This is a genomic window from Kitasatospora sp. NPDC098663 (assembly GCF_044760075.1).
Lineage (GTDB): Bacteria > Actinomycetota > Actinomycetes > Streptomycetales > Streptomycetaceae > Kitasatospora.
This window is the reverse complement of sequence record NZ_JBIWAP010000003.1, coordinates 1-55,272: the sequence shown is the minus strand read 5'-3', so window position 1 is coordinate 55,272 and position 55,272 is coordinate 1. Positions and strand designations below refer to the sequence as shown.

General features: G+C 73.8%; 52 protein-coding genes (1 of these 52 only partly in view). 34 read left to right on the top strand and 18 right to left on the bottom strand.

The features are described 5' to 3' along the window. Positions 1-747 carry the 3' portion of an SDR family oxidoreductase gene (locus ACIQVZ_RS03955; RefSeq protein WP_402446987.1) on the top strand. 159 nt of this gene lie to the left of the window's left edge, so 747 of the gene's 906 nt are visible here — the last part of the coding sequence; its start codon lies beyond the left edge, outside the window; its stop codon occupies positions 745-747. A gap of 116 nt (positions 748-863) precedes the next feature. On the opposite strand, the gene ACIQVZ_RS03950 is transcribed toward ACIQVZ_RS03955, so the two are convergent. Continuing rightward, a complete protein-coding gene (locus tag ACIQVZ_RS03950) occupies positions 864-2,303 on the bottom strand; it encodes a PLP-dependent aminotransferase family protein (RefSeq protein ID WP_402446984.1) in 1,440 nt (479 codons plus the stop codon). A 204-nt stretch (positions 2,304-2,507) separates the two neighbouring features. Between ACIQVZ_RS03950 and ACIQVZ_RS03945 the strand changes: the two genes are divergently transcribed. Then, the gene (locus tag ACIQVZ_RS03945; RefSeq protein WP_402447366.1) at positions 2,508-3,104 is read left to right on the top strand and encodes a LysE family translocator; all 597 of its coding nucleotides are present in this window, start codon (positions 2,508-2,510) and stop codon (positions 3,102-3,104) included. A gap of 82 nt (positions 3,105-3,186) precedes the next feature. Here the strand turns inward: ACIQVZ_RS03945 and ACIQVZ_RS03940 are convergent, their stop codons facing one another. The 4 genes from ACIQVZ_RS03940 to ACIQVZ_RS03925 form a co-directional block, all read right to left on the bottom strand. Next, the gene (locus ACIQVZ_RS03940; RefSeq protein WP_402446981.1) at positions 3,187-4,200 is read right to left on the bottom strand and encodes a serine hydrolase domain-containing protein; all 1,014 of its coding nucleotides are present in this window, start codon (positions 4,198-4,200) and stop codon (positions 3,187-3,189) included. After that, entirely contained in the window at positions 4,197-5,129 is a 933-nt protein-coding gene (locus ACIQVZ_RS03935) for a DUF6895 family protein (RefSeq protein ID WP_402446979.1), read from the bottom strand. The genes ACIQVZ_RS03940 and ACIQVZ_RS03935 overlap by 4 nt, the downstream gene beginning before the upstream one ends. Further along, complete coding sequence (locus ACIQVZ_RS03930; RefSeq protein WP_402446976.1) at positions 5,126-5,935, bottom strand: hypothetical protein; 810 nt, start codon at positions 5,933-5,935, stop codon at positions 5,126-5,128. Before ACIQVZ_RS03930 ends, ACIQVZ_RS03935 begins: the two co-directional genes overlap by 4 nt. A 182-nt stretch (positions 5,936-6,117) precedes the next feature. Then, positions 6,118-6,318 carry a hypothetical protein gene (locus tag ACIQVZ_RS03925; protein ID WP_350875230.1) on the bottom strand — a complete coding sequence of 67 codons (201 nt, stop codon included), beginning with the start codon at positions 6,316-6,318 and terminating at the stop codon, positions 6,118-6,120. A gap of 156 nt (positions 6,319-6,474) precedes the next feature. On the opposite strand from ACIQVZ_RS03925, the gene ACIQVZ_RS03920 reads away from it, so the two are divergent. Together ACIQVZ_RS03920 and ACIQVZ_RS03915 are read left to right on the top strand one after the other, a co-directional pair. Next, complete coding sequence (locus tag ACIQVZ_RS03920; protein WP_402446973.1) at positions 6,475-7,248, top strand: SDR family NAD(P)-dependent oxidoreductase; 774 nt, start codon at positions 6,475-6,477, stop codon at positions 7,246-7,248. A 154-nt stretch (positions 7,249-7,402) separates the two neighbouring features. Then, positions 7,403-9,244, top strand: coding sequence for an ABC transporter ATP-binding protein (locus ACIQVZ_RS03915; RefSeq protein WP_350875234.1), 1,842 nt, complete (start codon positions 7,403-7,405; stop codon positions 9,242-9,244). Positions 9,245-9,360: 116 nt separating this feature from the next. On the opposite strand, the gene ACIQVZ_RS03910 is transcribed toward ACIQVZ_RS03915, so the two are convergent. After that, positions 9,361-10,029, bottom strand: coding sequence for a lysophospholipid acyltransferase family protein (locus ACIQVZ_RS03910; protein ID WP_350875236.1), 669 nt, complete (start codon positions 10,027-10,029; stop codon positions 9,361-9,363). 174 nt (positions 10,030-10,203) lie between these two features. Here ACIQVZ_RS03910 and ACIQVZ_RS03905 point away from each other — a divergent pair, with 174 nt between their 5' ends. Next, complete coding sequence (locus ACIQVZ_RS03905; RefSeq protein WP_063349969.1) at positions 10,204-10,416, top strand: EF-hand domain-containing protein; 213 nt, start codon at positions 10,204-10,206, stop codon at positions 10,414-10,416. A 127-nt stretch (positions 10,417-10,543) separates the two neighbouring features. Here ACIQVZ_RS03905 and ACIQVZ_RS03900 read toward each other — a convergent pair whose 3' ends face one another. Beyond that, the gene (locus ACIQVZ_RS03900; protein WP_402446969.1) at positions 10,544-12,748 is read right to left on the bottom strand and encodes a CDP-glycerol glycerophosphotransferase family protein; all 2,205 of its coding nucleotides are present in this window, start codon (positions 12,746-12,748) and stop codon (positions 10,544-10,546) included. 785 nt (positions 12,749-13,533) lie between these two features. On the opposite strand from ACIQVZ_RS03900, the gene ACIQVZ_RS03895 reads away from it, so the two are divergent. After that, positions 13,534-13,800: a hypothetical protein gene (locus ACIQVZ_RS03895; protein WP_063349971.1), complete on the top strand. Its 267-nt coding sequence runs from the start codon at positions 13,534-13,536 to the stop codon at positions 13,798-13,800. Positions 13,801-14,041: 241 nt separating this feature from the next. Continuing rightward, the gene (locus ACIQVZ_RS03890) at positions 14,042-14,488 is read left to right on the top strand and encodes a YjbQ family protein (protein ID WP_402446966.1); all 447 of its coding nucleotides are present in this window, start codon (positions 14,042-14,044) and stop codon (positions 14,486-14,488) included. Positions 14,489-14,590: 102 nt separating this feature from the next. Here the strand turns inward: ACIQVZ_RS03890 and ACIQVZ_RS03885 are convergent, their stop codons facing one another. Then, complete coding sequence (locus ACIQVZ_RS03885; RefSeq protein WP_402446963.1) at positions 14,591-15,205, bottom strand: DUF1990 family protein; 615 nt, start codon at positions 15,203-15,205, stop codon at positions 14,591-14,593. 133 nt (positions 15,206-15,338) lie between these two features. Here ACIQVZ_RS03885 and ACIQVZ_RS03880 point away from each other — a divergent pair, with 133 nt between their 5' ends. After that, positions 15,339-15,557, top strand: coding sequence for a hypothetical protein (locus tag ACIQVZ_RS03880; protein ID WP_350875245.1), 219 nt, complete (start codon positions 15,339-15,341; stop codon positions 15,555-15,557). A gap of 132 nt (positions 15,558-15,689) precedes the next feature. Here ACIQVZ_RS03880 and ACIQVZ_RS03875 read toward each other — a convergent pair whose 3' ends face one another. Both ACIQVZ_RS03875 and ACIQVZ_RS03870 read right to left on the bottom strand, forming a co-directional pair. Then, the gene (locus tag ACIQVZ_RS03875; protein ID WP_402446961.1) at positions 15,690-18,743 is read right to left on the bottom strand and encodes an AAA family ATPase; all 3,054 of its coding nucleotides are present in this window, start codon (positions 18,741-18,743) and stop codon (positions 15,690-15,692) included. Beyond that, complete coding sequence (locus tag ACIQVZ_RS03870) at positions 18,740-19,909, bottom strand: exonuclease SbcCD subunit D (RefSeq protein WP_063349975.1); 1,170 nt, start codon at positions 19,907-19,909, stop codon at positions 18,740-18,742. Before ACIQVZ_RS03870 ends, ACIQVZ_RS03875 begins: the two co-directional genes overlap by 4 nt. A 497-nt stretch (positions 19,910-20,406) precedes the next feature. Here ACIQVZ_RS03870 and ACIQVZ_RS03865 point away from each other — a divergent pair, with 497 nt between their 5' ends. The 4 genes from ACIQVZ_RS03865 (at position 20,407) to ACIQVZ_RS03850 (ending at position 23,424) form a co-directional block, all read left to right on the top strand. Then, complete coding sequence (locus tag ACIQVZ_RS03865; RefSeq protein WP_402446959.1) at positions 20,407-20,664, top strand: hypothetical protein; 258 nt, start codon at positions 20,407-20,409, stop codon at positions 20,662-20,664. A gap of 63 nt (positions 20,665-20,727) precedes the next feature. After that, positions 20,728-21,273 (top strand): hypothetical protein, encoded by a 546-nt coding sequence (locus ACIQVZ_RS03860; protein ID WP_402446956.1) that lies wholly within the window; start codon positions 20,728-20,730, stop codon positions 21,271-21,273. Between the two features lie 206 nt (positions 21,274-21,479). Further along, complete coding sequence (locus tag ACIQVZ_RS03855; protein ID WP_350875253.1) at positions 21,480-22,178, top strand: hypothetical protein; 699 nt, start codon at positions 21,480-21,482, stop codon at positions 22,176-22,178. A 448-nt stretch (positions 22,179-22,626) separates the two neighbouring features. Continuing rightward, positions 22,627-23,424 (top strand): SGNH/GDSL hydrolase family protein, encoded by a 798-nt coding sequence (locus ACIQVZ_RS03850; RefSeq protein ID WP_402446953.1) that lies wholly within the window; start codon positions 22,627-22,629, stop codon positions 23,422-23,424. A 179-nt stretch (positions 23,425-23,603) separates the two neighbouring features. Here ACIQVZ_RS03850 and ACIQVZ_RS03845 read toward each other — a convergent pair whose 3' ends face one another. Next, positions 23,604-24,494, bottom strand: a complete 891-nt coding sequence (locus ACIQVZ_RS03845) for a nitroreductase/quinone reductase family protein (RefSeq protein ID WP_402446950.1) — start codon at positions 24,492-24,494, stop codon at positions 23,604-23,606. A 328-nt stretch (positions 24,495-24,822) separates the two neighbouring features. On the opposite strand from ACIQVZ_RS03845, the gene ACIQVZ_RS03840 reads away from it, so the two are divergent. Further along, positions 24,823-25,197 carry a hypothetical protein gene (locus tag ACIQVZ_RS03840; RefSeq protein ID WP_350875257.1) on the top strand — a complete coding sequence of 125 codons (375 nt, stop codon included), beginning with the start codon at positions 24,823-24,825 and terminating at the stop codon, positions 25,195-25,197. A gap of 81 nt (positions 25,198-25,278) precedes the next feature. On the opposite strand, the gene ACIQVZ_RS03835 is transcribed toward ACIQVZ_RS03840, so the two are convergent. Further along, on the bottom strand, positions 25,279-26,472 hold the full coding sequence (locus tag ACIQVZ_RS03835; RefSeq protein WP_402447364.1) for a polysaccharide deacetylase family protein: 1,194 nt from the start codon (positions 26,470-26,472) through the stop codon (positions 25,279-25,281). Positions 26,473-26,730: 258 nt separating this feature from the next. Then, positions 26,731-28,596 (bottom strand): AMP-dependent synthetase/ligase, encoded by a 1,866-nt coding sequence (locus ACIQVZ_RS03830; protein WP_350875259.1) that lies wholly within the window; start codon positions 28,594-28,596, stop codon positions 26,731-26,733. A gap of 559 nt (positions 28,597-29,155) precedes the next feature. On the opposite strand from ACIQVZ_RS03830, the gene ACIQVZ_RS03825 reads away from it, so the two are divergent. The 5 genes from ACIQVZ_RS03825 to ACIQVZ_RS03805 all read left to right on the top strand — a co-directional run bounded on the left by ACIQVZ_RS03825 (position 29,156) and on the right by ACIQVZ_RS03805 (position 35,496). After that, complete coding sequence (locus ACIQVZ_RS03825; RefSeq protein WP_402446947.1) at positions 29,156-32,062, top strand: nitrate- and nitrite sensing domain-containing protein; 2,907 nt, start codon at positions 29,156-29,158, stop codon at positions 32,060-32,062. Then, on the top strand, positions 32,059-32,478 hold the full coding sequence (locus ACIQVZ_RS03820; RefSeq protein WP_063349983.1) for a roadblock/LC7 domain-containing protein: 420 nt from the start codon (positions 32,059-32,061) through the stop codon (positions 32,476-32,478). The genes ACIQVZ_RS03825 and ACIQVZ_RS03820 overlap by 4 nt, the downstream gene beginning before the upstream one ends. A 134-nt stretch (positions 32,479-32,612) precedes the next feature. Then, positions 32,613-33,044 carry a DUF742 domain-containing protein gene (locus ACIQVZ_RS03815; RefSeq protein WP_350875264.1) on the top strand — a complete coding sequence of 144 codons (432 nt, stop codon included), beginning with the start codon at positions 32,613-32,615 and terminating at the stop codon, positions 33,042-33,044. 139 nt (positions 33,045-33,183) lie between these two features. Next, positions 33,184-33,732, top strand: a complete 549-nt coding sequence (locus tag ACIQVZ_RS03810) for an ATP/GTP-binding protein (protein WP_350875683.1) — start codon at positions 33,184-33,186, stop codon at positions 33,730-33,732. 930 nt (positions 33,733-34,662) lie between these two features. After that, positions 34,663-35,496: a winged helix-turn-helix domain-containing protein gene (locus ACIQVZ_RS03805; RefSeq protein WP_402446944.1), complete on the top strand. Its 834-nt coding sequence runs from the start codon at positions 34,663-34,665 to the stop codon at positions 35,494-35,496. Positions 35,497-35,577: 81 nt separating this feature from the next. Here the strand turns inward: ACIQVZ_RS03805 and ACIQVZ_RS03800 are convergent, their stop codons facing one another. Beyond that, positions 35,578-36,360: an IclR family transcriptional regulator gene (locus ACIQVZ_RS03800; protein WP_402446941.1), complete on the bottom strand. Its 783-nt coding sequence runs from the start codon at positions 36,358-36,360 to the stop codon at positions 35,578-35,580. A gap of 494 nt (positions 36,361-36,854) precedes the next feature. Between ACIQVZ_RS03800 and ACIQVZ_RS03795 the strand changes: the two genes are divergently transcribed. From ACIQVZ_RS03795 to ACIQVZ_RS03770, 6 genes are all read left to right on the top strand, one after another. Further along, positions 36,855-37,877, top strand: coding sequence for an ABC transporter substrate-binding protein (locus ACIQVZ_RS03795; RefSeq protein WP_402446939.1), 1,023 nt, complete (start codon positions 36,855-36,857; stop codon positions 37,875-37,877). Positions 37,878-37,989: 112 nt separating this feature from the next. Then, positions 37,990-39,018 (top strand): NrtA/SsuA/CpmA family ABC transporter substrate-binding protein, encoded by a 1,029-nt coding sequence (locus tag ACIQVZ_RS03790; RefSeq protein WP_402446936.1) that lies wholly within the window; start codon positions 37,990-37,992, stop codon positions 39,016-39,018. Next, entirely contained in the window at positions 39,015-39,881 is an 867-nt protein-coding gene (locus tag ACIQVZ_RS03785) for an ABC transporter permease (RefSeq protein ID WP_402446933.1), read from the top strand. The genes ACIQVZ_RS03790 and ACIQVZ_RS03785 overlap by 4 nt, the downstream gene beginning before the upstream one ends. Further along, the gene (locus ACIQVZ_RS03780; protein WP_402446930.1) at positions 39,878-40,669 is read left to right on the top strand and encodes an ABC transporter ATP-binding protein; all 792 of its coding nucleotides are present in this window, start codon (positions 39,878-39,880) and stop codon (positions 40,667-40,669) included. The genes ACIQVZ_RS03785 and ACIQVZ_RS03780 overlap by 4 nt, the downstream gene beginning before the upstream one ends. A gap of 63 nt (positions 40,670-40,732) precedes the next feature. After that, positions 40,733-41,638: an ABC transporter substrate-binding protein gene (locus tag ACIQVZ_RS03775; protein ID WP_402446927.1), complete on the top strand. Its 906-nt coding sequence runs from the start codon at positions 40,733-40,735 to the stop codon at positions 41,636-41,638. A gap of 3 nt (positions 41,639-41,641) precedes the next feature. Continuing rightward, on the top strand, positions 41,642-42,715 hold the full coding sequence (locus tag ACIQVZ_RS03770) for an LLM class flavin-dependent oxidoreductase (RefSeq protein WP_402446924.1): 1,074 nt from the start codon (positions 41,642-41,644) through the stop codon (positions 42,713-42,715). Between the two features lie 123 nt (positions 42,716-42,838). Here the strand turns inward: ACIQVZ_RS03770 and ACIQVZ_RS03765 are convergent, their stop codons facing one another. Continuing rightward, positions 42,839-43,828: an aldo/keto reductase gene (locus ACIQVZ_RS03765; RefSeq protein ID WP_350875283.1), complete on the bottom strand. Its 990-nt coding sequence runs from the start codon at positions 43,826-43,828 to the stop codon at positions 42,839-42,841. A 404-nt stretch (positions 43,829-44,232) separates the two neighbouring features. On the opposite strand from ACIQVZ_RS03765, the gene ACIQVZ_RS03760 reads away from it, so the two are divergent. From ACIQVZ_RS03760 to ACIQVZ_RS03730, 7 genes are all read left to right on the top strand, one after another. Continuing rightward, a complete protein-coding gene (locus ACIQVZ_RS03760; protein ID WP_402446921.1) occupies positions 44,233-45,252 on the top strand; it encodes an LLM class flavin-dependent oxidoreductase in 1,020 nt (339 codons plus the stop codon). A gap of 210 nt (positions 45,253-45,462) precedes the next feature. Continuing rightward, positions 45,463-46,029 (top strand): TetR/AcrR family transcriptional regulator, encoded by a 567-nt coding sequence (locus tag ACIQVZ_RS03755; protein ID WP_402446919.1) that lies wholly within the window; start codon positions 45,463-45,465, stop codon positions 46,027-46,029. A 106-nt stretch (positions 46,030-46,135) separates the two neighbouring features. After that, positions 46,136-46,762 (top strand): DUF4865 family protein, encoded by a 627-nt coding sequence (locus ACIQVZ_RS03750; RefSeq protein ID WP_402446916.1) that lies wholly within the window; start codon positions 46,136-46,138, stop codon positions 46,760-46,762. A gap of 17 nt (positions 46,763-46,779) precedes the next feature. Continuing rightward, on the top strand, positions 46,780-47,304 hold the full coding sequence (locus ACIQVZ_RS03745; RefSeq protein ID WP_402446913.1) for a carboxymuconolactone decarboxylase family protein: 525 nt from the start codon (positions 46,780-46,782) through the stop codon (positions 47,302-47,304). After that, the gene (locus ACIQVZ_RS03740; protein WP_402446911.1) at positions 47,301-48,257 is read left to right on the top strand and encodes a phosphotriesterase; all 957 of its coding nucleotides are present in this window, start codon (positions 47,301-47,303) and stop codon (positions 48,255-48,257) included. Before ACIQVZ_RS03745 ends, ACIQVZ_RS03740 begins: the two co-directional genes overlap by 4 nt. A 97-nt stretch (positions 48,258-48,354) precedes the next feature. Beyond that, complete coding sequence (locus ACIQVZ_RS03735) at positions 48,355-48,861, top strand: GNAT family N-acetyltransferase (protein ID WP_402446908.1); 507 nt, start codon at positions 48,355-48,357, stop codon at positions 48,859-48,861. 172 nt (positions 48,862-49,033) lie between these two features. Continuing rightward, positions 49,034-49,357, top strand: a complete 324-nt coding sequence (locus ACIQVZ_RS03730; RefSeq protein ID WP_402446905.1) for a TetR-like C-terminal domain-containing protein — start codon at positions 49,034-49,036, stop codon at positions 49,355-49,357. Positions 49,358-49,500: 143 nt separating this feature from the next. Here ACIQVZ_RS03730 and ACIQVZ_RS03725 read toward each other — a convergent pair whose 3' ends face one another. After that, positions 49,501-50,265, bottom strand: a complete 765-nt coding sequence (locus ACIQVZ_RS03725) for an SDR family NAD(P)-dependent oxidoreductase (RefSeq protein WP_402446903.1) — start codon at positions 50,263-50,265, stop codon at positions 49,501-49,503. Between the two features lie 138 nt (positions 50,266-50,403). Here ACIQVZ_RS03725 and ACIQVZ_RS03720 point away from each other — a divergent pair, with 138 nt between their 5' ends. Continuing rightward, positions 50,404-51,024, top strand: a complete 621-nt coding sequence (locus ACIQVZ_RS03720; protein ID WP_402446900.1) for a TetR family transcriptional regulator — start codon at positions 50,404-50,406, stop codon at positions 51,022-51,024. Positions 51,025-51,242: 218 nt separating this feature from the next. After that, positions 51,243-52,385, top strand: a complete 1,143-nt coding sequence (locus tag ACIQVZ_RS03715) for an alpha/beta hydrolase-fold protein (protein WP_350875305.1) — start codon at positions 51,243-51,245, stop codon at positions 52,383-52,385. 141 nt (positions 52,386-52,526) lie between these two features. Here the strand turns inward: ACIQVZ_RS03715 and ACIQVZ_RS03710 are convergent, their stop codons facing one another. Then, positions 52,527-52,856, bottom strand: coding sequence for a MoaF-related domain-containing protein (locus tag ACIQVZ_RS03710; protein WP_063349998.1), 330 nt, complete (start codon positions 52,854-52,856; stop codon positions 52,527-52,529). 209 nt (positions 52,857-53,065) lie between these two features. Here ACIQVZ_RS03710 and ACIQVZ_RS03705 point away from each other — a divergent pair, with 209 nt between their 5' ends. Further along, a complete protein-coding gene (locus tag ACIQVZ_RS03705) occupies positions 53,066-54,403 on the top strand; it encodes an esterase/lipase family protein (protein ID WP_402446897.1) in 1,338 nt (445 codons plus the stop codon). Between the two features lie 202 nt (positions 54,404-54,605). Here the strand turns inward: ACIQVZ_RS03705 and ACIQVZ_RS03700 are convergent. Then, positions 54,606-55,272, bottom strand: a 667-nt coding sequence (locus tag ACIQVZ_RS03700; protein WP_402446895.1) for an IS630 family transposase, incomplete at its 5' end; no start/stop codon positions are given.

Below are 55,272 nucleotides of genomic sequence, written 5' to 3'. Positions count from 1 at the left end.
GGCGCGGCCGCGACCAGCTGGGAGGTGGACGTCACCGACCTCGACGCGCTCGGCGACGCCGCCCGTCGGATCAAGGGGCACTACGGCCGGATCGACACCGTGGTCGCCAACGCCGGCATCGCCATCGGCGGGCCGGTGGTGGACAGCGACCACCGGGCGTTCAGCCGGGTGATCGAGGTCAACCTGCTCGGCAGCGTCGCCACGGCCAGGGCCTTCCTGCCCGCCCTCGCCGAGAGCCGGGGTTACCTGCTGCAGATCGCCTCGCTCGCCGCGCTCACTCCCGCGCCGCTGATGAGCGCGTACTGCGCCAGCAAGTCCGGGGTGGAGGCCTTCGCCCACTCGCTCCGTGCCGAGGTCGCCTACCAGGGAGTCAAGGTCGGTGTGGGATACCTGAGTTGGACCGACACCGACATGGTGCGCGGCGCCGACGAGGACACCGTGCTCAAGCAGATGCGGACCAGGCTGCCGTGGCCGGCCAACAAGACCTACCCGCTGGAGCCCGCAGTGGAGCGGATCGTCGCCGGCATCGCCCGGAGGTCCGCCCACGTCTACGCGCAGGCCTGGCTGCGCGGCATGCAGCCGGTCCGCTGGCTGCTGCCGAGCCTGATCGCGGCGGTCGGCTCCCGCGACGTCGCCCGGATCGCGCCCCAGCTTGCCGCCACCGCCGCCTCCCGGTTGCGCGCCGTCGGGGCCGGCGGAGCTGCGGACACGGCGGTGCGAGGCGGCCGGAGCGGCGCCGGCGGCTGACGGGCGCTGACTTGCACAGCTGACGGCTGACAGAATTCAACTGACAGATAACAGATAACAGATTTCAACAGCTGTCATCTGTCAGTTGTTCGTCTGCCCGGCCGCCCGGCCGCCCGTCACTCCATCCACTCCTCCGCCGTCCCCCGCGCGATCCGCGCGAGCGTCTCCAGCGCTCGTGCCAGCACGGGCAGTGGCGGCGAGGCCAGGGCGACCCGGACGGCGGACGGGGAGCGCCGGGGGTCGGCGGCGAACGCCGCCGCGGGTGTGACGGCGATGCTCGCCCGCGCCGCCGCCGCGACGAACGTCTCCGCCCGCCAGGCCGCCGGCAGCTCCCACCACAGGTAGTACGAGCAGGGGTCGGCCCGGACGCGCTGCCCCGCCAGCACCTCGCGCGCCAGCAACTGACGCGCGACGGCGTCGGCGCGCTTGGCCGCCGCGATCTCGGCCACGGTGCCGTCTCCGATCCAGCGCACGGCCGCCTCCAGGGCGAACCCGCTGGGCGTCCAGCCGCCCGAGCGCAGTGCGCCCGCGATCCGCTCGCGCATCGCGGCGGGGACGACCGCGAACCCGGTGGTCAGTCCGGGCGCGAGCCGCTTGGAGAGGCTGTCGACGAGGACGGTGCGTTCCGGTGCGAGGCCGGCGAGGGCGGTCAGCTCCGGGCGGAGGAAGGACCAGATCGCGTCCTCGACGACCGGCAGGTCGAGGCGGCGCAGCTCCCCGGCGAGGGCGGCCGTCCGCTCGTACGGCAGGCTCCCGCCGAGCGGGTTCTGCAGCCTCGGCTGGACGTAGACGGCGCGCAGCGGCGCGGTCCGGTGGGCGGTGGCCACGGCGTCGGGCAGCAGCCCGTGCTCGTCGACGGCCAGTGGCACGAGTGTGATGCCCAGCCGCTGGGCGACGGCCTTGACCACCGGGTAGGTCAGCGCCTCCACCCCCAGCCGGTGGCCGGGTGGCACCAGCGCGGACAGTGCCGCAGCGACGGCTTGCCGTCCGTTGCCCGCGAACAGCAACTCCTCCCCGGCGATCTCCGGGGTGACCTCCCGACCCCCACCCGACCGATCCCCGCCCGACCGATCCCCGCCCGACCGGTCGCCGTCCATCCGGCCACCGCCCGTCCGACGTTCGTCCGACAGCAGTGCCGCAAACGCCTGCCGGGCCGCGCCCGTCCCGGCCGCACCCACCGGTGCGAGTGCGGCACCCAGCGCGTCGGCCCGGAGCAGCGGCGCCAGTCCGGCGGCCAGCAGTTCGGCCTGCTCCGGGACGGTGGGGTAGTTGAGTTCCAGGTCCACCGGCGCGCCGGCCGGTTCGGCGAGTGCCACCTGCCCGCCGGTTGCCCCGCCGCCGGCCCCCTGCCTGGCCCGGACGAAGGTGCCGCGCCCGACCTCCCCGGTGGTCAGTCCGCGCCGGGCCAGTTCCCGGTAGACGCGCCCCGCCGTGGAGTTGGCGATGCCCCGGCTGCGGGCGAAGGCGCGCTGGGTGGGCAGTTGCCGGCCCGGTCGCAGCCGCCCGCCGGTGATGGCGTCGGCGATCTCGTCGGCGATCAGTCGGTAGTCGTCCATCGGCGGGACCTCTCCACGCAAGGTGACGGCATTGCGCGGCATCGCACCGGCATTGCACCGAGGGCAAAGTCATCATTGCATTGAGATCGACGCCGGGCCTAGCCTCCTCGCATGGAAGCACCGACCCCCGCCGCTCCCGCCGCATCCGCCCTGTCCGCCGTGGGCGGGCACGCCGTACTCGGGATCGCCGCCGTGGCGCTCGGGATGGTGCTGACACCGGGGCCCAACATGATCTACCTGGTCTCCCGGTCGATCGCCCAGGGCCGCCGCGCCGGGCTGCTGTCGCTGGTCGGGGTCGCGGCCGGCTTCCTGGTCTACCTGGCCGCGGTGACGGCGGGCGTGGCCGCCGTGTTCTCGGTGGTGCCCGCCCTCTACACCGCGATCAAGCTGGCCGGTGCCGGCTACCTGCTGTGGCTGGCCTGGAAGGCCGTCCGTCCGGGTGGTACGGCGGTGTTCGCCCCGCAGCAGCTGCCGCCGGACCCGCCGCGCCGGCTGTTCGCGATGGGCTTCCTGACCTGCCTGCTCAACCCCAAGATCGCCATCATGTACATCTCGCTGCTGCCCCAGTTCGTGGCGCCCGAGCGCGGTCACGTCGCGGTGCAGAGCCTGGTGCTGGGGCTGATCCAGATCGTGGTGGCGGTCGCCGTCAACGGATTGATCGCGGTGAGCGCGGGGGGCATCGCGTCCTTCCTCGACCGCCGTCCCGCCTGGCTGAGGGTCCAGCGGTATGCGATGGGGACGGTCCTCGGCGGCCTCGCCGTCCACATCGCCGCCGACCGAGCCAAAGCCGTGGCAGCCTAGGCCCGTCGCCACCCGCCGCCCGCCGCCCGCTTCCCGCCGCCCGTGCCGCAATCGGGCAGCGCCGCACCCCTCAGGTCGGGTCCTAAGCCGCCCGCAACACCTCGTACGCCGCCCGGAGGAACCGCCCGTCCAGCGACGGCCCGGTGTTGGCCAGGGCCGCCACCGCGGTCGACGCCTGGGGTGAGAAACCGACGAAGGCGGTGAACCCCCGGGTCGCCCCGGCGTGGAAGTACAGGTCGCGCCCGCCCGGGCGGCGGTGGTTCCACACCAGGCACAGCTGGTCCGTCGAGCGCGGTAGCCGCAGCCGCGGCCGCTGGACCTCGCGCAGCGCGGACGCCAACTCGCCGTGGCCACCGTCGAGATGCGCCCTGAGGTAGCGCAACAGGTCGGCCCCGCTGGCCCGGAGCGCGCCGGCCCCCGGCAGTCCGGGGATGTGCCAGGGCGGCAGTTCCTGTCCGCGCCGGTACCCGACCGCCCGCCCCGGCGGGTCCGCCGTACAGGTGGTGGCACCGAGGCCCAGCGGCCGGAGGACCCGTTCGGCGAGCAGTTCCCCGTAGGGCGACCCGCCCGTCTCGGCGAGCACCCGGCCGAGCAGCGCGACGCCGTAGTTGGAGTACCGGTACCGGCTGCCGGGCCTGCACCGTACGGTGGTTCGGGCCACGCCGGACCTCAACTGTTCGTCCCCGAACGCGACGTACGGATTGGTGAACCAGGTCGGCACGGCGCGCGCGGCCAGTCCGGGCGGCAGCCGGGGCAGGCCCGAGGTGTGGGTGGCCAGGTGCAGCAGCCGGATCGGCTCGGGGGAGCGGACGGTCACCGGGCGCCAGAGGCGCGGCAGGCGGCGTTCCACCGTGTCGTCCAGGGAGACGTCTTTGTGCGCGGCCATCTGTGCCAGCAGCAGCGCGGTGAAGGTCTTGCTGACCGAACCGAGTTCGAAGACGGTGTCCGGCGAACACGCGGCTGTCCGCCCGTGCCCGAGCCGCCCGTGGCAGTGCACCTCGTCCGCGTCCCCGCGCGCGACGGCGACCGTGACGGCGCTGGCGTACGGTCCGGCCGCGCGCACCACCTCCGCGACCGCCGGACCCAGCCCGTTCACGCGACCGCCGCAGTGGCCCCGAGCGCCCGGGCGAGCGTGATGCCACCGGCCACCACCGCGACGACGGCGGTGTGCCGGTGGTCCTGGAACGCCCGCTCGCGGTCCTCGTCGACCGGGTCGGCGTCGCGCGGCAGCAGGCCGTCCTCGTGCTGGACGGCGGCCAGCGCGTCCCAGCCCTGCCGCCCGGTGGCCGGCTCACCGATGCACGCGTCGACCACGAGGAGTTCGGCGGCGAGGTCCCACTGGCCGATCTCCAGCCAGATGTCGAGCCAGGCCGGCAGCCAGTCGCGCACGTGGTCGCGCATCGGCTCCGGCAGGCCGTCCGGGCGGGCGCCCCAGTCCGTGAGGTGGAAGACGGTGTGGGTGATGTCGTAGCCGGTCGTCCAGTTGACGGCCCACGGCTCGGGCGTGGCGCCCAGCCAGGTGCCGGCGGCGAGTGCGGCCCAGTCCGGCTGGTGGGCGAGCCCGATGACCCGTCGGGCGTTGGCGACCCCCAGGCGCCGGTTGGGGTGGATCTCCTCGGCGTGCGCGGCCCGCAACCGGCTGAGCGAGTCGAGCAGTTCCTCCAGCGCCGGGTGGCGGTAGCCGGCCCGGGCGAAGTGGGCGTAGGTCTCCAGCGGGTCGGTCATGGTGAAGTGGCGCAGCTGCCGTTCGTACAGCAGGTCGCCCTCGCGCAGTTGCGCCCAGGCGTGGTCGAGCAGCTCGCGTGCGGTGCGGGCCTCGGTGGGCCCGGTGACGCCGTCGCGCAGGATCAGTGAAGCGGCCAGCGCGATCTCGCCGAGCGGCTTGTAGGCGTCGTCGGGGTCGGAGAGGTCGACCACGGTGTTGTCCGGGATCAGGCCGAGGCCGTCGGCGTGGGAGGCGTGCAGCCAGGCCAGCGCTCGGGAGGCGAGCCGCTGCGCGGTGGCGAGGACGTGGGTGTCGGTCATCGGACCCGGCTCCGTCGGTCGGTCGGCGGGCGGGAGGAGCGGTCGAGCAACCGACGGGCGACGGCCAGCTCAAGTCCGGTGCGGGCACTGCCGTTACCGGCCAGCCGGATGCGTTCCAGGACGGGCTCGACCTCCAGCCGCAGCGGCCGGCCCTCGGCGCCGGCCCAGGCGAGCCAGCGGGCGAGCCGGGCGGCGGTGGGGAGGTCGCGGCGGAGCATCGAGCGGACGGCGCCGCGGGCGAGGGCGAGGGTGTGCGCGCGGGCGGTGTCGTGCACCGGACCGTCGAGCCCGGGCAGTGCCAGGACGGACAGCTGGGCCATCCGTACCGACCAGGTCTGCCAGCCGACGGCCTCCGGGCCCGGAGGCGGCACGGGCGGCACGGGCGGCACGGTCGGCGGGGCGCCGGTTCCGTACGGCGTGCGGGCGAGCACCTGCCCGGCCGCCCAGTCCTGCCATGCGATCACCAGCGCGGCGTCGGCCGAGTCCGACACCGAGTCCGACACCGAGTCCGACACCGAGTCCGACACCGAGTCCGACACCGAGGCCGGTGCCGGAAAGGCCTGCCGCGCCTCGGCCAGCAGCGCGGCGGTGGGCCCGTCGGGCGCGGCTCCGGTGAGGAGTTGCGGGGCGAAGAGGTCCGCGCCGAGCACCCGCAGCGCGGCCAGTGTCGGGCGCGGTACGGCGCCGTCCGGGTCCGCGAGCGCGGCTGCGCCCCCGTCGCCCCGGAGGGCGTCGAGAGTCCGGCGCGCCACCCGTTCGACGGCTGCGGCGTACGCGTCGCGCAGTGGCGTCTCGGCGAAGGGCATCGGTGGTGTTCCTCCTGGTCGGGGAGCCCCCGGCGGGCGGCCTCGCGGGCCGTGGGTTCGCGGGCGCCGGTTCGCGCAGGCCCGCCGAGGAGCCGGGGAAGGGGTGGGCCGGTCCACGCCGGTGGACCGGCCCCGCGATCGGGCCGCCCGGTTGGCGGGTCGGTGATCGGGTCGCCCGGTTGCTAGCGGGTCGACTTCTCCTTCGGCGGCTTCGGCGACAGCAACAGCGCCAGCAGCAGGAGTCCGAGGGCTTCGGGCGAGTACGTGGGCGCGTCGGACACGACGGCCTCGTCCTCCACCATCAGGCTCGCGAGTGTGTCCGTCTCGACGCGCGTCGAGGTCGGCGTGGTCGTGGTCTCGTGGGCGCGGCAGTGAGTAAGCATCAGAAGTGCCTCCTCAGTTGAGCGTCACCACCCGGTCGGGCGATGCCCCCGTCCGAACGGTACGGGCGCGGTCCGGTACCTGCATCCGCAGATGGCCGGGCAGGGATAGTCCATTCGGAGTGGGCGCGGCCGCGGTGAGTCGGTACCGTCGGGGGCATGACCACAGCCTTGATCACCGGCGCGACCGCCGGCATCGGAGCCGCGTTCGCCCGCCGGCTCGCCCGCAGCGGCTACCAGCTCGTCCTGGTGGCCCGGGACACCGGGCGCCTGGAGCGTGCGAGCGCCGACCTGCACGCCGAGTACGGAGTCGAGGTGGAGGTGTTGACCGCGGACCTCGCCACCGACGAGGGCATCGCGGCCGTCGAGGCCCGGCTCGCCGACTCCGCCCGCCCGGTGGACCTGCTCGTCAACAACGCCGGTTTCGGCAACAAGGGCGCGTTCGGGACCGTCCCGCTCCAGGACGAGCTGGACATGCTGAAGGTGCACATCGAGGCGATCCTGCGGCTGACCACGGCGGCCCTGCCGGGGATGCGCGAGCGCGGTCGCGGCGCGGTCGTGAACGTCGCCTCGGTGGCGGCGTTCCTGCCGCGCGGCACGTACGGGGCGAGCAAGGCGTGGGTGGTGAGTTTCACCCAGGGCGTGCTGCGCGACCTCGGCGGCACCGGGGTGCGGATGATGGTGCTCTGCCCGGGCTTCACCCGCACGGAGTTCCACCAGCGGGCCGGCATGGGCACCGGCAACATCCCGGCCTGGTCCTGGCTCTCGGCCGAGCGGGTGGTGGCGGAGGCGATGCGCGACCTGGCCCGGGGCCGGTCGGTGTCCGTGCCGGGCAAGCGTTACAAGGCGGTGGTGGCCCTCGCCCGCCTGCTGCCCTCCGGCCGGCTGGGCGGTCTGTCCTCGAAGGCGGCGCGCAGCTACCGGACGAACTGACGCGGTCGGGGCGGTCCGAGGGGCCGGGCGGCCGGGCGGCCGGAGGGGCGGTCGCCGTGGGAATAGATCCAGCCTCACTATTAGCTTGTCTAACTATGAGCTATTCTCGCTATGCTGGCGGCCGTCCGACCGCCCCACCCACGGAGGTTTGCCCTTGAGACCGACCACCATCAACTGGACCCCGCCCGAACGCGCCCAGGGCGAGCCCCGCCCGCCGGCCCAGTGGCGGCGCATCCTCGCCCTCTTCCGCCCGTACACGGGCCGCCTCACCGTCGTCGGGCTGCTGGTGGCCGCCTCCGCCGTGGTGTCGGTGGTCTCGCCGTTCCTGCTCAAGGCGGTCCTGGACACCGCGATCCCGCAGGGCCGCACCGGGCTGCTCAGCCTGCTCGCGCTCGGCATGGTTCTCGCGGCCGTGGTGAACAGCATCTTCAACGTCCTGCAGACGCTGATCTCCACCACCGTCGGCCAGCGCGTCATGCACGACCTGCGCACCACCGTGTACAGCCACCTGCAACGGCAGTCGCTGGCGTTCTTCACCCGCACCCGCACCGGCGAGGTGCAGTCCCGGATCGCCAACGACATCGGCGGCATGCAGTCCACCGTGACGTCCACCGCGACCAGCTTGGTCTCCAACTTCACCGCGGTGATCGCCTCCGTGGTCGCCATGGTCGCGCTCGACTGGCGCCTCACCGTCGTCTCGCTGCTGCTGCTCCCGCTGTTCGTCTGGATCAGCCGGCGGGTCGGCAACGAGCGCAAGAAGATCACCACCGAGCGGCAGAAGCAGCTGGCCGCGATGAGTTCGGCGGTCCAGGAGTCGCTGTCGGTCAGCGGCATCCTGCTCGGCCGCACGATGGGCCGCTCCGACTCGCTCGCCCGTGAGTTCACCGGGCAGTCCGACCAGTTGGCCGACCTCGAAGTGCGGGCCAGCATGGCCGGGCGCTGGCGGATGAACACCATCCAGATCGTCATGGCCGCGATGCCCGCGGTCATCTACTGGGCGGCGGGGCTGTCCGCGGCGGGCGGCGCACCGATCGTCTCGGTCGGCACCCTGGTCGCCTTCGTCACCCTCCAGCAGGGTCTGTTCCGCCCGACCGTCAGCCTGCTCTCCACCGGCGTGGACGTGCAGACCTCGCTCGCGCTCTTCCAGCGCATCTTCGAGTACCTCGACCTGCCGGTGGAGATCGCCGAGCCGCCGAAGCCGCGGAACCTGACCGACATCCGCGGCGAGGTCCGCTTCGAGGACGTCGACTTCCGCTACGACCCCGCGCAGGAGCGGCCGACGCTCTCCGGGATCGAACTCAAGGTCCCGGCCGGGAGCTCGCTGGCCGTGGTCGGTGAGACGGGCTCCGGCAAGACCACGCTCAGCTACCTCGTCCCGCGGCTGTACGACGTCACCGGTGGCCGGGTCACCATCGACGGCGTGGACGTGCGCGAACTGTCCTTCGACACGCTGGCCCGCGCGGTCGGCGTGGTCTCCCAGGAGACCTACCTCTTCCACGCCTCGGTCGCCGAGAACCTGCGCTTCGCCAAACCGGAGGCCACCGACGCCGAACTGGTCGAGGCCGCCCGGGCCGCGCAGGTCCACGAGACCATCGCCGCCCTGCCGGACGGCTACGACACCCTGGTCGGCGAGCGCGGCTACCGCTTCTCCGGCGGGGAGAAGCAGCGCCTCGCGCTCGCCCGGACGATCCTGCGCAACCCGCCGGTGCTGATCCTCGACGAGGCCACCAGCGCGCTCGACAACCGCACCGAACAGGCCGTCCAGCAGGCCGTGGACACCCTGGCCGCCGGCCGCACCACCATCACCATCGCGCACCGGCTCTCCACCGTCCGGGCCGCCGACCAGATCGCCGTCCTCGACCGCGGTGAGGTGGTCGAACTCGGCACCCACGAGGAGCTGGTGGAGCTGGACGGCCGCTACGCGGCACTGCTGCGCCGGGAGGCGCCGGAGCCGGCCGCCGTCGTACCGGAGCCGGCCGCGCTCGGACACGTGTGAGCGCCCGACCGGGCGCGGCGCGACGTGATGTGGCGAGGTGTGATGCGGCGGGGCGGGCGAGGCGAGGCGAGGCGAGGCGAGGCGTGGTGTGATGCGGCGCGGCGCGCGGCCGGGGCCTACGCGGCCTTCGGCGCCTCGTTGTAGGTCTCCGCGACCTCCTGGCCGGAGAGCCGCTGGATGGCCGCCATCACCTCGTCGGTCACCTGCCGACGGGCCTTCAGCGAGCGGGCCTGCCCGTGCAGCTCGTCGAAGTGCAGCGGCTCGCCGAACCGGACGGTCACCTTCTTGACCCGCGGGACCCGCTTGCCGACCGGCAGGATCTGCTCCGGCCCCTCCAGCGCCACCGGCACCACCGGCACGCCCGCGGTCAGCGCCAGCCAGGCGACGCCCGTCTTGCCCCGGTAGAGCCGCCCGTCCAGCGACCGGGTGCCCTCGGGGTAGATGCCGAAGGCCTTGCCGTCCTCCAGGATCTCCAGCGCCGACTCCAGCGAGGCCTGAGCGGAACGGTAGGTGCCGCGCTCGACCGGCACCGCGCCGATCGCCTCGAAGAAGTCCTTGGACAGCCGGCCCTTGAGCCCCGTCCCGGTGAAGTACTCGGCCTTGGCGAGGAAGTGGACCCGGCGCGGGGCGGTGAGCGGGATCACCACGCTGTCGATGAAGGACAGGTGGTTGCTGGCCAGGATGACCCCGCCCTTGCGCGGCACGTTCTCGATGCCCTCGATGGTCGGCCGCCAGATACCGCGTGAGACGGGTTTCAGCACCAGCCTGGTGGCGAGATCGAGCATGGTCCCTCCCTGGACGAACGATCGCCCGGGGGGAGCCCGGGCCTGCAATCAGATCCGCAGACTACGACAACCACCCCCGCGGCCGTCCACTCCCGGCGACCGTGGCGCGCGCCACGGCCGGGTAGGGTACGCCCGTCCGAACAGAGCACAACCCCGCAGTACCAGGAGGGCACGATGGAGACCACCGAGGCGATCAAGGCCATGTTCGACCGTTTCGACAAGAACGGCGACGGCAAGATCACTCCGGCCGAATACGCGCTGGTCGCGAACGAGATGGGCGACCACGCCGTGACCCTGTCGATGGCCGAGGCCCTGATCCACGCCATGGACACCCGCCACCAGGGCTTCCTGACCTTCGACGAGTTCCTGGCCGCCCGCCAGCGCTGAGCGTGCCGCCGGGCCCGGTCGCCGTACCGGCGGCGCCGGGCCCGGCGCCACACGGCTCCTCAGGGCACTGGGAGCGCCGCGGAACGCCTCAGGACTCCACCGGGCACCCGGGGCGCAGCGGAACGCCTCAGGACTCCACCGGGAACACCCGGCGCACCACCCGCTCCGCCGCCCCGCCGTCGTCCCACGGGCAGAACCGCGCCCGGAAGCGCGCCCGCGCAGCCGGCTCCGGATCGCCCGCCAGCAGCGCCTTCGCCAGCCCGTCCGGGTCCACCGTGACGGCCCCCGGCGGCTGCTCGAACAGGTCGAAGTAGACGCCGCGCACCCGCTGGTACTCCTCCCAGTCCGGCGCGAAGATCACGACCGGACGGTCCAGCACCGCGTAGTCGAACATCATCGACGAGTAGTCCGTCACCAGCGTGTCCGCCGCGAGGTAGAGGTCCTCCACGGTCGGGTGCGCCGAGACGTCGACGATCGCGGCCGAACCCTCGCCCGCCGCCAGGTCGCCCGGGCCGCCGGTGTGGAAGTAGTGCGTGCGCACCAGCAGGGTGAAGTCCGGGCCGAGCCGCCGGGCCAGCTCCCGGACGTCCAGCAGCGGCACGTAGCCACCCTGGTCGCCGCGGTGGGTCGGGGCGTACAGCACGGCCGTGGTGTCCGGCCGCAGCCCGAACCGCTCGCGCATGGCCCGCACTTCGTCCGGTGTGGTGTCGGCCAGCCGGTCGTTGCGCGGGTAGCCGGTGTCCAGCATCTCGTACCGGCCGGGGAAGGCGCGGGTGAAGTGCTCGCTGGTGTGCGGGTTGGAGGACACCAGGAAGTCCCAGCGGTCGACGGCCTCCTGGAGCCGCTCGAAGTCCATCCCCTCGGCGGCTTCGGGGCGTTCGCGCAGGTCCATGCCCATCGCCTTGAGCGGGGTGCCGTGTTGGGTCTGCACGTGCACGGTGCCCGCCCGCTTCGCCATCGTGCGCGGGAAGTTGACGTTGTTGACGAAGTACTTGGCGGTCGCCATCGCCTTGAGGTAGGCCGGGGTGTTGACGATCACGTACGGCACGCCGGGCGGCATGGCCGCGGCCTGCGTGCGGTTCTCCACCACCCACACGCCCCGGATCTGCGGCGCCAGCTCCCTGGCCTTCTCGTAGATCGCCGCCGGGCTGCACGCGTAACCCCGGTGCCAGTACGCCGCGTAGACCGCCAGGTGTTCGTCCAGCGGCAGCCGGCGGAAGGCGTTGTACGCGGTGAACCGGGCGCCGCTGCGCACGCCCTTCTTCACGGCCGGGGCCACCGCCCGTGCCCCGCGCTTGAGTTCGCGCGGCAGCTGCCCGGTGCGGCGCAGCTCCGCGTACGCGATCCGGGCGCCGCGCGCGGCCAGCCGGTACTGCACGCCGCGCACGCCGCCGGGGTAGCGGTAACCGGTCGGGCGGTGCCGGGCGAAGTGCCGGGCGATCTGGCGGAAGAAGTCCTTGCGCCGGTCGACGGGGACCAGGCCGGGGGTGTCGTAGACGTTCAGCGCCTGCCGGACGGTCCGGTCGAAGACCAGGGTGCGCAGCGCGTCGGTGACGGGCCGGCCGGGGCGGTCCGGGCGGTCCAGGAAGGCGAAGATCGCGTCGTACTGGGCGAACACGTCGGCGTGCTTGGGGGAGGCGGTGGCGGTGATCGCGCCGTCCCGGCCGCGCCGGTAGAAGTAGCAGGGGCGGTCGAGGTAGCGCAGCCGCTCGGCGGCCAGCAGCGCCGGGTAGGTGACCGAGATGTCCTCGTAGTAACCGCGGCCGAAGGAGACGCCGAGGCCCTCCAGGAAGGCGCGGCGGAACACCTTGTTCCAGACCGACATCACGGTCTGGAACAGCGCCGGGTGCTCGGCCAGCGTGCACCCCTCGACCAGCGGGGAGTCGGCCAGTACGTGGCGCCAGGGGTTCGGCTCGGTCCCGCCGTCCGGGTAGACGTGGGTGAAGCCGGTGAGCAGGACGTCGACGGGCGCGCCGGTCCCGCGCTCCCGCTCCTGCTCCAGTTCATCCAGGATCGCGCCCACCGTCCGCTCGGGCAGCCAGTCGTCGCTGTCCACGAACCAGACGTACTCGCCGCGCACCTGCGCCAGGGCGGCGGTGCGGGCGCCGCCGAGGCCCTGGTTCTCGGTGAGGTGCAGGACCCGAAGCCGGGGGTCGCGGGCCGCGTAGGCGTCCAGGATCGCGCCGGAGCCGTCGGGGGAGAGGTCGTCGACCGCGATCACCTCGAAACGGGACTCCGTGGCGGGGGCGTCGCCGAGGATCGAGTCGAGGCAGCGCGGCAGGAACCGCTCCACGCCGTGGACCGGGAGCACGATGCTGAGGAGGAGGGGCACGCTGGCCGAGTCTACCGATCCACCGGGTGCGACCTGCGGGGACGTCCGGCCGGGGTGATCGGCCGAGGTGGCGGGCCGGGTTGACCGGCTGCCGTGGAGTCGTGGCCATGGTCGCCCCTGGGCCCGGAACCGCCGGTGCCGGGCCCTGAACGGGGCGGCACCGGCAGCCTGGCGGCGGCCCGGCCGACCCTCTACGGCCGGCCGCCTTTCCGGGCACCTCGCGAGCCTGGCCACCGCAGCGTCGAGGCGGCCGGGCAGTGGCTCGCGGGAGCCGGAGTTCTTCATCACTCGAACACACGCCCGGGTGCGATGCGGGCGCGCACGGGTTCTCATAGATATTGCTTGGAGGATTGCCGGGAGTCAATCCCTCGGATGTGTTCACTTCATGAAGCCTGGAGGTGTCGACCGGTCGCTTTGTCGACGGCCCCGGCTGTCCCCTATATCCACCGCGGCATCCGCGTCGTGCCCACCGCCGCGCCCCTCACGGCTCTCGGGCCGCCTGCCGGACCGCCCGCAGGGACACTGCGGGACGCGTGTGGGGTTGCGTGCGCCCGGCGCGCGCCGCGCGGCCGGGCGCCGGATCCGTGTCCCGGGTACTGCTGACAGATGGCCGGTCGTGCACCATCATTGATGCCTAGTCGTGATCGCCCTGGTGGCCCCTGGTGCATCGTCAGTTGACGCCGCACGGTACGGTGGCACAACACCAAGGACGGTTGCGCGAAGGCCGTCCATCGCGGATAGTCTTCGCCTCACGGCCCTGGCGCCTCGTAGGGGTGGGAAAACTGATGGAACACATGCAAGTGCGGACTCGGCCCCGCGTGCCGGCGATCCAGTGCGGTGTCGGCACGACCGGCCGTCGGATCGACCGACACCTGGCCGTGCTCGGCGCGCCCGCGCTCCCGGCGGTGGACACCGCCGAGGCGCTCGGGTTGATAAGGGAGCTGACGCCGCGCGGCGCGGACGCCCCGACGGCCAAGCGTCGTCACGCGCGGATCTCGCTGCTGACGCCACTGCGCCGGCTGCGGCGAAGCCTCTTCGGCGGGCGCGGCTAGCGCCCGTCGGCCCGGGGCCCACGGCTCCGCGGCCCGGAGCCTCCCGGGCCACCCGATGCGGATCGGGACCCCGACCCGGCGGACCACACGGACCGTCGGGTCTTCGGCGTACCCGGCTCCGGGACCGCCCCGGCAGGGCCGATGTGGTCTAAACCTCTCACCCTAGTGCACGCCGCCGCCCCCGCAGGCGGAGTCGGCGAGGTGCTGCGCGAGGCCCGCCGAGGTGGGTCAGGATGGCGCCATGGCGGACAACATCCACTCCACCCACCAGGGCCTCTTCCAGACCACCACCTTCGAGATCACCACCGGCAGCCGAGAGGTCGCGCTCGACATCACCGACCGCTGTGCCGCGTTCCTCACCGAACGGGCCGCCGGCCGCGACGGCCTGCTCAACGTCTTCGTCCCGCACGCCACCGCCGGAATCGCCGTCCTGGAGACCGGCTCCGGCAGCGACGACGACTTCCTCGCCACCCTGCGCGAACTGCTCCCCGCCGACGACCGCTGGCGCCACCGGCACGGCAGCCCCGGCCACGGGCGGGACCACGTGGTGCCCGGCCTGGTCGCCCCGCACGCCACCCTGCCGGTGATCGGCGGCCAGCTGGCGCTCGGCATCTGGCAGTCCGTGGTGCTGATCGACACCAACGGTGACAACCCACGCCGGACCGTGCGGCTGTCCTTCCTCGGCTGATCCGGCTCCCTCGGCCGCGGCTCCTCCGGCCGAGGCTCTTTCAGCCGGGAGTCCTCAGGCCGACACTTCTCAGGCCGACACTCCTTCGGCTGACTCGACGCCCTACTCGACGGCGGGATCGGCCGGGCCCGCGGGCCCGGCCGGTTCGGCCAGGTCGGCCAGGTCGGCCACGGCGACGGCGGCGGCCACCGCGGCCAGGTAGCGCTCGATCGCGAGGTACTGGCAGAGCAGCGCGACCGGTCGGCCCAGCCGCGCGTACCAGGCGGTCAGCCGGGAGAACGCCGACACCTCGAACCACACCTCGCCGGCGGCGTCCATGGACACCAGGAACGCCTCCTCGCCGCACTCGGGGTGCCCGGGGAGCGTGCCGTACGCGAAGCCGATCCGGTCCGGCTCCTCGACCGTCCACACCACCCGGCACGGGATCACCAGCCGGGGCCACCGGCTGCCCGGCAGGCTCAGCCGCAGCAGCACCGTCGACCCCGACTCGGCCGGCGCGTGCGGGTACACGGCAAAACCGGTGCCCAGCTGGCTGCCCCAGCCGAGCACGTACCGCCCGGCCCGGGCCAGCACCTGCGGCCCGCGGCCCAGGTGCACCCGCCGCCGCAGGTGCGCGTAGCCGTCCGGCAGCGGGCCGCCGCGGGTGGCGCCGACCTCGGGGTAGGAGGGCGCGGTGGCGTGGGCGGCGAGCAGGCGCCGTTGGAGGTCCGTGGCCATGCGGTCACCGTAGCCGGGCGTCGCGGGCCCGCCGGCGGCGGGTCGCCCGGGGGCGCGGGCGGAGCGGCGCTCAGGGCGGGTTCGGGTCGGCGGCGCCTTGCGGCGGGGGCCGGGGGCGGAGTAGGAAGGCGGCATGAGTGACAGCGCGAGGAACGAGGACGCGGCGGTCTGCGAGTTCGCCCCCGACGGTGGGGCGCAGGCGGCGCTGGTGCGCGATCCGGCGTCGACCGGGCCGCGGGCCGACTGCGTCCTGTGCGGGGAACCGACCGAACTGCCCGCCGACCACCCCGGCAGCACGCTCTGCCCGGTCTGCGCCTGGCAGCAGGCCCAACGGGTGGCCTGTTCGGGCTGATACGACGCAGCGCGCCGTAGCCGCGATGCCGTCGGCCCGACAGCGCCCGCAAGCCGTTGAACTGCGGCGATGTCGGGCCCAAAAGTCCCCGGAAGGCCGCCTCACACCGCTGGCGGTGTCCCTGAGTGGTCCCTAGGCGTCCTCCCGCCCGGCCAGGGCCAGGGTCGAGCCGCGTCGTCCCTTGCGGACCATGAGCTGGGCGGGGATGCGGGTGCGCAGGTCGGCGACGTGGCTGACGATGCCGACCGCCCGGTCGCGTTCGCGCAGGCCGTCGAGGACGTCCATCACCTCCTCCAGGGACTGTTCGTCGAGCGTGCCGAAGCCCTCGTCGATGAACAGGGTGTCCAGCGGCATGCCGCCGGTCTCGTCGGTGACCACGTCGGCCAGGCCCAGGGCCAGGGCGAGGGAGGCGAAGAAGCTCTCGCCCCCGGAGAGCGTCGCGGTGTCCCGCTCGGTGCCCGTCCAGGCGTCGACCACCCGCAGGGCCAGGCCCGAGCGCTTGTTGCCGGTGCCCCGGTCGTCGCTGTGCACCAGGGTGTAGCGGCCGCCGGACATCCGGACCAGCCGGTCGCTGGCCGCCGCCGCGACCTGCTCCAGCCGGGCCGCCAGGACGTAGGACTCCAGGCGCATCCGGAGCCGGTTCTCGGTGGAGGTGCCGGCGGCCAGCGCCGCGAGCCGGTTGACCCGCCCGTATCGGGCCAGCGCCGGGGCCGACTCGGCTGCGAGGTCGGCCAGTTGTCGACCGATCGAGGCCAGTGCCGCGCACCGTTCGGCGGCCGCCGCGCGGGCGGCGTGGGCCCGGCCCAGCCGGTCGGTGGCGGCACCGAGCGCGGCCGCGGCGGCGGACAGGTCGACCGGCGGACGGGCCGCGGCCGCGGCCAGATCGGGCAGCGCGAGTTCGTGCCGGACGGCGGCGGACTCCGTTCGGTGCCGTTCCAGCCGGGCCGCCAGCCGCTCGCGCTCCGCGCGGGGGAGCAGCACGGCCAAGGCCTCCTCGGGGCTCGGGAAGCCCGCTGCGGCGGCGGCCTCGGCGAGCTCGCCCTCGGCGTCCCCGAGCCGGGCCAGCGTCTGCGCGCAGGCCCGCGAGGCCTCGGCCACGGCGGCGACCCGCTCGACCAGTCGCTCCAGCGCGGCCGTCCGTGCGGCGACGGAGGCCGCCTCGCCCCGGGCCGCGGCCACCCGCGCGGCGAGCTCGCACTGTTCGTGCTGGAGCGCCTGGAGCCGGTCGGTGCGGACGGCGGCGCGCTCCCGGGCCTCGTGCAGCTCGGCGAGCCGGCGGGCCTGGTCGGCCGACAAGCGGGCGATCTCCCGCTCGACCCGGCCGAGCGCCTCCGCCGAGTGCAGCGCCTCGCGGTGCTCGCGGTCCAGCTCGGCGAGGGCCTGCGCGAGCGCGTCGGCACCTTCCGGCCCGGCCGCGCCGGTGGCGGTCGCCTCGCGGACCCGCAGCGCGGTGAGGGCCTGGTCCGCTGCCGTCCAGGCCTGTTCGGCGACGGCCTGGGCCCGGCGGGCACGCTCCTCGTCGTCGGCGCCGACCCGGCCGTCGGCAGTCTCGGCGGGTGCCGGGTGTTCGGGTGAGCCGCAGACCCGGCACGCCTCGCCCGTGCGCAGTTGCTCGGCCAGTTCGGCGGCCATGCCCGCCAGCCGCCGCTCGCGCAGGGCGAGGCCGTACTCGCGGGCGTCCAGTGCGGCGGTGCGCAGGGCGGCAGCGCGCGGCTCGGCGGCGGCGATCTCGGCCCGCAGGCCGTCGCGCTCCCGGGCGGCGTCCAGCCGGGTGCTCAACTCGACCCGTCGGCCGTCGAGCTGCTCGACCAGCGCGCCCGCCGCCCGGGCCCGGGCCTGCTCCTCCTGGAGGCCGCCGAGCCGCTCGTCGTACTCGGCCAGCCAGTCCTCGGCCTCCTCGGCGAGCTCGTCGGCCCGCCGCCGCTCCTCGTCCAGGCTCCGCTGCTCGCGGGCGAGTTCGGCGCAGCGCCGCTCCTCCGCCCCGGCGGCCTCCAGTCGGACCAGCCCGGCTCGCAGGCCCCGTTCGGCCTCGGCCAGCTCGGTGGCCCCCGCTTCGGCCAGCGCCGGGCCCCCGGCGGCCGCGCCGCCCGCGCCGCCGTCGCCGGCCAGCACCTCGCGGTGCCGACGCTCGGCCTCCCGGGCCCGCCGGTGCGCCTCGGCCGCGCCCTCGTGCAGCCGCAGCGCGGACTCCACCCCGACGGCCGCCTGCGCCGCCGCCAGCCGCCGGCCGTCCCGGGCCGCCTCGGGCTCGAACGCGGCCAGCCGGTCGGCCTGGAGCAGCGCCTGCCGGTGGCGGTGCTGCCGCCCGGCCAGCTCCTCGGCGGCCGCGCGCTCGCCCTGGGCGGCGCGCTGCGCCTCCTCGGCGCCCGCCAGCGCGGCCCCGGCGACGGTGAACTGTTCGGCTGCGCCGCTGCGCAGGATCGCCGCCCAGCCGAGCACCCCGGCGGTCAGGTCGGCGGCGTCCTCCTCGGCCGGCACCCAGCCCTCGGCCGGCTCGGCGCCGGGGCCGGCCGCCTGCTCGGCCTTGCTGGCGAGATCCCGCAGACGGCGACGGCCGGCCTGGACGGCGGCCTCCTGGACGCGCCGCTGCTCCGCGAGCCACCCCTCGACGTGCTGGAACCGCTCGGTGTCGAACAGCCGCCGCAGCAGCTTGCCGCGCTCCTCCGAGTCGCCCTTGAGGAAGCGGGCGAAGTCGCCCTGCGGCAGCAGCACCACCTGGCAGAACTGCTCCCGGTTCATGCCGATCAGCCGGTGGATCTCCTCCCCGGCCTCCTGGTGCGACTTGCTCACCGCCCGCCAGCCGGGCGTGCCGTCCCCCGCATCGGCGGCCCACTCGCGCAGCAGGGTCTGCGGCCGCTCGACGGTGGTGCCGGTGCCGACCTTCTTCGGCCGCCGCTGCTCCGGCAGCCGGGTGATCTGCAGCCGCCGCCCGCCGAGCGTCAGCTCCAGCCGGACCTCGGTCAGCCTGCGCGCCTCGGCGTGGTCGCTGCGCAGCCGGTTGGCCCGCCGGGTGCCGGGGACGTCGCCGTAGAGGGCGAAGCAGACCGCGTCCAGCACGCTGCTCTTGCCCGCGCCGGTGGCGCCGCGCAGCAGGAACAGGCCGCCGGCGGCGAGCGCGTCGAAGTCGACGCTCTCGCTGCCCGCGAACGGGCCGAACGCGCTGACGGTGAGCCGGTGCAGCCTCATCGGGGCAGGTCCGCCTTCCGGTCGGTGGTCTCCCGGACGCTCTCGAAGCCGGCGCGCAGCCAGCCCAGCTCGTCCGGCTCCGGCTCGGCACCCGGGCGCACGTGCCGCAGGAAGCCCTCCGCGATCTCCAGGTCGGCCCGGCCGCTGACCCGGGCCGCGTACGACCGGGAGGGCTCGGCCTCGCTCTCCTCGGGGTCGAAGAGCAACTGGAGGGTGTGCGGGAAGCGGCGGCGCAGCTTCTCCATCGGCTCGCTCGGGCGGGCCGCGTCGGTGAGCGTCGCCTGCACCCAGGCCTGCTCGTACGGCGCGTACTCGTCCTTGGTGAGCAGTGCGTCGAGGCTGTCGCGCAGGGTGGCGAGCGGGCGCGGGCGCGGGCAGTCGACGCGCTCGGCGGCGACCGAGCCGTCGGCCGCGAGGTCGACCAGCCACATGGTCTTGCGCTGGTCCACCTCGGAGAAGGAGTAGGCGAGCGGCGAGCCGCTGTAGCGCAGGTGCGGGGCCAGGGTCTGACAGCCGTGCAGGTGGCCGAGCGCGGCGTAGTGCACGCCGTCGAAGACGGAGGCGGGCACCGAGGCGACGCCGCCGACCGCGATGTCCCGCTCGCTGTCGCTCGCCGTGCCGCCGGTGACGAAGGCGTGCGCCAGCACCACCGCGCGGGTGCCGGCCGGGCGGGCCGCGAGATCGGCCCGGACCAGGTCCATCGCCGCGCCGAGCACTGCCGCGTGCCCGCCGCGCTCCAGCCCGAACCGCTCGCGCACCAGCGTCGGCTCCAGGTACGGCAGCCCGTAGACCGCCACCGGCCCGTGCTCGTCCGCCAGCAGCACCGGGGCGGCGCACTCGCCCGGGTCGGTGCGCAGGTGGATGCCGGCCCGGCCGATCAGTCCGGCGCCGACGCCGAGGCGGCGGGCCGAGTCGTGGTTGCCGCTGATGAACACCGTCGGCACGCCCAGCCCGGCCAGCCGGTGCAGCACGTCGTCGAACAGGGCGACCGCGTCCAGGCCCGGCAGCGCCCGGTCGTACACGTCCCCGGCGACGAGCACGGCGTCCACGCGCTCGGCCCGGACCACGTCCACCAGGTGGTCCAGGAAGGCGCGCTGGGCGTCGTGCAGGCTCTCCCGGTGGAAGGAGCGGCCCAGATGCCAGTCGGAGGTATGCAGCAGTCGCATGGTTCCCGACCTTAACGTCCGGTACTGACAGTCCCGTCCGGATCGGGAGACCCGGGGGGCCCGGGACGCGCGTGTTCGATTACTCGGGGTGGATTGTCAGTGGCTCTGTGTATGTTCCTCGACGTCGGCGGTTCCGGGGTCGGGGCCGTCGGCGGTGTCCGGTGCTGGGCCAGTCGGTGGGAGGAACCATGCGGGTGTGGTCGTTGGGTCGTGAGGGCTCCGGGGTGGCGGAGTGTTGTGCGGGGCGTTGCGGTGGCCCCAGGGGTTCCGGGTGTTCCGGGGCCGTGGATGTCTTCAGGCGGTCGCGGGTCCGTCGGCGGGTGCTGCTGCGCGCCGGGCGGCGGGCCGGGGCGGACGGCGGGCCGGGTGCTCCCGGTGGCGGCCGGTCGTCCGGTGGTGACCGGCCGCCGGGAGGGCGAGCGGGCGGGGCCGGTGCGCGGGGGCGGCGCGGCGGGCGGGCCCGGGGCGCTCCGCCGGCGCAGCCGGTGGCGGTCGCGGTGGCGGCGGCTGCGGCCGACTTCGCCGGCCTCGCGCGGTACGGGCTGTTCGGCCGGCTCGCCCACCAGGAGTACCTGCGGCGCTCGGAGGAGCAGCTGAGGGCCCTGCACGCGCAGGGCCTGGAGGTGCACCTGCGGGTCCTGGAGGCGGGTGACTACGAGGACTACTGCACGGCGCTCGGCCTCGACCCCCGGACGCCCGCCGCCAGGGTCGCGTACGCGGGCGATCCGGAGCTGGCCGGGGAGCCCTTCGTCTAGGCGGGGGAGCGGCTGGCCGAACTGCTCCCGGTCCTGCTGGACGACCACCGGGCGCGGGTGCGGATGTCCGTCGCGGGCGTGGCCCTGCTGGAGGCGGTCGGCGACGACCCGGACGGGCAAGGGCGGCTGGCGGCGGTGATGGGGTACGTGACGTCGGCCTACCTCGCGCTGGCCGAGGGCGCGGGGGAGGGCTGTCACCTGCTGACGCTGCGCTGCCACGGCCCGGAGGACGGCGAGCAGCTCAGCTCGGCGGTGGAGGTCTGCGTGGAGGCGGGCGGCCTCTACCCCGCCGGGCGGGACACCGAGGCGTTCTGCGTCACGCTGGCGGCGGGGGTCGCCGGTGGTGGGGCGGGGGCGCTGCTGCTGCACGGCGATCCGGGCGTCCCGGCGCCCGGGGCCTCGGACGGGCCGTGGGTGCGCGGTTGGGCGCTGGCCGGCGGGCGGTTGCGGCCGATGACGGTGCACGAGGTGTTCGACGAGCTGGCCGACGACGCCGCGCGCGGGCTGCCGTTCCCGCCCGGGGTGGTCCCGCGACCGGGCTTCCCGCTGCCGGGCTTCCCGGAGCCCGGTTCGGCGGCGCCGAGGGAGGGGGGTGGGCCGCTGGGGTGATCAGGGGGTTTCCACCCCTCCCCATCCACCATGCGGCGCTGGGGACTGTTCATCGACCGCCTGTTCGGGGAAGATTCGGAGAAGATCAACAGCAGGAGCGCGCGGTGCCCCACGCCGCCGTTCCGGCCGCTCCGCTCCGTACCGTGCTCCGCAGGTCCGTCCCGCGCACTGCCGGTCCGGCGAGCCCGACAGCGAGAGGGGGACGCATGAGCCGGATCGAGTACAGCGCGGAGATCGCCGAGCTGCTCGGCAGGGTGCGCCGGCGTCCCACGGCGGGGTGGCCGTGGCGGCCGGGCGAGCAGGTGCCCGAGGGGCTGCCGGTGAAGCAGTCCTGGGGGTGGCTGTTCGCTCCGGACGGGCGGGTGCTGACCCTGGTCAACCCCAGGGACGGGATCTGCTCGCTCCCCGGCGGATCGCTGGAGCCGGAGGACGCCGGGGATCCGGCCTCCGCACTGGCCCGGGAGGCGGCCGAGGAGGCCCAGGCCGTGATCGGCCGACCGTACTACCTCGGTTACCTCTACGACCGGGTCGGCTCGGCCAACGGCGGGCACGAGTGCGCGCGGGTCCGGATGGCGGCGGCGCTGCGCGCGGTCGGCCCGAGCACGGCCGACCCGGCCTCCGGCCGGCACTACCGGCGGCTGCTGGTCGCGCCCGGACTCGCCGTCGAACTGCTCGGCTGGGGCGCGCCCGGGCTGCGCCAGGCCCGGGTGGCGGTCGCCACGGCCGCCCGTCGGCTCGGCGTGCCGGTCGCCGCGAACGAGGCGATCGAGGAGCTGCCGGTGGAGGGCTGCGTGGTGTTCCCCGGCGCCGTCTATCCGGACGCGGTGTGTTCGGACGCCGGTTACCCGGATGCCGTCCACTCGGATGCGGCGCGCCCGAGCGAGCCTCACCCGGGCCTCGCGTAGCCCGAGGAGGGGCTGCCGGGTGACGGCGCCGTCCGCCTGATCTGCGGTCAGGGTTCCGAGCCGGAGTCGCGCGCGCTGATGCCCCTGAGCGCGGAGCCGGGTCGCGTCACGCCGGTTCGCGCCGCGCACGGGGGCGAGTCGGACGGCGCCGCGTCCGCGACGGGTCGTACGGCGGGGTGGCCCGGCGATGGCCGGGTCGTAACGGTGTCCTGGCCGTGCCCTGACTACCAACTGACCACTCGCTGACTTTTTCACCGACCACTGTCTACGCGCGATGACCGACGCCGGTCGGCGTACACCGGCGCTGACCAGCGCCAACTCACGCCCTGTGGCCGATGGTTCACTTCTGCGTTGTCGGACAGCCCGTCAATGTCCTTGGCATGACCGCTTCCCGGTTCACCTACCGCCTGGTATCACTTCTGTGACCCATACCACACCAGGAGGTGCCATGCTCCGTCCAGCGCGCGCCATGTCCGTTGCCGCGATAGCGGCTCTGCTCACTCTGACCACGTTGTTCACCGCTTCATCCGCGAATGCGGCGAGCGTCAACTACGTCGCCCTCGGGGACTCCTACTCCGCCGGTGTCGGTGCCGGCAGCTACCTGAGCGACAGCGGCAACTGCAAGCGAAGCACCAACGCCTACCCGTACCTGTGGAAGAACGCGCACTCGCCGTCGTCCTTCTCGTTCGTCGCGTGTTCCGGTGCCAGAACCGGAGACGTCCTCAGCAACCAGATCTCCGCGCTGAGCTCCAGCACCACGCTGGTCAGCCTGTCGGTCGGCGGCAACGACGCCGGCTTCGCCGACACCATGAAGACCTGCGTGCTGGAGTCGGACAGCACCTGCCTCAGCGCCGTCAGCGCGGCCCAGAACTACGCCCGCAACACCCTGCCCGCCCAGCTGGACAAGGTGTACTCGACGATCCACACCAAGGCGCCGAACGCCCACGTGGTGGTGCTGGGTTACCCGCACCTCTACAAGATCGGCGGCAGCTGCATCCTCGGCATCAGTGACACCAAGCGCGCCGCGATCAACGGCGCCGCCGACACGCTGGACGAGGTCATCGCCAAGCGGGTCGCCAACGCCGGCTTCAGCTTCGGCGACGTGCGCGGCATCTTCACCGAGCACGAGATCTGCGGCTCGCAGACCACCTGGCTCAACAGTGCCACCCTGCCGGTCGACGAGAGCTACCACCCGAAGGCCGCCGGCCAGTCCGGTGGCTACCTCCCGGTCTTCAGCCAGTCGTAACGGCTTCGCACCGGTAGGCCATCACGTCGGCAGGCCCGTCGTATCAGCAGGCCCGTCGTATCAGCGGGCCCGTTGCATCGGTAGGCCGTCGCTTCAGGACGCCGCCGAACCGGCACGCGGGCCGTCGGCCCCTCTCCCCGAGCGTGGGGAGAGGGGCCGACGGCATTCGCGCGTCCGTCTCAGTCCCGGGTCGGCCCGGGTCGCAGCGGTGGGAACGGGATCCCGGCGAGCGTCGGCAGCAGTTCCGCTTCCTCGTAGTCGAGGTGCGCCTCCAGCTCGGCCGACATTCGGTCCAACTCGGCCCGGAGCCGGTCCGGTTCGGTGACCTCGACCCCGGCGAGCAGGGCCGCCAGCTCCTCCTTGATCCGCCCGATCGCCAGGTGCTGTTCGCCCAGTTGTTCCAGCACCCCGGCCAGTTCCGGGTGGTTGCGCGCGAGCGCGGGGAAGATCGCGGCGTCCTCGCCGGTGTGGTGGTGCGTCAGCCCCTCGCAGAAGGCGAGGCAGTGCTGGCGCAGTTGGAGCCCGAGCCCGGCCGGTCGGCCCGCGACGTGCGAGCGCGCCTCCTGCCGGACGTGGCGCAGTTGCGCACGCAGCCAGGTGTGCGCCTCCAACAGCTTGTCGGCGAGGCTGCGCACCTCGCGCGCGGGTGTCTCGGGCCGTTCCAGGACGACCACCGGCAGTTCCCGGTCGGTGGTCGCCTGGTAGTCGCCGTACCCGGGCGCCTGCCGGACGACGGCCGCGAACAGCCGCTCCCGTCGGGCGCCTTCGGCGGGTACGGCGATCACGTCGAACGCCTCGGAGCCGAGTTCGACCCGGACCACCGGCCGGGCGAGCAGGTTGCGGTACCACTGCGGGTGGTCCGGCGCTCCGGCGGCGGAGGCGACGACCAGGAGCAGCCCTTCGGCGCGGACGTACCCGAGCGGCACGGTGTGCGGGTTGCCCGAGCGGGCCCCGGCCGTGGTGAGCAGCAGCAGGTCGCCGCCCTCGAACGGGCCGCCGACCCGCCCGCCGTTGGCCCGGAACTCCTCGATGACGCCCTGGTTGAACTGGTTGACATGGTTCGTGGACATGGGTGTGGGTGAAGTCTCCTACGGGGGTTGGGAGTCACGGCCACACGCGGTGCATGGGCGCGCACGCGGACACCGCGGTGACCGCCTACGTCAGATCAGGGCAGCGGAGAAAGTACTCATCGCGCATCGTCCCTCGGATAAAGGTGCTCGCTCGGCTGCCGGCCGGCCCACTACTCTGTGGCCGGCGCCACGCTGCACGCCCCCATTAGAGCCACGCCGCGGACGCCCTGTCAACGAGCAGGATCGCCGACGAAAGCTCCCTGACGCGGGACCGTCGACGCGGACTCGCCGGCGCGGGATCGTCGGCGCGAGGGGAGTGAACGCCGTCGTGGAGCGCATCGTCGACCTCGACCACGCCGCCGAGCGGATCGCCGCCCGGGCCGTACGCTGGCGGGCCGCCGGTCTGACGGTCGGCGCGCTCACCTGGCGTGACGCCCTGGCCCATTGGCCGTATCCGCTGGAGACGGACCGCGCCCGCGTCACGGACCCGGACTCCGTCGGCGTCCAGGTCGCGGACCCGCTGTCCGGCGGCGAGCTGCACGTGGTGCTGTTCCGTGGCGGCTGGGCCGACGTCGAGTACCTCGCCGCCGGTTGGGAGGAGCGGGAGGACGCCGAGGTCGGCGTGATCCCGGCCAACGACTTCACCGGCGCCACCGACTTCGACGAGCGCCTGCGCGGCTGGATGGCGCACGTCTTCGGCTGAGCCCGGCCGCCGGTGGACGGGAGCCCCGTGCGTGGGTGCCCCGTCGGCGGGCTCCCTGGTGAGCCCGCCGACGGCGGCGCGTCAGCGCAGGTAGTCGACCAGGCCGGCCGGCTTGAGCCCGGCCGCGTCGGCGGCGGCGAGGGCGCGCTGGAGATCGGTGGCGAGGGTGTCGGTCCAGTGCATCAGGACGACGTCGCCCGGCTGCAACAGGCCCGGGTGCCAGATGTTGGACGCGCCCCAGCTGAAGTCCGCGTCGGCGGTGAGCACGGTGCGGATGCCGCAGTTGGCGGCGGCCTGGAGGGTGTCGGCGTTCCAGGCGAAGTACGGCGGGCGGAAGGCCACCGGCGTGGTGCCGAACTGGCGGGTCATGGCGTCGCGGGCGTCGCAGATCTCGATCTGCTGCTGTTCCAGCGGCAGTTTGCTGAGGTCGGAGTGGGAGACGCTGTGGTCCTGGATGGAGGAGCCGGGCACGGCCGTGACGCGCCGGAAGAAGTCGGGGTCGGTTTCGGCCGGCATCGGTAGCGGGAAGGCGGTGATCGGCAGCCGGTGGTCGGTGATGACCTTCTCCGCCTCGGGGGTGCGCTGCCAGCCGTCGTCGACGGTGAAGAAGACGACCTTGTCGCTGGTCGGCACGGATCCGGCGGCCACGGCCGGGGCGGGCGCGGGGCCGTCCACCCGGACGTCGTCGACCGAGAACGGGCCCTGCTGGTACCAGCCGTGGACGTAGAGCCGGACGCTGTGCGCGTTCGGGCCGGTGGTGAACCGGGTGGTGAGCTGCTGCCAGCCGCCGCCGGTGGTCTCGGTCCAGGCCGGGGCGACGTCCCTGCCGGTACCGGTGGCGCCCAGGTAGACGAAGGCGCCGCGGACCCAGGCCGAGGCGGTGTAGGTGGTGTTGGGCTGGACGGCCACGGTCTGCGCGCACTCGCCGGTGGAATCGGCGGTGGCCGGGGTGACGGTGAGCGCGGAGGCGCCGGAGTGCGCGGCGGTGGTGGTGACGGCGGCCTCGGCCGGGCCGCCGGTGCAGTTCCAGCCGGGGACGGCGCCCCAGTCGGAGAGGTCGGGGGCGGGGAGTTCGAAGCCGGGGTTGGTGGCCAGGTTGACGGTCGGGCCGCTCGGGGTGCTCGGGGCGCCGGCCGGGGCGGGCCCGGGGGTGGCGGAGGCCGCCGGGGCGGCGAAGGCGGTGATCAGCGCGACGGAGGCGGCCAGCGCGGACAGACGGGTGGACAGACGTGCGGACTGGCACGCGGACAGGCGTGCGGGCAGGCGCGTGGACATCGACACGAGAGGACTCCTGCATGTGGGGGACACGCCCGTGGGGAGGGCGTGGCGGAATCGGAACCCTGGAACCGGGGCCTTGGGTCGGGCCCCTGGAACCGGGCTCGCGGAACCTGGGTGCTCCCGGAGGGGCGGGAGCGGATGGTGCGCCGCACTCGGACCGAGGAGAAACAATGGACTGGACCAATCGGCCCGTCAAGGGAACGGCCGGTGAACCGGAGTCCACCGCACCTGCCGCACAGGGGACGAGACGATCCGTCAGGGGACGTACAACTCCGCGATGTCATCGGCGTAGTACTCGGCGATCGCCGCCCGGCGCAGCTTCAGGGAGGGTGTCAGCAGCCCCTGGTCCTGGCTGAACTCGCGGGGCAGCAGCCGGAACGCGCGGATCGACTCGGCCCGCGACACCGCCGTGTTCGCCGCCGCCACCGCGCGCTGGACCTCGGTGTGCAGCTGCTCGTCCGCGAGCACCGCCCACGGGTCCAGCTGCTCCAGCCCGTGCGTCTTCAACCAGTGTGCCAGCGCCGCCGGGTCGAGCGTGATCAGGGCGGCCACGTACGGCCGGTCGTCGCCCACCACCAGGCACTGGGAGACCAGCGGATGCGCGGCCACCCGCTCCTCCAGCGCCGACGGGGCCAGGTTCTTGCCGCTGCTGGTGACGATCAGGTCCTTCTTGCGGCCGGTGATGGTCAGGTAGCCGTCCTCGTCCAGCCGTCCCAGGTCGCCCGTCCCGAACCAGCCGTCGATCAGGGACTCCGCCGTGCACTGCGGGTGGTTGAGGTAGCCGCCGAAGACCGAGCCGCCGCGCACCCACACCTCGCCGTCGTCGGCGAGGGCCACCGACGAGCCCGGCAGCGGGTGCCCGACCGTGCCCCGCTTCTGCCGCCCGATCGGGTTGGCGGTGATCGCGGCGGACGTCTCGGTCAGCCCGTAGCCCTCGTACAGGTGCAGGCCGGCGCCGGTGAAGAAGAGGCCGAGTTCGCGGCGCAGCGTGGAGCCGCCGCACATCACGCTGCGCACCCGGCCGCCGAGGACGGCCCGCAGCCGCTGGTAGACGGTCCGCTCGTAGGCGAGGTGGCGCAGCCGCAGTCCGGGGCTGGGCCCGGGTCCGCGCCCGAACGCCTTCCGCTCCCGGGCGGCGGCCCAGTCGACGGCCACCTGCCGGGCCTGTTCGAAGAGTTCGCCGCGCCCGGCGTCCTCGGCGGCCCGCCGGGCCTGCCGGAAGATCTTCTCGAAGACGTACGGGACGACGTGCAGGAAGGTCGGCCGGAAGGACTCCATCGCGGGTAGCAGGACGTCCGTGGAGACCTCGGGAACATGCCCGATCCGGAAGCCGCCGCGGATCGCCGCGACCTGCACGGCCCGCCCGTAGACGTGCGCCAGCGGCAGGAACAGCAGAGTGGACGGCTGTCCGCCGCCGGTGTCGTGGAAGGCCTCCCGCCAGCCGCCGAGCAGTGCGTCGGCCTCGGCGGCCAGGTTGGCGTGGGTGATCAGGCAGCCCTTGGGGCGGCCGGTGGTGCCCGAGGTGTAGACGACGGTGGCGACGTTCCCGGCCGTGACGCCGAGCCGCTGGCGGTGGACGAGCGAGTCCGGCACGTCACGGCCGTCCTCGGTGATCGCGGCGACGCAGTCGCGGTCCAGCTGCCAGATGCCGGTGAGGTCGGGCAGCGCGTCGCAGACCGCGCCGACCGTCATCGCGGCGTCCTCGTCCTCGACCAGGCAGGCCACCGCCTGGGTCTCGGCGAGGATCCAGCGCACCTGCTCGGCCGCCGCCGTGGGGTAGACCGGGACGGTGATCGCACCGATCGACCAGAGCGCGTAGTCGAACAGCGTCCACTCGTAGCGGGTACGGGACATCAGGGCGACCCGGTCGCCGTAGCGCACGCCCCGGGTGAGCAGGCCCTTGGCGAGGGCGAGCACCTCGTCGCGGAACTCCCGCGCGGTGACGCCCCGCCACTCGTCCCGGTGCTCGGCGGGACCTGTGGAGTCGGCGGGGCCCGGCGGGCCGACCCGGCGGGCCAGCTGCACCAGGTCCGGTGTGCGTTCGGCGGTGTCGTACAGCGAGTCGGCGAGTCCTCCGGTGGCCTCGGGCCCGGCCACGGCGGGGGTGGTGAACTCGCGCACATTCCCCCCGTTGGCGTCTCGCGGCGGCACTGCCCGCGCCGGTACCGGTGTCGGCGCCGGAGGCCGTGGTGGCGGTGCCGGGCCGCGCAGGTGCAGCGAAACTATCGGATCGGCCTGTCACTGCCCAGGGTTGTGACCGTGACGCGACGAGATCGGCACCGGTCCCTGCGGAAGGTGTCGCCGCCGGGGAGGAACCGCGTGCGTTCGGTGATCGGGCAAACGGGGTGGCGGCGGATGAACCGGACGCGAGCCCGCGGTGACCGGGAGTCGATCCTGACGTGTGCGGGGCAAGCCGGGGAAGTGGACCGGTACGACCCTCGAACGAGTGGTCAGGGCGTAGTAGGCTCTCGCAGACCTGCGGCCGGGGCCTCCCGGCCAGGCCCGATCCGATGACGCACCATCCACGCCGACCAGCCCCGAAGCCGATCTCCGAAGCCCGCACCCGAAGTCCTTTCCCAAGTCCTTTCCGAAGCCCTTTCCCAAGCCTTTTCCGGCCGAGCCCCGCGGCTCCTCCGAACCGCTCCCCGTCCGCGCCTGGCACTTCCCGACCGAGGACTCCATGCGTCTGCGCAGCAGCTCGATCCGCGCGAAGATCATCGCGCTGCTCCTGGTGCCCATCGTCGCGCTCACCGCGCTCTGGGTGTACGCGACCTTCGCCACCACCGGAGACGTCTGGGGCCAGCTGGAGATCAGCCGTACGTACAAGGAGTTCGGGACCCCGGTCGACGAGTACGCCGACGATCTGCAGAACGAGCGCCGCGCGGCCGTCCAGCGACTGGCCGTCCCGAACTCGCAGGTCGCCGCGGACGCCTACGAACACGCCAAGGCCGCCACCGACCGCAGCCTCGACGTCCTGCGGCAGAAGAAGGACCACGCGGGCGGCAAGCTCTCCAGCTCCCAGCGCGGCCGCTTCCTACAGATCATCGCCGCCGCCGACCAGATCGGACCGCTGCGCGCGCAGGTCGGCCGCTCCGCGCTCAACTGGGAGTTCGCGCTGGGGCAGTACAGCGACCTGGTCAAGCCGGTGTTCGGCTTCCGGTCCGCCTACGTCGCCCGGCAGACCGGCCAACTCCCGCGCCAGGGGACCATCCTGATCGAGCTGGTGCGCGCCCGCGAGTACCTCGCGCAGGAGGACGCGGCGATGGAGGGCCTGCGCGGCGGCGCCGCCAAGCCCACCGCCGAGCAGTACCAGGTGGCCCTGGACGCCCTGCACAACCAGCAGGCCCTGTTCACCGTCTACATCGCCGAACTCGAACCCGCCGACCAGTCCGACTACATCGCCCTGCGCGGTGGCGAGGCCTGGGCCGCGCTGGCCCGCGCCGAAGCGGACTTCGTTGGCGCGGGCGGCCCCGAGCGGGTCGCCCAGGCGATCAACGGCGACTCCTGGCGGGAGACCGCCGACCGGGCGCTCGGCGACCTCACCTCGATCAACGCCCGGATCGCCAACGGGATCGGCGAGCGTGAGCGGTCCGCCGCGATCGGGCTGCTCTGGCGCGGCGGCATCGCCGGTGCGATCGGCCTGGTCGCGGTCGTTCTGTCGGTGCTGATCTCCTTCCGGATCGGGCGCGGCCTCGCCCGCGAACTGATCGGACTGCGCAACGCGGCCAACGAACTGGCCGGCACCCGGCTGCCCTCCGTCATGCTGCGGCTGCGCCGGGGCGAGGCGGTGGACGTCGCGGCCGAGGCACCCGAACTGCGCTTCGGGGCGGCCGAGATAGGCCAGGTCGGCCAGGCCTTCAATGCCGTCCAGCGGGCCGCGGTCGAGGCCGCCGTCGAACAGGCCGAACTGCGGCGCGGCGTCTCGGCGGTGTTCGTCAACCTGGCCCGGCGCAGCCAGGTGCTGTTGCACCGCCAGCTCACCCTGCTCGACACCATGGAGCGCCGCACCGAGAACCCGACCGAGCTGGCCGACCTCTTCAAGGTCGACCACCTCACCACGCGCATGCGGCGGCACGCCGAGGGCCTGATCATCCTCGCCGGCGGCTCGCCCGGGCGTGCCTGGCGCAAGCCGGTCCGGATGGTGGACGTGGTCCGCGCGGCGGTCGGCGAGGTCGAGGACTACGCCCGGGTGATCGTCCGGCCGTTCCCCGGCACCGGCCTGCTCGGCAGCGCCGTCGCGGACGTCACCCACCTGATCGCCGAACTCGTCGAGAACGCCGCGGTGTTCTCCCCGCCGACCACCCAAGTCACCGTCCAGGGTGAGGTGGTGGCGCACGGATTCGCGCTGGAGATCGACGACCGCGGGCTCGGGCTGAGCGATCAACTCCTCGCCGACATCAACGAACGCCTCGCCGTGGAGCAGGAGTTCGACCTCGCCGACACCGACCGGCTGGGCCTGTTCGTGGTCAGCCGGCTGGCCCGGCGGCACGGCATCCGGGTCCACCTGCGCCCGTCCCCGTACGGCGGGACGACGGCGGTCGTGCTGATCCCGCGCGAACTGCTCGCCGAGGCGCCGGACGGCCTGCCCGAGCCGCCGCCCACCGGACAGCGCTCCGCCCCGGTCCGGCGCGGACAGCGCGACCTGGTCGCCGTGCCCGCGCTCGGCGGTGGCGGTGGCGGTGGTGGTCGCAGTACGGCGGAGGGCGTGGCTCGGGCCGCTGCCGGTTCCGGCGTCGGTGCCGGGTTCGGGTCCGGTGCCGGGTCTGGGGCCGGTTCCGTTGCGGGGGAGGACGAGCGGCACCGGGGCAGCGGCGGTCCGCGGCCGTCCACGTCCGAGCCGGCCCGGACGCCGGGCGGGCTGCCGCGACGGGCCTCGCGGACCAGGGGCGGGCCGGTGCTGGTGCCCGCGCCGCCCAGGGACACCGAGGACGCTGCGGGGACGGGGCGCCACCGTCGGGACGAGCCGACCACGGCCGCTCCCGTCGTCGACGGGCCCGCGGACCCGCCGTCGGTCGCAGGCCCGCGGACCGAGGGCGGGCTGCCCCGGCGGGTCCGGCAGGCGAACCTCGCGCCGCAGCTCAAGGAGCAGCTGAAGGAGCGCCTCCGGGGCCGGACCGACCACGGGTCCGAGGACGAGGCCGCCCTCGCCGCCCGCCGGGCCCGGGAGGCCCAGGAGGCCGAGCGGGCGCGCGAGCGCTCACCCGAGGAGGCGCGGGCCACCTTCGCCTCGTTCCAGCGCGGCTTCACCCGGGGGCGCGGCGCCACGTCCGGGTCGGCCCCGGCGAGTGCCCGGCCCGCCGCCGTACCCGTCTGGCAGCCGCCGGACCCCACCCGGCGGGCGATCAGTCCGGCACCCGCCCCGGCGGCGCTGCCCGCGCCGTCGGATGCTGCCCGGGCGCCGCTCGCCCGTCGGGTGCCGCCCGGCCCGCCCGTCCGGCGGAACCCGGCGCCCGCACCCATGGCACGACCCGTACCACCTGTATCAAGGGCAACACCTGGTCCACGGGCAATACCCGCTCCATCGGCAGCACCTGCACCGACAGCACCACCTGCACCACCCGCTCCATCGGAAGGAACTGATTCATGACCACTTCGACGCAGCCGTCCGGGGACCTCAACTGGCTCCTGGACGACCTGGTGGGGCGCGTCGCGGCCCTGCGGCACGCCGTGATCCTCTCCAGCGACGGCCTGGCCACCGGCGCCTCCCGCGACCTCGACCGCGAGGACGCCGAGCACCTGGCGGCCGTCGCGGCCGGGTTCCACAGCCTGGCCAAGGGCGCCGGCGGGCACTTCAAGGTCGGCGGGGTCCGCCAGACGATGGTGGAACTGGACGAGGCGTTCCTGTTCATCACGGCGGCCGGGGACGGCAGCTGCCTGGCCGTGCTGAGCGAGGCCGAGGCCGACATCGGCCAGATCGCCTACGAGATGGCGCTGCTGGTCAAGCGGGTCGGCGAGCACCTGGCCGCCGAGCCGCGCACCGAAGCCGCGCCGCCGGGGAGATGAGCGGTCCGATGGCGGATCCGAGGGCTGAGGCGGCGGGGCCGCCCGAGCCAAACGGCTCGGCCGCGTCGGCCGCGTCGGCAGGGACGGCCGCGTCGGCAGGGACGACTGGGACGGCAGGGGAGGTGGCGGAGCAGATGGGCCAGGACGGGGCCGAGTCCGACCTGCTCCACCCGCCCGCCCCCGCCGACGACCGCTGGTTCGACGACGAGGCCGGCCCGGTCGTGCGGCTCTACTCGATGACCCGCGGCCGTACCCGGCCGGTCGAGGACGGTCTCTTCGACCTGATCTCGCTGATCACCGCCGCCGAGCCCGGGCCGAACGCGGGGGCCGTGCCCGCGCATGTCCTCGACCCGGAGCACCAGACCCTCCTGGCCTGGTGCCGCCGCGAGCCGCTGTCCGTCGCCGAACTCGGCTCCTACACCGACCTGCCGGTCAGCGTCGTCCGGGTGCTGCTCGGCGACCTCTACGACGCCGAGCTGATCAGCGTCACCCGACCCGTTCCGCTCGCCGAGCTGCCGGACGAGCGCCTGCTGCGAGACGTGATCAATGGACTCCGTGCGCTCTGACCACGACGGCCGCGCCGCTGTCGGCGATACCTCTGGTGGCGCCGATCCCGGCGCCCCGGGCGGCCACGGCACCCCCGTCGGCCACGGCTCCGGCGGTCGCGCCAACGACCCGCGGTGGCGCGGCGGCCCGGCCGTCGCGGTGAAGATCCTCGTCGCGGGCGGCTTCGGCGCGGGCAAGACCACGCTGGTCGGCTCGGTGAGCGAGATCCGGCCGCTGCGCACCGAGGAGGAGCTCAGCGAGCTGGGCCGCCCGGTGGACGACACCTCGGGCGTGGAGGCGAAGCGCACCACCACCGTGGCGATGGACTTCGGCCGGATCGACCTGCGGCCCGGACTCGCGCTGTACCTGTTCGGCACGCCCGGGCAGGACCGGTTCTGGTTCGTCTGGGACGAGTTGGCGCGCGGCGCGCTCGGCGCACTGGTGCTCGCGGACACCCGGCGGCTGGCCGACTGCTTCCCCTCGGTCGACTTCTTCGAGCAGCGCGGCATCCCGTTCGTGGTCGCGGTGAACTGCTTCGACGGCACCGAGCGGTTCTCCCCGGACGAGGTCCGCGACGCGCTCGACCTCGACCCGGACATTCCCGTGCTGCTGTGTGACGCACGCCTGCGGGAGGACGGGAAGGAACTCCTGGTCGCGCTCGTCGAACACGCCGCCGCCCGTCGCCACCGCGCCCCGGCCCGGACCTGACGCCGCCGCACCCTGGACCCGGTGCTGCCGCGACCCGGTCCGACGACACCGCGCCCGGGCCTGACGACGCCGCGTTCCCGGTCTGACGACACCGCCCCATCGGTCCGGCACTGCACCCGCACAGAGGCTTCACAGAGCCTCCGAGCCGCCCGACGTCTCATTCGGTTGTCCGCATCCCGGACGTTCGGTGTGCCGAAGGTTGCCTAGACCGGCCCGGCGTGGAAGGCTCTGGGCACGAAAGCCGCCCGGCCATGCCGTCGGGAGGGCCGGAAACGTTCCGTTCACGAAGGCGCGCATCGACGACGACGCGCCGTCGTGCAGAGCAAGGGGGAGGGCAGCAGGATGACCGTCGGCCAGCGACGCGCCACGACCGATCCCGCCCCCGTCACGCCGGTGCTCACCGTCCGCCGCTACATCGACCAGGCGCTGATCTGCAGCGCCTGTTGTCGGTGACCGGCCGGCCCCTTCCCGGTACGTCCCCGACGCTCCCGGCCCACCAGGCCGCCGTCTGACGCACCGCCAATCCCGTCGACCAGGCCGTAGCGGACCCGCCCCATCCGGCGTGCCCGCGACCGCCGATCCGGCCCCGCCTCGCGGAGAGACCACCAGTGAACATCGCCTGCACCAGCCCCGCCCCCGGCATCGCCGGCCGTCCCCGCTCGACCGGGGCGGCCTCCGCGATGTGCGACGGCGGACCGGCCGGGCGGTGGAACGGGCGCGCGAACCGCGCCGGGGACAGCCGGCAGGGTCACCTCGACCTTGAGCCGTTCTGGCCGTCCCGGCAGCCGCACCTGTTCGATCAGACGTGTCCGGGCTCGCCCAGCGCGTCCCGGCCCTCCGCAGGCTGATTCCGGATCAGCCCGGCAGTACGCCCGGTCGACGCGCAGACGACTCCACCCCGTCCGTCACGCGCGAAATGAGCGGCACACCATGTCTTCTTCATCCACGGCCACCCTGCCCCTGCCTTCCGCGACCCCGCACCTGCGCGCGGTCCGCTCCGTCCCCGGCGTCGTCCCGGCCGGGTCCGGCGTCCCCGGCGCGCCGGGCTCCTCCGCCTCCCCGCTCTCGCACGGCTCGCCGGCCGCCGAGCGATGGCCCGGGGGAGCGGTCCGGTCCTCCCATGCGGCTCCGTCCCGTTCAGCGGGCGCGGGCGTCGTACCCCAGCCGGGCGCGGTCCTCCCGGCCGCACCGGCTGCCCTGCTCGCCGCGCTGCCCGAGGGCGCGACCGTCGTCGCCGCCCTGCCGCAGGGCGCGCTGCCGCAGGGTCTGCTCGCCCAGTACGGCCCGCAGTTCGGCGCCGGTACCGGGAACCCGATGGTCGGGTACCTGGTGCTCGTACCGGCCGACAGCCCGGTGGCGGCGGTGCCCGCCGGCACGTCCCTCGGCGGGCCCTCGGGTGCGCAGCACGCCGGTGCGCACGCCGGTGCGCCCGTGAGTGTGCCCGCGCAGACCGGTGTCCGTCCGGTCCGACCGGCCGGGCGCGGCATCGCCGTCGACGCCGAGCGGCGCAACGCCTACGTGGACGGGCGCCTGCTCGACCTCACCTACCTGGAGTTCGAGCTGCTCGCCCACCTCACCGAGCACCCGCAGCGGGTGCACACCCGGGACCACCTGGTCTCGGCGGTCTGGGGGTACGGCCACGTCGGCGACGGCCGCACGGTCGACGTGCACGTCGCCCGGCTGCGCCGCAAGCTCGGACCGGGCTACCGCGACACGATCGTGACGGTCCGTCGGGTCGGCTACAAGTACACCCCGGCCAGCTGATCGGCCACTGAACGTCCTGCCGTGGCGGGTTGCCCGTGCTCTCGTGGAACGGGCCACCCGCTGCGGCATCATGACGTGACGTCAGGCGCGCTGATCGGGCGGCAGCAGCAGGACGGCGAGCGCGTCGGCGCAGGTGCGGGTGTGGCCCAGGAACCAGTCCAGGCGGTCGTCGGTCAGGTGCGCCGGGGTCGAGCGGACGGCCAGCGCGAACCGGGCCTGCCCGGTGCCGTCCAGGACGGGCACGGCCACCGTCCGCACCCCGGCGGCCGACTCTCCGTCGTTGAGCGCGTACCCGGAGCTCCGGACCTTCGCCAACTCCTCGTCCAGCAGCGCCGGTTCGGTGATCGTCCGGTCGGTGAACGACGGCAGCGGGCCGAGCGCCGACACCGCCGGCTCGCCCGGGCGCGGCCAGGCCAGCAGCACCTTGCCGAGCGCCGTGGAGTGCAGCGGCCGGCGCAGCCCGAGGCCGGTGTCCGGGCGGACGGAGGCCCCCACCAGGATGACCGCGTGCGGACCGCTGCGGATCGCGAGGTCCGCGGTCGCACCGGTGCGTCGGGACAGCAGGTCCAACTCGGGTGCGGCCAGGTGCAGTCCGCGCTGGTGGAAGGTGAGTTGGCCGAGTTCGGCGACCGCCGGGCCGAGCCGGTAGCGCGCGGTCTGCTCGTCCTGTTCCAGGAAGCCGGCGCTGACCAGCGTTCGGGCCAGCCGGTGCGCGGTGGAGACCGAGAGGTCCATCCGGCGGGCCAGGTCGGAGGCGCTCAGGTCGGGGCCGTTGTCGTGGAAGCAGTGCAGCAGCCCCAGCGCACGCTGGACGGCCTGCGCACCGGCCGGCGGGCCCTGGACGGCGGTGGCGGCCTCGGCCATGGCACCTCGCGTTTCGGTTCGGGAATCCGGCTGGATCACCGGGAGGAGTCTCAGCGTAGGGCAGCGAGTGCTGCGGGATTGTGTCGACGACGTTGCAATGGAATGGCGTTGATGAACAAGTGATCCCACCATGTGGCAAAACCTTGCTTCCGGCTCGATCGTCGTGGAACGCTCCTCACATCGCGCCGGACGCCCGCCGCCCGGCGTACCACCCGCAACCCCGACCCGCAGGAAGGAGCGACGCCGTGACGATCCACCGGTGCCCCGCCTCCTGCGCGTGTTGTCGCTGACGCTTCCCTCGCGCCGTACCGTCCGGCGTTCCCCGCCTCGCGCGAATCACGGCCTCGCCCGACATGTCGGTCTCACCGGAAACGCCGACTCACCATCTCGTACAACTCCCCGACGCCTCGGGCCCCGTGGCCCGCGCGGCGGGCCCAGAACCGCAGCCTTCCGGCGCCCGTAGAACCCGCCCCCTCAGCAGAGGACCACACCCCGTGCCCAGTCCTTCCCCCAGTGCCCCCGACACCCTCTGGTTCACCCGCTGCCCGGTGCCCACCGCGACCGGGATCGCCGCCGACCAGGGGTGGCTCGCCCGGGAGTTCGCCGCCGACGGGATCGCCGTCCGCTCGCTCCAGGACGCCCCGCCGGAGGTGGCCGCTGACCACCACTACACCCACGCGCTCACGGGACTCTTCCGCGAGGGCGGCAACGTCCCGGCGTTGTGGGCCCGTTCGCGCGGCGAGCGGACCCGGCTGATCGGCCTCACCTGGATCGAGGAGCGCCAGGTGGTCCTGGTCCGGGCCGGCAGCGGCATCACCGGCCCCGGCGACCTGCGCGGGGTGCGGCTGGCGGTCCCACATCATGGCATCGGCATCGACTTCTGGCGGGCGATGGCCCTGGCCGGCTTTCGTGGCGCCCTCGGCCTCGCCGGGCTCACGCTGGACGACGCCGAACTGGTCGACGTCCCGGGCCTGCCCGGCGGCGGGCAGTGGGCCGGCGAGCTGGCCGCGCTGCGGGACGGTGTGGTGGACGCCGTGTACGTGAAGGGGGCGCTCGCCGTCGAGGCGGCCCGCCGGGTCGGGGCGGAGGTGGCCGTGGAACTGGACGCGGTGCCGGACCGCCGGGCCCGGGTCAACAACGGGACGCCCCGGCCGGTCACCGTCCACCAGCAACTGCTGGACGAGCAACCGGAGCTGGTCGCCCGCTTCCTCGCCGTTCTGCTGGAGGCCGCAGACTGGGCCGCCGCGCACCCGGCGGAGGTGGTGCGGATCCTGCGGGCCGAGACCGGCGCGGGCGCCGAGGGCGTGGCCGGGGCGTACGCGCCGGGCAGCCACCGCACCCTGCACCTGGACCTCTCGGCGGAGCGCCTGGAGCTGCTGGCGCAGCAGGAACGTTTCCTCGGGAACCGGGGATTCCTCGCCTCCCCGGTCGACATCCCCGGTTGGGCAGACCCGGAACCCCTGCGCGCCGCCCACGAGCTGCTGCGCCAACGGCGCCGCGCCGTGGTGGGCGACTGAGCGCCGTCGGCCGCCGGCTGACAGATCACAACTAACATATTTCAGCAGACAGATTTCAGATAACAGATTTCGAAAGTTGTCACTTGTCAGCTGTCCTTCGTTTGGAGACCCCGTGAAGACCCCCCGCCTCGCCCTCGCCGCCACCGCGCTGCTCGCCTCCACCGCACTGGCCGCCTGCGGCTCGTCCGCCGACGGGGCCAAGGCCTCCGCCGACGGCGGGGCCGGCGGCAAGGCCGACGTGGTGCTCCGCCTGCCCGACCCCGGAAACAACGGGTTCCTCGCCCGCGGCAAGAAGGACGGCTCGCTGGACAAGGCCCTGGCCGCCGTCCACGCCAAGGTCGCCTGGACCGGCAGCGCGGGCCCGTTCGCCCCGGCCGCACAGGCCCTGTCCGCCGACCAACTGGACGTCGCCCAGGGCTCGATCACCTCGGCCGTCGCCGCGCTCGCCCAGAAGCCCGGATTCAAGCTGTTCGCCCAGACCGCGCCCGACGGCGTCGGCGAGGGGATCCTGGTGAAGAACGACTCGCCCATCAAGTCCGTCCAGGACCTGGTCGGCCGCAAGGTCGCCGTCTCCCAGGGCGGCACCAGCGAGTACCTGCTGCTCAAGGCGCTGGAGAAGAACGGCGTCCCGGCCGACAAGGTCGAACGGGTCTACCTGCGCGCCGACCAGACGGCCGGCGTCTTCAACTCCGGCCAGGTGGACGCCTGGGCGACCTGGAACACCTTCTCCACACCCACCATCGCCAACGCCGGGGCGCACTTCCTGGCCAACGGCGAGCAGGTCGGCTCCGACAACTACGCCGTCTGGGCCGTCCGCAACGGCTTCGCCGACAAGCACCCCGAGGTGGTCAAGACCTTCTACACCTACCTGCGCGAGAACGGCCTCAAGGAGAAGGCGGACCCGGCCGCCTACCTCAACGTCTTCACCGACTCCGGCCCGACCGCCGTCACCCCCGCCGAGAAGGACATCGCGGTGAACGTCAGCGGGCAGGGCGCCGCCGCGGAGGCCATCTCCGACGCCGACACCGCCCGCTTCGGCACCGTCGCCCGCTTCTTCGCCGACCAGAAGGTCACCAAGCAACTCGTGGACGTCAAGCCGTACCTGATCGACATCAACAAGCTCGGGGACGGTGCCAAGTGACCACCGCCGCCCCCGAACGCACCACCGACGAGACCCGAGCCGCCCTCGACGCCGGACTCGTCACCCCGCACACCAGGCGGCAGCGTCCCCGCCCGCGCGCCCTCGCCGTGATCCTGCGCACCCTGGGCCCGCTCGCCCTGCTCGGTGGCTGGGCGCTCGCCTCCGCCACCGGCGCGCTCACCCAGGACGTCCTCGCCTCACCCGCCCAGGTCGCCGAAGCCGTCGGCGAGTTGTGGGGCAACGGCCAGCTCACCGATGCGCTCGGGGTCTCTCTCACCCGGGCCGGCCTCGGCCTGCTGTTCGGCGCAACCACCGGTCTGGTGCTCGGCGTGGTCACCGGATTCACCCGGCTCGGCGAGGAACTGCTCGACTCCGCGATCCAGGTGCTGCGCACCGTCCCGTTCCTGGCGCTGGTCCCGCTGTTCATGGTCTGGTTCGGCATCACCGAGACCGCGAAGGTCGCCCTGATCGGCGTCGCCACCAGCTTCCCGATGTACGTGTCCGCCTCCGGCGGCGTCCGCAACACCGACCGCAAGCTGGTCGAGGCGATGCGCAGCTTCGGGCTCGGCCGCTGGGCCATCGTGCGCACCGTCGTCCTGCCCGGCGCGCTGCCCGCCCTGCTGTCGGGTCTGCGACTGTCGATGACGCTCAGCGTGATCGCCCTGATCGCCGCCGAGGAGATCAACTCCACCGAGGGGATCGGATACTTGATGGCCCAGGCGCAGAACTACTCGCGCACCGACATCCTCGCCGTCTGCATCCTGATCTACGGGTTGCTCGGCCTCACCGCCGACGCGGTCGTCCGGGGCCTGGAGCGTCTCCTGATGCCGTGGCGCCAGGCCGTCCAGGGAGCAGCCCGATGAGCACCGCCGCCTCCGCCACCTCCGCGCCCGCCTCCGCCACCTCCGCGCCCGCCTCCGCCACCTCCGCGCCCGCCACCTCCGCGCCCGCGACGGCCGCTCCGGCCGTCCACCTGCGGGGCCTGCGACGGGTGTTCGGCACCCGGGCCGTCCTCGACGGCATCGATCTGTCCATCGCCCGGGGCGAGTTCGTCGCGCTGCTGGGCGCCAGCGGCACCGGCAAGACCACCCTGCTGCGCATCCTCGGCGCGCTCGACCGGGCCGACGAGGGCACCGTGCTCGTCCCGCCGGTGCGTACGGTGGTCTTCCAGGAGCCCCGACTCGTGCCGTCCAAGCGGGTGTTGGCCAACGTCACGGTCGGCCTGCGGCGCGGCACCGCCACCCGGGAGACCGGACTCAAGGCGCTCGCCGAGGTCGGCCTGGACAAGCACGCCGACGCCTGGCCGGCCACCCTCTCGGGCGGCGAGGCGCAGCGTGTCGCCCTCGCCCGGGCCCTCGTCCGCGAACCCCAACTACTGCTGCTCGACGAGCCGTTCGCCGCACTGGACGCGCTCACCCGACTGCGCATGCAGGACCTGGTCGGCGACCTCGTCCGCCGCCACCGGCCCGCCGTGCTGCTGGTCACCCACGACGTGGAGGAGGCCGTCCGGCTCGCCGACCGCGTCGCCGTCCTGCGCGACGGCCTGCTCGTGCGCGACGAACCGGTCGCCGTCGACCACCCCCGCGACCCCGCCGACCCGGCCTTCGCCGACCTGCGCCGCCGGCTGCTGGCCGACCTCGGCGTCCACTGACCCGCAAGCGGCCCCACCGAACCGTCCTCAAGAACGCCAGCCCGCACCACCGGAGTTGAACAGATGACCGTGACCCTCGGCGTCCACGCCAGCAACCCCTCGCTCTACTACCTCGCCCGACTGCCCTACCTGGACGAGGAACTGGCCCCGCTCGGCGAGACCGGCGCCTTCCACCACTACGCCGACGGCACCCGCACCGGTGCGCTGCTCGCCGACGGAACCATCGACTTCGGCGGGACGGGCTCGACCCCGCCGGTCACCGCCCAGGCGGCCGGCCACGACCTGGTGTACGCGGCGGTCTCCGCACCCCGGCCCGACCACGGTGCCCTGCTGGTGCTGGACGGCGGCCCGGTCCAGACGGTGGCGGATCTCAAGGGCGGCACCGTCGTGCTGGGCATCGGATCCTGGCAGACTCATCTGCTCGCCAAGGCCCTGCACGCGCAGGGGCTTTCGTACGCCGAGGACGTCACCCCGGTGCGCCCGGCGGCCGGCGAGGACCAGGCCCAGCGGCTGCGCGACGGCGAGATCGCGGGGTGGATCGCCCAGGGCGCCGAACTGGCCGCCGCCCGCCGGAGCGGGGGCTTCCGGGAGCTGATCCGCACCGGCGACGTCATCACCGACCGCTCGGTGTTCTTCACCCGCCGGGACTTCGCGACCGAGCGCCCCGAGGTGGTCGCCGCGATCGCCGCCGCGCTGCGTCGGGCGGACGCCTGGGTGGCCGCCCACCCGGCCGAGGCGGCCGCGATCGCGGCGGAGCGGTTGGGCGGCTCGGCCGTCGACTGGCAGGCGGCGCTGGCCGCACTGCCGTGGCAACTGGAGCCCGCCACCGCCGGGTTCATCGCCGAGCAGCAGGAGGCCGCGGACATCTTCCACGGGGTCGGGTTCATCGACCGGGCGCTGACCGTCGCCGACGCCCATCTGCCCGCGCTGGAGGCCCCGGTGGCCGCCGCGCTCGCCAAGGCGGTCTGAACCATGGCCTCCGAAGTCCTCTGGTACATCATCCCGCGCGAGGGCCACTACCCGTGGGAGCCGGCCGGCCGTCGCCCGGTGGACCTCCGCTACCTGCAGCAACTGGCGGGAAGCGTCGAGCGGTTGGGCTACACCGGAGCCCTGCTCGCGACCGACCTCTACGACGTGTGGACGCTCGGCAGCGCGCTCGCGGCCGCCACCACCCCGGCGTTCAAGCCGCTGCTGGCCGTCCACCCGGGGCTGGTCTCGCCCACCCTGCTGGCGAAGATGGCGCTCAGCTTCGACCGGATGCACGGCGGCCGACTGCGGTTCAACGTGGTCAACGGCTCGACCGCGCAACTGCGCGAGTACGGGCTGGACGTCGAGCACGACGACCGCTACCGGCTGAGCGCCGAGTACTGGTCGATCGTCAGGCGCCTGACCGCCGGCGAAGTCTTCGACCACAAGGGCGAGTTCTACGAGCTGAAGAACGCGGGCGCGAGCCTGCGGGAGCTGGCGCCGGTCCAGCCCGGCGGCATCCCGCTCTGGTTCGGCGGCAGTTCGGCGGCCGGCATCGAGATGGCGGCCGAGCACGTGGACGTCTACCTGACCTGGGGCGAGCCGCCGCACCTGCTCAAGGAGAAGCTGGACCTGGTCCGGGCGCGGGCCGCCGCCCACGGCCGGACCCTGCGGATCGGGCTGCGGCTGCACCTGATCGTCCGCGACACCGAGGACGAGGCCTGGGCGGCCGCCGACCGCCTGCTCGACGTCACCAGCGAGGCCACGTACGCCCGCCAACTGGGCGGCGCCAAGGGGGAGGACGGGGTCGGCTGGCAGCGGCAGTTCCGCCAGCACGGCGGCAAGGTGCCCGCGCGGGCCCGGGAGCTGGAGGCCTACCCGAACCTCTGGCCGGGAATGAGCCTGTTCCGTCCCGGCCCCGGTACGGCGGTGGTCGGGTCGACGGCCCAGGTGGTCGAGCGGTTGCAGGAGTTCGAGTCGCTGGGCGTCGACACCTTCATCCTCTCCGGCAACCCGCTGCTGGAGGAGGCCCACCGGGTCGCAGAAACGGTACTGCCCGCCCTGGGCATCCGCCGCTGACTGCTGACTGCTGACTGCTGACTGCTGACTGCCGACAACTAACAGCTGACAGATGATGAAATCTGTCAGCTGTTAGTTGTTTGCCCGCTCCGGCGGCAGGCCCCGGCCCGCGCCCCTCCCCGCTCAGAGGCTGATTCGGTCGATCTCCGCCAGCTCCTCCGCGGTCAGCGGACCGCCCGCGAGCGCGTCGATGTTCTGGTCCAGCTGGGCGACGCTGCTCGCCCCGATGATCACCGAGACCACCCGCGGGTCCCGCAGGACCCAGCACAGCGCGAGCTGCGCCAGCGTCTGCCCGCGTCGCTCGGCGACCTTGTTGAGTGCCCGCAGCTGCTCCAGCTTCGGCCCGCTGAGCGCCTCCTCGGTCAGGAACCGCCCGACCGACATCCGCGAACCGGCCGGCACCTCACCCGACAGGTAGCGATCGGTCAGCAGTCCCTGGGCGAGCGGCGAGTAGGCGATGAGGCTGGTCCGGGTCTCGCCCACCGCGTCCAGCACACCCTCCTCCACGTACCGGTTGAGGATCGAGTACGCCGACTGGTTCAGCAGCACCGGCGTGCCCAGCTCGCGCAGGATCGCCACCGCCTCCCGGTGCTGCTCCGCCGGGTAGTTGGAGATCGCCGCGTACAGCGCCTTGCCCGAGCGCACCGCGCTGTCCAGCGCGCCCATCGTCTCCTCGAGCGGGGTGTCCGGGTCGTAGCGGTGGGAGTAGAAGACGTCGACGTAGTCCAGCCCCATCCGGCCCAGCGACTGGTCCAGGCTGGCCAGCAGGTACTTGCGGCTGCCGCCGTTGCCGTACGGGCCGGGCCACATGTCCCAGCCGGCCTTGCTGGCGATGAACAGCTCGTCCCGGTACGGGCGGAAGTCCTGGGCGAACAGGTAGCCGAAGTTGCGCTCGGCGCTGCCGTACGGCGGGCCGTAGTTGTTCGCGAGGTCGAAGTGGGTGATCCCCCGGTCGAAGGCGCGGCGCAGCACCGCCCGCTGGACCTCCAGCGGCTGGGCGTCACCGAAGTTGTGCCAGAGGCCGAGCGATACGGCCGGCAGCTGAACGCCGCTGCGGCCGGCCTTGCGGTAGGTCATCGAGGCATAGCGGTCATCCGCGGCGAGGTAGCTCATGCCGGACATCTTGCCAGTCGTCGCGGGCGGATCAAGCCCTTGCCCCGTTTCTGACCGGTGCTTATGCTCGCGGAGGATCGTACGCGTGCGAGGCGAAGGGGGAGTCGCGATGACCGTCCAGGCTGTGACCGCACCCGCGACCCCGACCCCGACCCCAACTGCGCCCGCAACTGTGACCGCGCCCGCGGCCGCCGCGCCCCGCTGTTGTCGCGGCCGCCGCTGCACCTCGCGCTGACGCCGCCCCAGAGCCGCTCTGCCGCGATCCCCACCCGGTGCCGCCCGCGTGAGCGCAGCCCGTACCGGGGCGTTCCGCACGGGCCGCCGCCCCTCCTCGGCAGCCGTGCCCGCGCCTCGGGTCCGGGCGTCGCGCCGAGGCCCCATCGAGCGCCCCCAAGGAGACCGCCGTGCGGTTCACCGTCTCGTCCCTCGTCGCCAACGGACCCGATCCCGTGACCGGCGTCCAGCGCACCCCGCAGGAGAAGCTTTGGAACGTCATCGACCAGGCGGTCGTGGCCGAGCAACTCGGTTACGACGGCTACGGCGTGGGGGAGCGGCACGGTGAACCGTTCCTCTCTCCGGCGCCGCCGGTGCTGCTCAGCGCGATAGCGGCCCGTACCTCCACCATCCGGCTGTTCACCACGGTGACGGTGCTGAGCATCCTGGATCCGGTCCGGGTCGCCGAGGACTACGCCCTGCTGGACCAGCTCTCCGGAGGCAGGGTCGAGTTGATCATCGGCAAGGGCAACGACCCGCGGCACTTCGACCTGTTCGGCCTGCCCGAGGAGCGCCAGTGGGACGCGCTCGCCGAGAACTACGGCCTGCTGCGCCGGCTCTGGCGCGAGGAGCGGGTGACCTGGGAGGGCTCGACCCGCCCGCCGCTCAAGGACGCGGCCGTCGCGCCGCGCCCGTTGCAGGACCCGATCCCGGTGTGGCACGGCAGCGCGACCAGCACCCAGTCCACCGACCTGGCGGCCCGCTACGGTGATCCGCTCTTCTCCGCCAACTCCTTCCACCCGCTGGCCAAGTACCGCTCGCTGGTGGAGCACTACCGCGAGCGCTGGGCGCACTACGGGCGCGATCCGAGGGAGGCCAGGGTGGGCGCGAGCTTCGGCGGGCTGTACGTCGCCAAGCGCTCGCAGGACGCGGTCGAGGGCTTCCGTCCGTACTGGGACGCGATGTTCGGTTCGGCGGCCGGCCGGCACAACAAGTCGCCGTTCACGTCGCTGGAGGACGCGTTGGAGCACGGTTCGGCCCTGGTCGGAAGCCCGCAGCAGGTGATCGAGAAGATCCACCGCTATCACGAGGCCTTCGGCAACGAGGTGGTCGGGATCGGAGTCGACGCCCTGACGGAAGGGGCGCAGCGGGAGCAGTTGGAGCTGTTCGCGGCCGAGGTGGCCCCGGTGGTCAGGCGCGAGCTTCCGTGAGCGCCCGCCCGATGTGACGCGCGCCACCGGCCGCGGTGGAGTGCCGCCGGTCGGGGCTGGGGAGGCGAGCGGGCGAGGGGCCGTGGCCGCCGGGGGGCGGCGCACGGCCCTCAGCCGTCCCCGGCGCGGACCGCGTCTGCCCGCCTCGCGTCCGCGTCGAGCCGGCCAATCTCTGGCCTTCTGTACCTACTGGTATGTACAGTGGTTCGCATGACCACCCAGGACCGCCTCATCGAGAGCACCCAGGCACTCCTCTGGGAGCGCGGCTACGTCGGCACCAGCCCCAAGGCCATCCAGCAGCACGCCGGCGTCGGCCAGGGCAGCATGTACCACCACTTCGCCGGCAAGCCCGACCTCGCCGCCGCCGCACTGCGCCGCAGTGCCGAGCAGCTGCGGGGAGTCGCTGCCGCCGACCTGTCCGCCCCCGGCAGCGCGTACGACCGCATCGCCGCCTACCTGCGCCGCGACCGCGACGTGCTGCGCGGCTGCCGGATCGGCCGGATGGCCCAGGACCCGGACGTCATCGCCGACCCCGAACTGCGCGCCCCCGTCGAGGAGACCTTCGACTGGCTGCGCGCCCGGATCGCCGAGTTGGTGGCCGAGGGCCAGGTGGCGGGCGAGCTCGCCCCCGGTGTCGACCCGACCGACACCGCCGCCGCCGTGGTCGCCGTCGTCCAGGGCGGCTACGTCCTGGCCCGCGCGGCCGGCCGGGCCGAGCCCTTCGAGCAGGCCGTACGCGGCGCCCTCGGCCTGCTCGCCGCCCAGCGCACCGCCTGACCCGCGCCGCGAACGGCTGAGCGGCCGCGCCACCGACTGACCGCGTGACCGCGTGACCGCGCGACCGAGCGATGTCCGCTCGACGATCCGACCGAGGAGACCCGCCGTGCACGCCATGCAGTACGAGATCACCCTCCCCGCCGACTACGACCTGGGGATCATCCGCAAGCGCGTCGCCGACAAGGGCCATCTGCTCGACGCGCACCCGGGCCTCGGGCTCAAGGCGTACCTGGTCCGCGAGCGGGGCCGCGACGGGTCGCCCGTCAACCAGTACGCGCCGTTCTACCTCTGGCGCACCGTCGAGGGCATGAACAGCTTCCTCTGGGGGCCGGGCTTCCGCGGCCTGAGCGCCGACTTCGGCCGACCGTCCGTCCGTCACTGGCTCGGCGCCGGTCTGGCCCACGGCGCCGTGCCGGACGCTCCGGCGACCTCGACCTCGACCTCGACCTCGACCGTGACCGTGGCCACGCCCGCGACCACGGCTACCCGCCACACCGTCAGGCTCCCCGAGTCCGACGATCCCGCCGAGGCGGTCGAGCGGGCCATCGCCGAGTTCCCCACGCACCCCGCCCTGCACACCGCCGCCGTCGCGGTGGATCCGAGCCGCTGGGAGCTGGTCCGCTTCGCCCTCTGGCGCGGCCCGGCGCCGGACGACGTGCCGGGCATCCGCTACCAGGTGCTGCACCTGTCCTGTCCCGAACTCGACCGGCTGCCCGGCGGCCGACACTGGTGAAAGGTTCCGCCACTCCCATGACCAGTCCCATGACCACCCCCGCGACCGCCCCCGCCGTCCCGGCCCCCGCCCCCGCCCAGATGACACCGGCCGACCTGACCCCCGCGCCGCTCGACCGCGAAGCCGGCTACGCCCTGCTCGCCGACCTCGCCGGCCCGGTCGCCGCCGCGACCCTCGGCGGTCTGGACGCTCTCGCGCCCGGCTTCCCCGACTGGATCGTCACCAGCCTCTTCGGCGGCACCTACCAGCGCCCCGGCCTCGCCCTGCGCGACCGGCAGGTGGCCAACCTGGCCGCGCTCACCGCCCTCGGCGGCGTGGAGCCGCAGCTCGCCGACCACGTCCGCAACAGTCTGCGGGTCGGCCTGACCAGGGAGGAGATCACCGAGGTCATCGTCCACCTCGCCCCCTACGTCGGCGTCCCCAAGGCCCTGGCCGGCCTGCGCGTCGCCACCGCAACCTTCGCCGAGGCGTCCGCGACCGAGCCGTCCCCGGCCGCCGCAGACCCCACCCCGGCAGGCTCGACCGAGACGGGCCGGGCATGACCCCCACGATCCGCACCGTCCTCGGCGACCTCGACCCCGCGGACCTCGGCGCCACCGACTCCCACGACCACCTCTTCATCCGCAGCCCCCTGCTCCCCGGCGAGGAACTGGACGACCCGGCCGCCGCCGAGGACGTCCTGCGCGCCTTCGCGGCGGCCGGCGGGCGGTCGTTCGTCCAGTGGACCCCGTACGGCATGGGTCGCGGAGCGGACTCCCTCGCGAAGCTCTCCCGTGCGACCGGAGTCCACGTCGTCGCCGCCACCGGCCTGCACCAGGCGGCCCACTACGACCCGGACGCGCTCCCCGCCCTGTACGACGGGCTGGCCGAACGCTTCACCGCCGAACTCACCACCGGGCTGACGGCCGAACCGGCCACCGAACTGCCTGGACTGCCCGGACCACCCGGATCGCCCGAGGCCGTCCGGGCGGGCCTGATCAAGATCGCCTGCGACCCCGGGACCACCACGGCGCACACCCACCGGGTGATGGCCGCGGCCGCCGACGCGCACCACTCCACCGGTGCCCCGATCGCCGTTCACCTCGAACCCCGAGCCGACCCGCACCTCGTCCTGAACCGGCTGCACGCTCGACACGGCGTACCGCCCCACCGGATCATCCTCGGCCACCTCACCCGGCTGCCGGACGTGCGGGTGCACCGCGAACTCGCCGCGAAAGGCGTCTACTTCGCGCTGGACAGCCCCTCCCGGGCCGGCCACCCGGCCGACCACCAGGCCTTCGACGTCATCGCCGACCTCGTCGAGGCCGGCCACGCCTCCCGGCTCCTCCTCGGCGCCGACACCACCACCCGCACCGCCCGTCGGGCCGGCGGCCCGACCGCTCTGCTCAACGACCTCGTCCCACGGCTAGCCCGCACCTTCGGGCCCGAACTGCCCGGCCTCCTCCTCACCGCCAACCCGGCCGCCGCCTTCGCCACCAAGTGGCGCACGCCCTGAACCGTCCCTGCTCGGCCCGCCCCGGTCCCGACCCCGGCCGCGGGTCGACCCCGGGACTTCGGTGAAGGCCGGCCGCCCACGCCCTACCGTGACGGCCATGGTGACCCTGCGCATCCTCACGACCGACGACTGGCCGCTCTGGCGCGACCTCCGCCTCGCCGCCCTCTCCGACGCGCCGCACGCCTTCAAGGCCCGCCTGGTGGACTGGCACCACGGCGGCGAGGAACAGTGGCGCGCCCGGTTGCACCTTCCGGGCGCCCACCACGTCGCGGCGCTGCTGGACGGTCCGGACGGTCCGGCCACGACTCCCGTCGGCCTGGCGGACGGCCTCCCCGGAGCCGACGGCGTACGGGAGTTGCGCTCGGTGTGGGTCAGTCCGAAGGCGCGCGGCAGGGGCGTCGCCGACCGCCTGCTGGAGGAGGTCGAGCGCTGGGCCCGTGCATCCGGTGGCAGCACGCTGCGCCTCGCGGTGATCCCCGGCAACGAACCCGCGATCGCGCTCTACCGCCGGCATGGCTTCACCGCGCTCGCACTCGCCGAGCCTGGCGGGCCGCTCGCCGACGGGGTCGCCCGGGAGCTCGTGATGGCGAAGCCGCTGCGCTGACGGCTGCGGCTGACGGCCGGGCGGCTACCCGCCGATCCACCCCGCCACCCGCTCGACGGCCGCGAACGCACCGAAGGCGAGCAGCCGCGTCAGTTCCCCGTCGTCGGCCGCGGGCCGAACGGCGCGCCAGGCGGCCACGTCGGCCTCCGTGAGCCGGTACGGCGCGAGGGCGGTGAGCAGGGCGAGCTGGGCGGCCGGACCGTCCGGCAGTGCCGTGCTCGCCGTCCTGCTGTCGGACGCGGTGCGGGTCCCGGCGATGGCCGAGGTGCGGGCGCGGATCTTCGACGACCGGCTGCGGCGGGCCGAACCGGTGGTCCGTCGAGCCGTCGAACGCGGGCAGCTGCCACCCGGCACCGACCCGGCGGAGGTCATCAAGAACCTCGCCGCGCCGCTGTACTTCCGGGTCCTGATCACGGCCGAGCGGGTGGACGGCGTCGCCGCCGACCGTGCCGCCACCGCCGTTCTCGCCGCGGCCCGCAACGGCGGCCTCGCCTGACCCGGGCGGCCGTCGCGAGCCCGACGGTCGTCACGAGCCCGACGGTCGTCACGAGCCCGGCCCCGCCGTCCGCGACGCGATGGCGGGGCCCGCGTCACCGGGGGAGTGGCCGGGGCCCCGCCGTCGTGCGGCCGTCCGGCGGCTCACATGTGAGTGCCGCCGTCGATGCGGAGCTCGGTGCCGGTGACGAACGCGCCGTCGTCGGAGGCCAGCATCGCGATCACCCCGGCCACTGTTTCCGGACCCGCGAAGCCCTGGCCGAGGGCCGGGGCGAGCTTGGCGAGCAGGCTGAGGTCGGCGTCGGCGGGCAGTCCCGGGTTGTGGGTCATGCCACTGTCGATGCTGCCCGGTGCGACGCAGACCGCACGCAGTCCCTGCTTCGCGTACTCGGAGGCGATGGCGTGGGTGAAGGACTGGATGCCGCCCTTGGTCGCGGCGTACGCGGCCATGTAGGGGTGGGCGAAGCTCGCCGAGGTGGAGCTGAAGTTGACCACCACGCCCCTGCCGCCCGCGAGCAGCGCGGGGAGCGCCTCGCGGGTCATCAGGAAGGTGCCGGTCAGGTTGACCGCGAGGAGCTTGTTCCAGAACTCCAGGCTGGTCTCGTGGGTGTGCGAGGAGCGGAGGATGCCGGCCGCGTTGACCAGGGCGTCCAGCCCGCCGAGATCCGTGATCGCCGCCGCGACGCCGGTGACGACGGCCGCCTCGTCCGAGATGTCCAGGACCTGGACGGCCAGGCGGTCCGCGGTGCCGTCGGCGGTCGCGCGGTCCAGGGTCGCCTTCAGGCCGTCCTCGTCGACGTCGACGGCGACGACCTTCCCTCCCTCGGCGAGGACACGGTGCACGGTCGCCTGGCCGATGCCAGAGCCGCCGCCGGTGATCAGGACGTTCCGTCCGCTGAAGCGCTCCATGGTGGTACTCCGTTCGTTCGCGGCCTCTCGGCCTCAAGAGGCACGGTACGCCTTTGTGGCATGACGTGCCAATAAGTCCTCCAAGTGTCACTCCGGCGCACCGCGCCACAGTGGCATCGGCCCGCGTACGCTGACCCTGTGACCGGACGCCCCACCCTGAATCAGCGCCGCCGCGACGCCACCCGGCTGGACATCGCCCGCACCGCCGCCGCGCTCTTCGCCGAGCGCGGGGCCGAGGCGACCACCGCCGAGGAGATCGCCCTCGCGGCGGGCATCTCGCTGCGCACCTTCTATCGGTACTTCTCCGTCAAGGAGGACGCCGTCGCGCCACTGCTGGCGGCCGGTGGGCGCCACTGGGTCGACCAACTCGCCGAGGCCCCGGCCGAGCTGCCGCTGCGCGAGGCGCTGGAGCGCTCGGCGGTCGCCTCGCTGACCCCGCCCGACGCTGAGGCGGTCGAGGCGATGGAGTGGACGCGAAGCCTGCTGCGCGACCCGCGCCTCGACGGGACGTGGCAGCGCGTCCACGCCGACTCCGAGGAGCGGTTGCGGACGGTCCTCGCGGCGCGCTGCCCGGAGGACGCCGACCCGCTGGAGATCCGACTGGCCGCCGCTGCGGCGACGGCCGCGATCCGGGTCGCGCTGGAGGAATGGGCCGCCTCGGACGCGCCGACGGCCGGCCCGGGCTCCCCGCAGGAGCTCGGCGCGCGCTGCATGCGCGAACTCACGGCGGGGCTGCGGCTCTACGGGCGGGAGGGCTGAGCCCGTCCGGCCGCGAACAGTCGACAGATAACAGATGACAGATTTCGTTATCTGTTATCTGTTATCTGTTATCTGTCGGCTGTCATCTGTCACCCGTTCCTCCTCTCCGGCCCCGTTAGGGTGGGTGATCGCGTGCCCCGGCGGGGGAACCGGGGTGACCACCTCGGATGTCCTGGACGGAGGGGGCGGGGAGTTCGAGGCGTGGGAGCAAGTAGGACATGGGTCTGACGAGCCACAAGGTGTTGGCGCTGGCCGTATTGATCGCCGTCGTGATGACGGCCGGCACGGTCTGGCTGTGGCCAAGACTCGCCAAGCAGACCTGGCAGGCGGTGCTCGGCCGGATCGGCGCCCTGCTCGCCACCCAGCTCGCGGTGCTGGCTGCGCTCGGCCTGGTGGCGAACAACTACTTCGCCTTCTACAGCAGTTGGGACGACCTGCTGGGCACCGGTGACACCGGCCCGGTGGTGATCCACAACAAGGCGGACGCGTCCGGTCGGCTGCTGGTGGAGACGATCGGCCACGCCTCCGTCAAGGGCGGCGGCGCGATGGGCCGCGAGCCCAGCCAGTCGGGCGAGATCCGCAAGGTGAGGATCGACGGCGCGGCCAGCCGCCTGTCCACCGAGGGGTACGTCTTCCTGCCGCCGCAGTACTTCCAACCGGAGTACGCGCAGCGGCAGTTCCCGGCGGTGATCGTCAGCACCGGCTTTCCCGGGATCGCCGAGAACCTGATCACCCGGTTCAACTACCCGGGCGCAGCGCTCAAGTTGCTCCAGGACGGCAAGATGCAGCCGACCGTCATGGTGCTGATGCGCCCCTCGCCGGCCCTGCCGCAGGACACCGAGTGCGAGGACATCCCGGGCGGCGCGCAGTCCGACACGTACTTCACCAAGGACGTGCCCTCAGCGATCCAGGCGAGCTTCCGGGTCTCCTCCGACCCGCAGGCCTGGGCCTTCATGGGCAACTCGACCGGTGGCTACTGCGCCCTCAAGCTGGCCATGCGCCACCCGGACGTCTTCCCGACCGCCGTCGCGCTCTCCGCCTACTACGACGCCGCCGACGACCCGACCACGGGGGACCTGTTCGGTGGCAGCAAGCAGCGTCGCGACGAGGCCAACCTGATGTGGCGGTTGAAGAACCTGCCGCAGCCCAAGGTGTCCGTGCTGCTGGCCGGCACCAAGAAGGGCGACGGCGACTACCGGCGCGACACCGAGGCCTTCGTCGACGCCGTGCAGTCCCCGATGAAGGCCTCCTACAGCATGTTGGAGAACGGCGGCCACAACTTCGAGACCTGGAGCGCGCTGCTGCCGTCCTCGCTGGAGTGGCTGTCCCAGCACCTCAAGGTCCCGAACCAGACCGCCTGAGCAGGTTGCCCGAGCGAGTCGTCTGAGTGGCCGGCCTGAGTAGACCGCCTGAGTAGACCGTCCGAGCAGGCAGTCTGCTCAGACGGCCTGAGCAAGCCGACGGACAGCGACGGACAGCGAGGGGCGCGGGAGCGGCGAGGCTCAGGCCACCCGCTCCAGCGTCCCGGTGTGCAGCTCGCCGACCCGGCCGCCCTCGCCCTCGTACGTCCAGAAGGCGCGTACCGTCAGCCGGCCGAGGTCCATCACGTGGCTGACGGTGATCCCGCTCTCCTCGGTCCAGCTGATGAAGTAGATCTCCGGCGCCACCTCGGCGACGTGCAGCCGCACGTCCTCCCACTGGCCCGCCGACTCGCCGAGGCCCTCCCAGCGCAGCCGCCTGCCGTCGGCCGAGTAGGTGTTGCGGAAGGCCGCGCCGTTGTCGGCCCGGAAGAGGTAGGTGCGGCCGGCGAAGGCGGGCAGGGGCGCGGTCATGGTGGGGCGGTACCTCGTTCCTGTGGGGCCGTGCACGGCGGTCTTGTGCACCGCGGAAGATGTCGGACCTCCAATTTATCCGACCCGGTGAGCCGGGCGGGCGCACCCGTGGACGGTGCGCCACGGCACCGGCCGCCACCGCGCGGGCCTGCGGGGTGTGCGACCGGCACCTGGGCGCCCGCCGACGGCCGGTCCTACCGTCCACCCCCATGAGACGCACCCCCACGCCCGTGCGGCACACCCCCACCGCCGTCGGACGCACCCCCACGACGCTGTCCGCCCTCCTGCTCACCCTCGCCGCGCTGCTCCTGGGCACCCCTACTCCCGCCCAGGCCACCGCCGCCCGGACCGCCACCGTCCGGACCACCGTCCCGGCGGCCACCGCCCCGCTCACCCTCGAAGCCGCCTTCCCCGCCCCCGGCAACGGCTGGGCCAGGGTCGAGCGCTACCTCGACACCACCCCCGGCTTCCGCACCGAGCAGTACCCGGCCGACGGCCGCGGCGACCAGGACGGCGCCCGCCGGACGTACTTCGGCGGCACCGGCCAGCCCTCCTCCAGCCGCTTCCTGCTGTACTCGGCGACCGGCTGGGACACCGGCAGCCGGCCGACCCCCGTGCTGCTGGTCCACGGCGCCAACGACAACGCCGACCGCGCCTGGGCCAACCCGGGGGAGAGCGGCACCTGCGGTGCCTCCGCCTGTCCGTCCACCGGCCTCGCCCAGTACCTCGCCGGCACCGGCCACCGGGTGTTCGCCATCGGCTTCGCCCACAAGCAGGGCGACAACCTGCTCCAGGCGCAGGCCGTCGGCGATGCCGTCGCGCTGATCCGGGCCCGCCTCGGCGTCCCCCAGGTGGACGTGGTGGCCTGGAGCAAGGGCGAGGTCGCCGCCCGGGCGTACGTGTCCTCGGTGCGCCCGTCCTGGGGGCGGGCCTACGCGGGCGACGTGCGCCGCCTGATCACCCTCGGGGGCCCGAACGGCGGGCTCGACTACGTGTACGCGCACGGCTGGTCGTTCGACCTCGTGAGCTGGCCGGCCTGCGGCGGCACCGCCAACGCGCCGTCCCCGCACCTCTACATGACCTGCTACGGCACGTACACGGCGCAGCCCTGCCTCGGCGTGCTGCCCACCGGCGGCTACGACTGCTACCCGGGCCAGCGCCAGCTGCTCGCCCGCTGGGACGGCCGGTACGGGGTGGACGGCACCGCCCAGGACTGGTGGACCACCTACTACGGCGGCCAGGGCTTCTACACCTCCGGCCAGGGCATCCAGGCGGCGATCGACGCCGGTTCGCTGATCGCGCCGCTGCAACAGGCAGGCGTCCCGGCGCCGGTGCGCACCTACCTGCTCGCGGGCGGATCCACCGACATCCCGGGCGTGCTCAACGAGAACCGGGGGCCCAGCGACGGCATCGTGTTCACCGCGAGCGCCCTGGACACCACCGGCATCGCGACGATCGGCGGCACCCGGCTGCTCACCGGCCTCAACCACCTGGAACTCGCCTGGGCGCCGGAGGCCGAGAGCCAGGTCGACAGCTGGCTCGCTTGACCCGTGGACCCGTGGACCCGTGGCCCGTCGATTCGTCGATTCGTCGTTCGGCAGCCCGACGGCTCCGCTGATCCGTCCCAACTGATCCACCACGCAGCGTCGTTGATCGACACCACTGTGACCTGTGCGACAACCGGCCCGGGCAGGTTGTCCGTTCACGCACGGCCTGTCTAGTGCTGCTCCGCGCAAGTTCGTGGAGGGGTCAGGCCCATTCCTTGAGTGGAGTGCCCTGGTAGGTCCAGTGGAACGGGCGGGCATGTTCGTTGCGGTGGATCATCCAGGCGTCCATTTTCTCGATCAGATCGTCCCGGCTGGTGAAGTCGCCGTGCCGCAGGACGGCGCGGGTCAGCGCGGAGAAGACGAGTTCGACCTGGTTGAGCCAGGAGGCGTGCGGCGGGGTCCAGCAAACGTGCCAGCGCGGGTGGGCGGCGAGCCAGGCCTTGGTGTGCTTGGCGGTGTGGGAGGAGCCGTTGTCGAGGACCACGTGGATGTCCTTGTCGCGGGGCATGAGCCGGTCGAGCCGGCCCAGGAAGGCGGTGAAGGTCGCGGCGTCGTTGCGCCGGATGGTCTCGGTCAGGGTCTGCCCGGTGGTGACGTCGAGCGCGGCGACGATCGAGGCGGTGCCGTGGCGGCGGTACTCGAACTCGCGGCGGGCGGCCCGGCCCGGTCTGGCGGGCTGGGAGGGGTGGCGGCGCTCGCGGGCCTGGATCGCGGTCTTCTCGTCGATCGACAGCACGATCGCCCCTGCGGGCGGGTTGCGGTACAACGCGCAGATGTCCCTGACGCGTTCCCAGAAGTCGGGGGTGTCGCGGCGGGTGAGCCAGCCGCGGACCTTGTGCGGTTTCAGATCCAAGTCGGCCAGGATCCGG

Coding starts and splice junctions, on each gene's coding strand:
- ACIQVZ_RS03950 (WP_402446984.1), bottom strand. CDS start 2,303: ATGGACGACTACCGACTGATCGCCGACGAGATCGCCGACGCCATCACC.
- ACIQVZ_RS03945 (WP_402447366.1), top strand. CDS start 2,508: ATGGTGCTGACACCGGGGCCCAACATGATCTACCTGGTCTCCCGGTCG.
- ACIQVZ_RS03935 (WP_402446979.1), bottom strand. CDS start 5,129: ATGACCGACACCCACGTCCTCGCCACCGCGCAGCGGCTCGCCTCCCGA.
- ACIQVZ_RS03930 (WP_402446976.1), bottom strand. CDS start 5,935: ATGCCCTTCGCCGAGACGCCACTGCGCGACGCGTACGCCGCAGCCGTC.
- ACIQVZ_RS03925 (WP_350875230.1), bottom strand. CDS start 6,318: ATGCTTACTCACTGCCGCGCCCACGAGACCACGACCACGCCGACCTCG.
- ACIQVZ_RS03920 (WP_402446973.1), top strand. CDS start 6,475: ATGACCACAGCCTTGATCACCGGCGCGACCGCCGGCATCGGAGCCGCG.
- ACIQVZ_RS03910 (WP_350875236.1), bottom strand. CDS start 10,029: ATGCTCGATCTCGCCACCAGGCTGGTGCTGAAACCCGTCTCACGCGGT.
- ACIQVZ_RS03905 (WP_063349969.1), top strand. CDS start 10,204: ATGGAGACCACCGAGGCGATCAAGGCCATGTTCGACCGTTTCGACAAG.
- ACIQVZ_RS03895 (WP_063349971.1), top strand. CDS start 13,534: ATGGAACACATGCAAGTGCGGACTCGGCCCCGCGTGCCGGCGATCCAG.
- ACIQVZ_RS03890 (WP_402446966.1), top strand. CDS start 14,042: ATGGCGGACAACATCCACTCCACCCACCAGGGCCTCTTCCAGACCACC.
- ACIQVZ_RS03885 (WP_402446963.1), bottom strand. CDS start 15,205: ATGGCCACGGACCTCCAACGGCGCCTGCTCGCCGCCCACGCCACCGCG.
- ACIQVZ_RS03880 (WP_350875245.1), top strand. CDS start 15,339: ATGAGTGACAGCGCGAGGAACGAGGACGCGGCGGTCTGCGAGTTCGCC.
- ACIQVZ_RS03875 (WP_402446961.1), bottom strand. CDS start 18,743: ATGAGGCTGCACCGGCTCACCGTCAGCGCGTTCGGCCCGTTCGCGGGC.
- ACIQVZ_RS03870 (WP_063349975.1), bottom strand. CDS start 19,909: ATGCGACTGCTGCATACCTCCGACTGGCATCTGGGCCGCTCCTTCCAC.
- ACIQVZ_RS03860 (WP_402446956.1), top strand. CDS start 20,728: ATGTCCGTCGCGGGCGTGGCCCTGCTGGAGGCGGTCGGCGACGACCCG.
- ACIQVZ_RS03855 (WP_350875253.1), top strand. CDS start 21,480: ATGAGCCGGATCGAGTACAGCGCGGAGATCGCCGAGCTGCTCGGCAGG.
- ACIQVZ_RS03850 (WP_402446953.1), top strand. CDS start 22,627: ATGCTCCGTCCAGCGCGCGCCATGTCCGTTGCCGCGATAGCGGCTCTG.
- ACIQVZ_RS03845 (WP_402446950.1), bottom strand. CDS start 24,494: ATGTCCACGAACCATGTCAACCAGTTCAACCAGGGCGTCATCGAGGAG.
- ACIQVZ_RS03835 (WP_402447364.1), bottom strand. CDS start 26,472: ATGTCCACGCGCCTGCCCGCACGCCTGTCCGCGTGCCAGTCCGCACGT.
- ACIQVZ_RS03825 (WP_402446947.1), top strand. CDS start 29,156: ATGCGTCTGCGCAGCAGCTCGATCCGCGCGAAGATCATCGCGCTGCTC.
- ACIQVZ_RS03820 (WP_063349983.1), top strand. CDS start 32,059: ATGACCACTTCGACGCAGCCGTCCGGGGACCTCAACTGGCTCCTGGAC.
- ACIQVZ_RS03815 (WP_350875264.1), top strand. CDS start 32,613: ATGGGCCAGGACGGGGCCGAGTCCGACCTGCTCCACCCGCCCGCCCCC.
- ACIQVZ_RS03805 (WP_402446944.1), top strand. CDS start 34,663: ATGTCTTCTTCATCCACGGCCACCCTGCCCCTGCCTTCCGCGACCCCG.
- ACIQVZ_RS03800 (WP_402446941.1), bottom strand. CDS start 36,360: ATGGCCGAGGCCGCCACCGCCGTCCAGGGCCCGCCGGCCGGTGCGCAG.
- ACIQVZ_RS03780 (WP_402446930.1), top strand. CDS start 39,878: ATGAGCACCGCCGCCTCCGCCACCTCCGCGCCCGCCTCCGCCACCTCC.
- ACIQVZ_RS03775 (WP_402446927.1), top strand. CDS start 40,733: ATGACCGTGACCCTCGGCGTCCACGCCAGCAACCCCTCGCTCTACTAC.
- ACIQVZ_RS03770 (WP_402446924.1), top strand. CDS start 41,642: ATGGCCTCCGAAGTCCTCTGGTACATCATCCCGCGCGAGGGCCACTAC.
- ACIQVZ_RS03765 (WP_350875283.1), bottom strand. CDS start 43,828: ATGAGCTACCTCGCCGCGGATGACCGCTATGCCTCGATGACCTACCGC.
- ACIQVZ_RS03755 (WP_402446919.1), top strand. CDS start 45,463: ATGACCACCCAGGACCGCCTCATCGAGAGCACCCAGGCACTCCTCTGG.
- ACIQVZ_RS03745 (WP_402446913.1), top strand. CDS start 46,780: ATGACCAGTCCCATGACCACCCCCGCGACCGCCCCCGCCGTCCCGGCC.
- ACIQVZ_RS03740 (WP_402446911.1), top strand. CDS start 47,301: ATGACCCCCACGATCCGCACCGTCCTCGGCGACCTCGACCCCGCGGAC.
- ACIQVZ_RS03735 (WP_402446908.1), top strand. CDS start 48,355: ATGGTGACCCTGCGCATCCTCACGACCGACGACTGGCCGCTCTGGCGC.
- ACIQVZ_RS03725 (WP_402446903.1), bottom strand. CDS start 50,265: ATGGAGCGCTTCAGCGGACGGAACGTCCTGATCACCGGCGGCGGCTCT.
- ACIQVZ_RS03715 (WP_350875305.1), top strand. CDS start 51,243: ATGGGTCTGACGAGCCACAAGGTGTTGGCGCTGGCCGTATTGATCGCC.
- ACIQVZ_RS03710 (WP_063349998.1), bottom strand. CDS start 52,856: ATGACCGCGCCCCTGCCCGCCTTCGCCGGCCGCACCTACCTCTTCCGG.
- ACIQVZ_RS03705 (WP_402446897.1), top strand. CDS start 53,066: ATGAGACGCACCCCCACGCCCGTGCGGCACACCCCCACCGCCGTCGGA.